We start from the raw sequence: 57,671 nt of genomic DNA, 5'->3' as shown, positions 1-57,671 counted from the left end.
AAATTCTTCGCCAACTCCAGAAAAATAGTACTCTCCCAAATCAACCCACCCTGCTGGAGCGCCAGATGAGGGTCTTAGATCCATAAAGACTACATCCGTTGTTCCATTATGAACGATCTCAATTTTCACATTGCTATCTGCTTTATCTGCCCAGTCCAGCTTATAGAACGATATTTTCGCCGTTCCTGCTTCCAAGCGTGGATTCCATGTTATCGTTCTGCCTGCTGTACTTGTATATTTGGTGCTGGAAAGATCATACCCCTTCACCCCTGTGCTTGTAGTCCAATTTGGAGCCGAATATCCATTGTTCTCGTTACCCGCATCAGGTGTCACAACATCATTGATCTTAATGCTACCGTCATCGATGATAATGGTCTGATAAGGTAAGGTCTCCGCGTAAGCGGCCCTTATTCCGATCAGGCTGAAAGGAACTATGATCGTCAACATGAAAACGATGAAAAAAAACAGCTTCCTTTTGACCATACAATTCACAGCCTCTCCTCGTAATGATAACGCTCCCATAAATGCATTGCCTTTTGCTCGAATGATCGTAAAAAAGCACTTAATTTTATCCTTCTGCCTAAATCCCGTTCTGTCGTTTTCATCTTAGCATGTTACGTCACGGTGAAATTTCTTTCATTTTAAGAATTTCTTATACGATTTTAAGTAAAGTAAAAAAAGAGACCTACATCCTAATTGATTGCTCAGTTGCAGTCAAATAGAATATAGGTCTTCCAGTTGTTCTAAGTGAACCAATTAATTATAATGGGGGCTGCACCAATAACAACTTTCCAAGCTGAATGACCGTTTGATCATACCAAGCAGGATGCTGCCGAACATGTTCCATACTTCGTTCATTGCCACTTGCCTCAAACACGGCCGCTTTGTCAGTTTTCTCGTGATCGATCTCGAAGCGAACGGTATGTTTCCCATTTGGTAGCTCTGGCAAGAAAACATATTGATTTCGATTATGATCGTTATAGGGTGTGAATCGATCGATAAGAAAGGGTTCCCTTCCATCCACCGACACCTTCAATCGGCCAGAATCCGGCCCCCCGATATCAAATAAGCCGATGTGTGTTCCCTCAAACTGCACTGTGACCGTCTCTCCGGGATCAACTGCTCGCCACAGACCGGGGAACAACCAATCATACTCGCGCACTAAAGGAAAATCATCAGGGGTCATGTAAGACCATCCTGGTGAAAAATGAGTAAGATGATCCAGTGGCAGCATGGTTGCATACTCCCAAGGATTGGCTGGTACCAAAGTGTCTTGTGGCAAATGATGTTCTACTTTTCCCACGTGATCTCGAAGTTTGCTCATTTTCTCAAACGACCGAATGATGGTGTCTGTGTAAATCTGGTGTCCTTCGGGAATTGTTGGATGGATCGAATCATGTGTAAAAATAACGGCACCGGGAATGGACACATCTGCACTTGAGGTGAAAATGAGCTTTCCATCCAAAACCAATTGACTGACCGCCACGCCCAGATGAATCGAAGGAATGCCGTAATAGTCGGCGACTTCCTCTTGCATAAGAGCGCCCTTCTGGTATTCGCCGGATTGAAATAAGTTCAAGTCCCGCTCCTTGATCGTATACACAAACAGCATATCGGTGAACCGGCTGTGCTTGCGAATCTGTCGGACAATGCCTTCGATCCGCGCTTTGGATTCGGGAACTCCTCCATCGTTGCCAACAAATTCAACAAACACAAGATCAGGCTGATGACGCAGTACATCTGTCTCCAAACGGGCGCAGCCGAGGTCCGATCCTGTCCCATCAATGCCTGCGTTCACAGCGCGGATATCGGCATGGGGATATTGCTCCCGCAACCACTCCGCCGTCATGATCCTGTATCCTGCCGAACGTGTATTACTGCCGCCAAAATAAACGATGGTTACGGGTTCCTCATTTTCCAACTTTTGAATGACATTAGGCAGCCCTCTTCGAGGAAAAAATTCCTTCATCTCGACTTCACCCGCCCTCACTTAGCGTTTTTAGGAGCAAAAAATTTTACAGCAAACACTTCATAATAAGATGAACCATACGTTGCACAGAAATCAAACCGGATTTGGGTTACACCTTTTGCAAACACTTGATGTTTATTCAACGAAAGATAATTCCCGCGGACTTTAATTTCGCTTTTGGTTCCGTCTTCTAAGGTTAAGGTCACATCATAATCTTGGATCAGTGGCTCGATCGGATCGTCGAAATGTTCCAAATTCAGCTGCGAATTAAAAACAAGATGGATTTCATCCAGATTTTTAGGGCTTGCAAAACCAAATTCCAACCATTCCCGTCCTTCCGTACGTTCCGAAATCCAGCTGTTCGGCAAACCATAAGGTCTGGAAAAACCGTTGACGACATTTGCGGGATTATACATATCCTGGGATGGTATCAGGTCTTTGAAGCAAATGCTCTTATTAAGTTTCTTCAGCTTGGATGGCTCTTCCGGTCTATAAAGGAAGCTAACCGCTCCAGTCATTTTCTCTTCATTGCTGTGTACAGTGAGGTCCGCCGTACCTTCCAATACGATGTAGATTTTGTCGTCTTCTGGTTTCTTACAGCTGAGGTCCAGTGTAATCCAGTCATCGTGACCCGCTGAAATCACCAAGTTGTAGCCCTTCAGCTCGCTGGTGGGAATATAGTTTTCCTTCCGATCACCGCCATACAGCTTCACTTGCAACGTTTCCGAATGCTCGGATCTATTTTTAATTTTGATCTGCACACTCTCAACCACAGATGTCTGAATCGGCAAGACCAAACATAGTGCTTTCTCCAAGGAGACCTCTTCGGTTGGATGAAGTTGTTCATAGCTTCGCTGAGACGAGGCACGAATCGTTAAGCCGTCTGCGAAATAAGGATCTAACGGCTCTTGAAGCCCTACAATCGTTTGCCCGTCTCGAAGCAGCTGCGCCTGAAGCTCACCCATATGGGCATTGACTATGGATGCGGGGTCTGTCTCATATTTTGCGCATAATACAGCAGCCGTTCCTACCGCCTGCCCCATACAACCACAGGTTGCCATGACCCTTGTAGACCCAAAAGCCACATGAGTAGCGCTTATATTACGGCCAGCGAACATGAGATTAGGAATATTGCGTGAAAATAAGCTGCGGAACGGGATATTATACAATCCCGGCACAAAATTCCACGCTGTAGCCGGCCCCTCATCGTAGATGCCTTTATTCGCATGCAGATCCATATACCAGCCTCCCACGGATACCGCATCTTCGAAATGAGGCTTTGCTGTAAGATCGTTCTGAGACAGCATGTGTTCCCCTATAAAACGTCTCGACTCCCGCTTTCCCGGAATCGGGCATACATAATCCAGGATGAGATTGTCTACATCATCAAACTCACCGCTATTTTTGATATAATCCCATATCCCGTACACCAATTTCCGCAGTTCCAAGGCGATGTCTTCATTATTCTTGATAATATCCATATGTCCGCCGTATTCCAGCCACCACAATCCGCCAAGCCCGTTGATTTTCCTTGGAAAAGACCGATGGTTTAATCCTTTTCTGATACTATCGAAAAATTCCAACTTCGTAATATCATACGCAAAGCCTGGCCTTTTGTAAGGAACGAGATAGTTTACGTCACGGGCTTGAAACAGAATCGTATCACCCATGGTGTAATGATCCGCCACTTCTGGAGCGAGCTCCTCCTGGTATTCATGCTTCGCCTCTCTTCCCCATCGGAAGTGAGCACCTGCTTGGTACCCAACAATTCCATCCCCGGAGCAATCGATATAGGTAGGGCTTTCAAAACGAAATTTTCTTTCGGAAGCCAATTGAAGGCCCTCCACCCATTTGATTCTGCCGTTCTCCATGCCCGTTTCATGCACACATGTATTCAGAAATAGAGAAATGTTGGGCTCATCATAAACCATGTCAAGCAAGACCGTATCCGAAAGTGAAAGCATAAGTTTTTTGTTGTATAACGGATTATAATGAAAGATCTTCAGCTTGAGTTCTTCCACCAATCCGCCTTCGCGAGCATAATAGGATGGACTGTTTCCGAGATATGCCGACCCGTTGATATGAACTCTGACCTCGCTGCTCGCATTTCCCCCAAGCACCGGCCGATCATTAATAAGTGAAACCTGTAGCCCTTGGCGTGCGGCAGCAATGGCAGCACATATCCCGGCAATTCCTCCACCTATGACGGTTACATCTGCTTTCATAAGCTCCATTTTGATAACCTCCATGATTAGATACTCCTATCATGGTAATGGTTTTGGTCCGTTTTTTTTTACAGGATTTCGCGAAAAAATCATACATTTTTTGCATCCTTAGTTGGATTCCTACCGTGTCATTTTTATCCGATACTGCTTAGGTGTATCCCCCGTATATTCTTTAAAAAGTTTGCAAAAGTAACCTTCATTGACGATGCCTACTTCCTCGCACAATTCCAATAAAGAATAATCCTTCACATTTAACAACTCGAGAGCGAGATGGATTTTTTTACGGTTGATGTAGCTGATCACGCCTTCGTTCATTGTTTTTTTGAATAAGCTGCTAAAATACGATGGCGCTAAATTCACTTCCTCCGCAATGGCCTCCAACGTTAAACGTTGTTTCAAGTTTGTCTCTATAAAATGCATAGCACTCATAATTTCTGCACGATGTAACAGTTGGCCCGCGTGCACGTATTCAAATGTGAAGTCGCCAATATAAGCGAGTTGCTCTTGAAATGCCATAAATTCCATAGGGAATTCTGGAACTTCCGTGGTCATCTTGTTCCCCGATTTAAACTTTGCGGTAATGTCCCTGTACAAGTCTCTAATCATTGGCGCCATGATAGACTTGTGGATTTTATGGTCCGAAACAAACTGCGACAGATCGGCAAGTGCATTGTCCAGCTCTTCCTTGGAAATCTTTCGTTTCATCCGTTTAAGAAAATCAGCCAGTTTCTGCTCAAAGTCTGCTTTTTTGTCATTATGGTACTGGAACCGATGCATCGGAGTTTTTACGACTTTTTCGGTATGATAATAGAAATCCTCACTCACATTTTTAGCTTCTGTATACGCCTGTTTGATCGATTCCCAGCCTCGGTGTGGACCACCAAAAGCGACAGATACCCTTTTATTCAAATATTGATGCAAATGAGAGATGATTTGCCCTCCCAAGGATAGGCAAGCATATTCCGTTTCCATATCACTGCGGTTATTTTCCCAGGATAAAAAGCCAATAAAACAATTATCGGACAGATCTGCAGCTACGCCGCTGCCACCACTCATCACCGTTTCTTCGATGATATTTGTAATCGCATACTTCAAGATGTTTTGATCTGCGGCCGCGTATTCGTTGCGGAAACTTTCATACGTATTCATCTCAACGATGAAGCAGCAATAGTTGGCTTGAAAGAAATGAAACTGCATGCGATTGGCAAAATCCGATGCTCGATGAGAAGGAATTTCACCTCGGATCAATTCGTTAAAAAATTGCTTGCGGACTCTATATTTATTTTCATGTACGGATACGTTTAACGAGTGAAACTCTGCCTCTTTTTTCTCAAACTCATTTAAAATTCCGGCTGCCTTATCCAACGCTCGATTCAAATCGGCTTCCCGCAGCGGAACCTTTACAATGTACTCCAATACGTTGGCTTGAATCGCTCGCTGAGCGTATTCGAAGGATGAATAGGCGGTTAACAGTATGTATTGGGTATGGGGGAGCTCCGCCTTGAGCTGCTCAATCATGGAGATGCCATCCATTCGCGGCATTACAATATCGGATATGACGATATCTGGCTTAAGTTTTATGATTTCCTCGATCCCATTCAACCCATTATTCGCTTTGCCCACTAGAACAAATCGTTTATCTCTATGGGAGAGCTCACTAAAGAACAATTCCAATCGTTGAATAATCAGGTCTTCATCGTCAACAATGAAGCAGGTATATTCTTTCCCCATTATGCATCTCCTTTTGGCAATTCTGCCGGGAATACAGCGCGTATACGGGTTATTTCCTTAGGTATGCTTATGATATCCAGCCCGAATTGATCTCCGTAGTGAAGTCTTATTCGACCCTGAATATTATTCAGCCCAATTCTTTTTCTTTTCACTTCCTCTTCACTCGGTTCTGAGATTAAAATATGTTTTATTTTATCAGCCGGAATTCCCTCACCTTGGTCAACAACTTCGATGATGACGATGCCACCCTCCCTGTAGGCATGAATCGTAATAGGGCCCTCAATTGCCCCACCGTTATAACCATGGAAGATACTATTCTCCACAAGAGGTTGCAGCAGCATTCGGAAAACCGGAAAATCCATTAACCCTGCTTCGATATCTTCAATCAAGTTGAAGTTTCGGTTATACCGAATGTTCTGGATCTCGATATAGTCCGCTACATTGCGTAATTCCTGGCGTAGGGAAACCTTCTCAGAAGCATCGTCTATCCCGTACTCCAATAATGAAATAAGCGACCCGATCACCACATCTACTTTCTCTATTTGTCCGAGACGTATCACATTGCTGATTGAACCAAGTGTGTTATACAGAAAATGTGGGTTTATTTGAGACTGTAACACCTGGATTTCCAGCTTCCGCTCAAGTTCATTATGAAGCTCGGCTCGGCGAATCAGTTCAACAATCTGCTGAAGCATACGATCGAATGCTCGTGAAAGATCACCAAACTCATCGTTTCGATTAATCGTTATTGTCGTTGTGAGGATACCTTGTTCCACCTGCTTCATTTTTGTTTTGAGCGTATAAAGTGGTTTTCTTATATATTTGGCAACCAAAAAAGAAATGAACAAACTTAAAAGAAGACCTGCAGCGAGAAGCTCGATATAATAGGTTTCCAATCTGGACAACGCTGCTTTTAAGCGTGATTCATCGTTGATCGAGATGATGGTCCAGTTGAATTTCTCCGTTGGTTTTTTCAAAAGGGAGACCGGAGTACCATCGTTGGTATACAGTTGAAGGTTTGTTTCTGTTGTATCCAGAATTTCTTCCGCTGACGTCTCCCCGATCGAAAAAGAATGATCTTGAATATTCAGAGGTCCTTTATTTTCAGAAAATCCGGCAATGATCTTACCTGACGCAGTGATCAGAGCCAGATTCATTTGTTCCTGTTTATTAATCTTGAATAAGGTTTCTTCAATGGCATTTAGATCCAAATCAACCGCAATGGCCATAGGAAACGGAGCACCGTTCAGATATCGAACCATCGTAACGGTCCAGCCGGAATACTTCGATTTGTAAGGTTCACTAACAAAGGTAGTCCTTCTATTCTTGTCAGCCGCATCAAATAAAGGTGCTCTTTCAGATAAAGGTTCATCGAATATTCGAGTAGGTGTACTTCCACCCAGAATGGATAAATCGTTTTTGATCAAATAAATATTACTGACATAAATACTGTTGAGTTCATACAGCTCCCTTAATTGCTTTTTAATCACTTCGGTATTGTTAATGTTGGCTTTCACTGATGTTTCAACTGAGAAGAGAATCGTCTGGAAGGAGGAAAAATTAACGGTGAAATACTGGTCTACCTTGTCTAATATTTGATTGGTGTAAAAAATGTCATTGGTTCTTATTTCCTTTTGGACATAGCGATAAGACAATTGGCTTATCAAGAAGATGCAGCCTAATACAAAGGCAAACACGATAAAAAATAATTTTAAAGGCAAGCTGATTCTTCTTCGCATCCATCATCTTCCTTTTAGTTCCGTTTTAAACTAAGAATAGCATATGCTAATAAAGAGAGGGGCTACGAATAGCCACTCTCTCTTCATTTATTTTTACTTGATAAGGCCGGCTTCTTTAAATTGCTGGATTGCTGTTTCCTTATATTTCTGCATGTCAAACTTGGTATCCAGCGTCTGGAGGAAATTGTCCCAGTTGGAAAGAGGCTCTTTGCCCGTCATAAACTTAACCAAGCTTTCATTAATGAAACGTGTGCGGTCAGCATCCAAGGTATCGCTTGGGTCAGGGGTCAATAAATTTCCGGGCAACGTTGGCCCCACATATTGCTGATTGTCCTTGAAAGCTTCCGCTGTCTTCGGATTTTGGAAACTGAAGTACTCCGCATCATCACCACGGCGTGGCATTCTATAATGATCGACCCACAGGTACTTCTCTTTCATTTCCTTTGATAACTCGGAGGTTTTATTCTTGATCTTGCCGTCTACGACATCCCAATGGATGCCTTTAATTCCGTATGCAAAGTTCGGATAGGCTTCTTCATCCGTAAAGAGATAATTCAGCATGGATAAGATCCGAATGATTTTGTCCTCGTCCGCTTTTGCGGATATGGCCCATGAATTGCCCTGGAATGATTTTCTCTCTACAATTTGATCTCCGTAAGGACCTTTCATCGGAGGAATAACGATCCATTCCGGCACCTCTCCACTAATTTCTTTCATTTTCTGTTGATAATCCGGTTCCAGTCTGCGAGCATCTCTGATCATGAAGCCAACTTTACCCTTAAACATCTTTTGGTCCAACAAATCAGGCGAATTCATCGTCACCCAGTCCGGGTCTACCACTTTGGCTGCCATCATTTTATTAATGTAAGCAAGGGCTTCTTTCATTTTGGGATCGATAAACAGAAATACCGGTTCGTTATCTTTTATCTCAACGGCCGAAGGAGGATTAACGCCAAACATCCACATCAAGCTATCAAAACCGTAGGTTTGCAGATTGCCTTCTTTATTCATACCGCCGATGAATCCGTACGTATCGTTTTTGCCATTACCGTCCGGATCTTTCTCTGTAAAGGCTTTCATAACTTCGAACAACTCGTCAGGTGTCGTTGGTACCTCCATATTTAGCTTTTTCAGCCAATCGTTGCGGATGAAGAAGCTTCGACTGATACCGTTTACATTATCATAGCCTGGAACTCCAATCGTTTTTCCTTGATAGGACATTGCCTCCCATGAGTCGGTGCCAAATCGCTTCTGTAGTTCAGGAAACTGATCAAGATACGGTGTCAAATCTGCAAGAACACCTTGGTCGTAATATTGCGCAAGATCAGCACGACTCTTCAAGAAGATCAAGTCAGGAATATCCCCGCCTGCAATAAGTGTATTCAGTTTGGTTGTTGCTTGACCCGCTTGAGGAATCATCATATCCAAGTCGATGTTCATCTCTTCTTCCAACATTTGGCGTTGAATATCTTCATCACGTGGAGGTACCGGAGCAGCAGCATTAAAAGTGCCTTGGTTAAACATTGAGATTTTCATTTTGGTTGCAAACTGGCCAGACTGGCCTTGCGAATTACCCGAAGTTGTCGATGTAATTTCTTCATTTCCCCCACATCCTGACAATAGCGTTCCAAGTCCTAAGATTGCCGACAGAATAGCAAATGAAATCTTTTTACGCTGCATATTGACCTCTCCTTTGCTTGTATATTATCACGGTTTCCCCGTAATAAGTTAGGTTGGAACACCTTTTATCCTTTAACAGATCCCAGGAGTACACCTTTGGTAAAATGCTTTTGCAAAAATGGATAAACGATCAATATCGGGACTGTAGTTACAACAACTGTAGCCATCTGCACAGCGAACGTACTGACAGCCCCGGAATTGGCGAGTGAATCAGCGCTTTGCGTTGCAACGTTAAGCAGAATGTTGCGCAAAATCACTTGAAGTGGCATGTAGTTGGAATCATTGATATATACAATGGCATCAAAATAACTGTTCCAATGCCCGACTGCGTAAAATAAGGAAATGGTGGACAGGACGGGTAAGGACAGGGGTAAAATGATCCGCCATAACGTCTGAAGTTCACTGGCACCGTCTACCCTCGCTGATTCCTCAATTTCACCAGGTAATTGTTCAAAAAAACCTTTGATGATCACCAGATTAAATGCACTAATGAGATTTGGAATAATCAATACCCAAGGACTGTTTAACAATCCCAAAGAGCGGATTAGTAAATAAGTCGGAATTAATCCCCCACTGAACATCATGGTAAACACAATGAAGAGTAAAAACGGACTTCTTCCGGGCAAATATTTTTTGGATAACGGGTAGGCCGCGATCACCGTAAAAAACACATTTAACGCAGTGCCTACAATTGTTCGAAATAACGTAATTTTATACGCCTGCCAGATCCCATGAGAAATGAATACTTCTTTATAGGCCAGAAAGGTAAAGGATTCTGGTATAATCACAATCCCTCTTCTTAATACTTCCGATTCTGGTGTTACGGAGACAGCAACCACATATATAAAGGGTAGCACGCACAGTAGGGATAATATAATAAGAACTACATAAACGACGGTTTGCCAGACTTTTTCCCCGATTGTCATATGGATCATTCTAAAGACCACCTCACCAGATTTGCCCATCGAATTTTTTGGCGAGCTTATTCGCTGCCAACACTAAAGCAAATCCGATGACAGCTTTAAACAATCCTACAGCAGTAGCCAAGCCAATCTTAAGACGCTCCAACCCTTCCCGGTATACCCATGTGTCGATAATGTCGATCTTCTCCTGGTTAAAGGTGTTGGCAAACATGAATATTTGGTCAAAACCCGCATCCAGGATATGGCTTAATTTAAGAATCAGCATCAGAATAATGACGCCACGAATACCGGGTAACGTGATATGCCATAGCTGTCTCCATTTGGATGCCCCATCCATTCGAGCCGCTTCATATAAGCTTGGATCGATTCCTGCCAAGGCGGCAAGGTACAATATTGCTCCCCATCCAATATCCTTCCATACTTCAGATAAGATGATCAGCAATCTGCCCCAGGCAGGTTCCGTTAGAAACGAGATGGGTTCAAAACCAAAATCTTTCATAATCATGTTAAAGAGACCATCGCCTGGGGCTAGTAATGCGACCATAATTCCATAAACAATGACCCATGACAGAAAATGAGGTAAATAAGTGATTGTCTGCACGATTTTCTTAAACCATTGGCTATACACTTCATTAAGGAGTAAAGCCAGCACGATGGGCGCGGAGAAACCGAACAATAGCTTATACAGCGATATGATGATCGTATTTTTCATGATGTCCCAGAAATAAACGCCGTTCATAAAATCCGTAAAATTTTTGAATCCTACCCATGGGCTATCCCATAGTCCCAAAGCCAGGTTGTAGTTTTTAAAAGCAATCATGATTCCCGCCATAGGAATGTATTTGAATACCGCAAAGTAAATTAAGGCTGGTAATAAGAGAGCATACATCACTTTGTGCTTTTGTATCGTCCTTATCCATGTCTTTCGCTTTTTGGAGATGGGAATGGCGTCCGCTGCCAACTTTGCTTGCATTTCATCACCTCGTCTTTGTTTGTATTTGTATAATAGCACCCGCCTATCGGATAAATTTCTGAAATATCAAGAATTTCTTATAAGATTTTAAGGAAGTGTGCCTGGCTCGTTCCAACAGCTAATCCCGTCAGGTGAGACAAGAACTGTTCTACTAAAATAAAAAAAAGCCGCTATAATAGCGACTTTCAAATGCCGTATTTATACTTCTCCCCAAAAAATCTCAGTTTCATAATCGAATTCAACAAGACCATTTTGATTATTCTTATCAAATAAATTCCGTAGTTCTGTCATCATTGGATCGTAATTTGCATGCCCGGGTACAGGGCTGTAAGAAGATGATAACAACCGGCCCTTCAATCCCTCGAAATCGAACTCCTGACTCATTTTGAATCGCATTTCATGCATTGAACCTTCCTTGAAAAAAGAGAGCAATATCGCCTGAGAAATATTTTTATGATTAACTTTTTCGTAGTCGGTTCCATATGTATGGAGCAGTTGATTGTACTCTTCACGAAATGGAGTACCGTTAGTAAGACGTGAATTCCAGATGAGTATTACTTTCCCACCCGGCTGTAGAATTCTGCGAAACTCGATTTGGGCTGCGGAGCGATCAAACCAGTGAAATGCCTGAGCGCAGACAATAAAATCAACCGACTGATCAGGTAATCCTGTAGATTCTGCAGAACCTGATGTACTCTGAAATTTCGGATTACTTTCTAACATTTGCTCGGCGGCTTCCCGCATTGCCTGATTTGGCTCCACCGCGATTACATAGCTTCCGCGTTCCAGAAGTAGTTTTGAGATGATGCCAGTACCTGAACCGATGTCTGCTATATTACTGTTCACACGTAAACCAACGATGTCGTACAAATAGTCAATAGCCTCTTTTGGATAACTCGGGCGGTATTTCAAATACGAATCGACCCGGCTCGAAAACCGTTCTCTATTGTTCATCGATCGTCACGCTCCCATCACTATTTTGACATCCTATATACTGGCTTCAGTAATAGCTTCAAAATCTTACTGCCCCAAAAAGCAAATACCGTCGTTCCGGTCCATGAGCTGCGTTTATCTTGGCTGTATTGATCGTTGATCATATAGGTTCGAGTCGAAATAGGACTCTTCAGACCGAACTGTTCCCATTTCTCGGGATCATTCGAACCTCCGAGTTTTCTAAGCATATTCGCCGATTCATGATCTATTTTAGCCGGAATTTGCTCGAATGCTTGGGTGATTTGCGTATGAAACTCGTCGATTGGGTTGCGACTGGTAATGCTCTCGAGATGAATGCTTTCACGAATGTAAGAAACAAATGCCAGATGGTCAGCCCAGAACTCGTCGATATAAAAAAGCCGTACACGCCGCTCCGATGGACTCATCAGTCTCTCAGCTTTCAAAATTCCGAGCCGTTCTTCGTATAGAATTCGCCTCTGATCCTCCACCATATCCGAATAACAGTTCAATTCCCGCTGAATATCGAAGTTTTGGCCTATAATAACGCGCTGAATATGCTCGATTTTGCTGTGGAGCGCCGGATCATCAAGAAACTCGTCCTGATTGGGAGCGCGAAACAGTTTATGAATGCCAAACCGAAGCATCAACTCGTCTTCCAGGCTAATATAAAATACGGAAGCTCCAGGGTCACCTTGGCGGCCGGAACGTCCGCGCAACTGGTCGTCAATTCGCATGCTTTCGTTCACATATGTACCTATCACGTATAATCCGCCCAGTTTGGCAACCACTTCTGCCTGTGCGGGATTACCGCCGCCGAGACGAATGTCGACGCCGCGCCCTGCCATATTCGTAGATACCGTTACCGCGCCTATTTCTCCCGCTTTAGTGATGATTTCGGCTTCTTTTGCATCGTTTTTTGCATTCAGAACCTGGCAAGGTACGCCAGCAGCGGCAAGCTCCTCCGCTAGCATATCAGATTCCTCGACGCTTGACGTACCAATAAGAATGGGGCGTCCCATCCTATGGACGGAAGAGATTTCTTGTACAAGCGCCTTATATTTGGCTTCTTTATGGGTGTAAATTCGGTGCTGGTGGTCGGTCCGTATGTTTGGCTGGTTTGGCGGGATTTGCACAACCTGTAACGCATAGATATCCTCAAATTCCATTGCTGAAGCGTGTGCCGTAGCCGTCATTCCGCAAATGCCCGAATACAGGCTAATGAAATGTTGAATCGTGATCGTGCCGAGAATTCTCCCGCCGGCCTTCCACTGCAACCCTTCTTTTGCCACCAGCGCAGCTTGCAGCCCGTCCGGCAAATATCTGTTCTCGGCCACACGGCCGGTGTGTTCTTCGATTAGCTCAATTACACCGTCCCGGACGATATAATCGACGTCTTTTTTAAATAACGATTCCACATGCAGCGCACAATTCAATGACGTTAACCAATGACTGTTATGGCTATCGTACAAATTGCCGCATCCCAGCAGCAACTCCGCTTTTGCAGCACCGGCTTCATTCAAGTAAACGTTCCGTTGGAACTCGTCAAAATCGTAATGCTCACCTGGCTGCAGCTGCCGGGCCACTTCTGCGAAAAGATTGCCGTCACTTTTGGAAGCACTCGAATCGCCACTAATGACTAGTGGCACCCGCGCTTCATCAAGAAGCAGCGAATCCGCTTCGTCGACGATGACGTAGTGGAAAGGACGGTGTACGGTATCAGCCTCATTGAATGTTATTGTGTCACGCAAATAATCGAACCCTGCTTCTTTAGCCGTAACATAGGTTATATCCTTGGCGTAAGCTTCCCGTTTCTCGAACAGGCTCATGCCCGATTGAACCGAGCTTACCGTTAACCCGAGGAAGCGATAGATCGGGCCCATCCACTCCGCATCTCGATTTGCCAAGTAGTCGTTAAAAGTAAGCACATGAACACCTTTGCCTGTCAAAGCATTGAGATAAACAGGCATAACAGCAGAGAGTGTTTTTCCTTCACCGGTATGCTGCTCGATCAAAAATCTCTCGTGCAAAGCAATCGCAGCCATAATTTGCACATCGTAAGGCTGTAATCCGAGTGTTCTCTTCGCAACCTCGCAGACTAGAGCATAAGCATCAACAAGCAGCTCATCCAAAGGCGTGCCTGATCTTGCTTCTTCTTGCAGCCGAAGGGATTCCGCTTGCAGGTGCTGATCATCCCAAACTTCCAAATTCCGTTTCCTGATAAGCCCCACTCTGTCTCGATAATCTTTCAACAAACGCCGGGTATCCCGCTCTTTGAATTCACGTATCAACTTGACGACTACATTCATCGGAATTTGATTCCTCCTTAGTAGAAATAAGTAGTGAAAAGAAAAGACTCCATACGGAGTCTTTTCTGTCGATGATTAACGCGCCACTCAAACTATTCGTTATAAGAGACAACTAGATTACTTCTCCGATGGGAGTGGTGTAAAGAGCAGATTCACCGGCAGGTTGCTTCCTGGTGCGGCAGAGAATAGAATGGTTACGCTCTCTCCAGTTGAACCGGTGCGGTAAAGCACGCTTTGTTCACTTGAATTGGCAACCGCAACGTTACCTTCGGCAATTGATACCAACTGATTGTTCACCAGAGCTACTCCGGAGTACTTCCCTCCACGAGGGTTAAAGGAGATAAGTGTACGCGGTGCAACATTGGTCAGCGTGATTTTGTACAATACGCCGAAATTACCCGCATTGGATGCGTCTGTGTAAGCCATCGGATCTGTTCCTACCAGATTGGGATCGCTTGAATTGTCACCAAGTGGCAGACGGGCAGGTTTGATTCCCACGTGCTCATCGTACTTTATAATGCGAGTCGCATTCGGGTACGTACCACGGTTGTGTACTCCGTCACGATCAAGCACAGGTAACAATGGCAGAGCCTCAAACGGATCTTTATTTTCTTCCACCAGGATAACGTTATAGTCTAGGGAATAATCACTATAAGCGTCCGAATAGAGAGAAATGACTTGTCCTTCTTTCATTGGCGTTTTATTAAGTTCTGTCAAAATCAGTTTGCTTTCCCCAGGTTGAAGGTACTCTTTCTTTTGATCCGCTCCAGTCTGAATCGACTTGAACCATTTATCAATAGACAATTTCCCAGCTACGGTAGCATACGGTGTAGGGCCAGCAAAGCCCATATTCTGTTGTTCAAATACTGCCGGATTTGGATTGTTATTGGTTGCAATCACATACATTTTTACTCTTTTGCCTGTATTGTTCACGTGGTGAATCATGAAACGGGTCTGCCCCGAAGATGATTCTTTATATACAATGCCTTCCGTATTCACAGTTTCCGGACTGTTACTGCGGATCAGCAAACTTGGCTCATCCATGTACGTATACGGGACTTTCTCCATCGTAGTCACTTCGCCGCCGTTAAAGGTGAATTTCTGTCCTACCGGCGTGAAAAGTAAATTGAAGTCGGTAAATGAATATAAGGTCTCATTCGTTATGGTAATGACTTTGGAATACGTGTTCGTAGCGCCGTGATTGTCAGTAACCGTAAGTGTCACCGTTTTTGGACCCGGTTCAAAGAACGCAAGTGAATTGTTCTCCCATACTGCTTTAACAATATTATTTTCATCATCTGTGCTTTGGTCTGTGTATGTTATTTTTTCGCCCATTTTATATTGTTCTTTATCCGTGGCGAACATAGCTACAGGAGGAAGATTAGGAGCCAAAACTTCAATCGTAGTTGAATAGGGATCACTCCATTGACCATTGGAATCCTGTACTTGATATGAAATCGTATATGTACCTGCTTGATCGAATGAATCCTGGCGCCCTGTCCAGCGTTCGTCAACGATATCCATTCCATTAGGTGAACTGGAAGAAGTCACGTAGTCCACTTGATCTCCCACAAAGATCTCCTTTTGGGAAATGGTAAAGCTTGCAACAGGTTTTGTATTCAGATTCAACACAACCGTTTTAGCCGACTGATTCACTTTATAGGTGATGTTCAGAGCTTGAGTAATGGAAGTTAACGGCACCATGAACGTATTTTTTTGCTGATACGCAGGGCCTTTCATCGTTCTGGTCTCTCCATTTACCGTATAGTCTTTGCTGTTCGTCTTGAATCGGAGTTCATCGTCACCACTAATAATGATGGTTTCCTTGGTTTTGTTATCGTATTTGACGCCGTATCCCACACGGTCAACCAGTGCACGAATTGCAACATAGGATACACCGTTTTTTACAGCCATTGGCTGGCCCGCAAGATACGTTTTTCCATCTTGCTCCATTTTGTTGCTATTCATGTACAACGTCAGATTCCCACCTGCTACTGCAGGAGACGTCCCATCAACGGATGGTTGCTCTATCTGAGCAGGCGTAGCTGGCGTTTCAACCTTCTCAGGGGTTCCCTCTTGAACTACAGGTTTTGTACCCGTTTCATTAGTAGTGGTCTCTCCCCCATCCAATGCAGGTTTCTCGCTATCTGTTTTAGGTGTTGCCTCAGTGCCGGTTGAGGTTTGAGTGTCCTTGGCTTCAGTGGGCGGAGTAGTGATAGATTTGTTATTGCTCTCCGTCTTCACTTCACGCTCTGCAATCGGCTGCTCTTGCTTTAACACCTCAACTGATTCTACATTGGCCGTGTTTACTGACGCGGTGTCACCTTGTGGTGCTGATTGCGCATTCACAGAACCAACTGCAAATGCTTGAAAAACAGCTAAAGCGGTAAAAATGGATAATTTCTTCTTCATATTCATGCGTTGTCTTTGGCTCCTTCTACTCTCTAGTCATTTATTTAGATCCCCTCTAAAAGTCATAGTATTAGACGCTAGATTTAGGAAAAAGTTTCTAATTGAATTGTAAATTATGGATTTTAGTGCAACTATTTTTCAATGTTTGGTGATAAGTTCTTGAATAAAAAGCCTCTTTTGAATAATTATCTTGATTTTGCACAATATAATCCATGTCGCATTTGATAAAGAGGTGGATCAATGAACCCAACCAATCAGGCATTCTCTGAATTAAAAAAGAATATTTCTTACGTAGAACAGTCCCTTTATAATACGGACGATTTGAAACAACAATTGCTTCTACTCAATGGCGTACAGAGTGTGCTTCTCTATATCGATTCACTTGTAGATCAAGAGATCATTCAAACACATGTCTTAACCGCACTAAATGAGCAAGCCCATTCGAAAATCTATCCATCGTTCACCACATTAGAAAGTCGAAAAGATACGGATCTGCAACGTGGAATAGACTCACTTATTCAAGGGAAATGTCTTTACATAATCGATGGGTACCCGGAGTTTTACATTCTTTCTACCGAGAAAATGTATGTCCGTAGCACAACCGAACCGGAAAACGAAGGTGTTATTCGAGGTCCGCACAATGGATTCGTAGAGCAGCTTTCGGTTAATTTGAATCTGATCCGCAGACAAATTATCAGTCCATCTTTAATCGTTCGATATTTTAATGTCGGCGAGAAGACACATACCAAAATTGCAGTTGTATATCTTCAGGACTTGGCCAATCCGGAGTTAGTGAACGAAGTAGAAGAGCGAATCACATCCATATCTTCAGATATGGTGCTCGCTCCAGGCTTTATTGAAGAGTTTGTGGAGGATAACCCCTTCTCACTGTTTCCCCAGCAGCTCAATACAGAAAGACCTGACCGGGTTATTGCCAACTTGATGGAAGGACGCGTCGCCATACTTGCCGAAGGAAGTCCGTCAGCTCTTATTGCTCCAGTTACGTTTTTTGCTTTTTATCAAAGTCCGGATGATTATCATGGTCGCTGGATTGTCAGTTCTTTTTTAAGGTTAATTCGCATGATGAGTTTTGTCATTGCTTTTACATTACCTGCTGTTTATATTGCAACCATCTCTTTTCACTCCGCCATTTTACCGATCGAGCTGGCACACACAATCAAGAAATCATTGCAGAACATCCCCTTTCCTGCACTTGTAGAGGCAATGTTGCTTGAACTGATCTTTGAAGTATTAAGAGAAGCCGGGGTTCGACTTCCCAGCCGAGTGGGCCAGACCATCGGCATCGTTGGCGGTTTGGTTATCGGAGATGCTATCGTTCGTGCGGGGCTTGTATCCTATACAATGATTATTGTGGTATCCCTAACTGCTATCTCCTCGTTTTTGGTGCCTTCCCATGAGATGAGTTCGGCAGTCCGTATTCTCCGCTTTCCAATGATGATCGGAGCAGCGCTTTTTGGATATATCGGCATCGCATTTGGTCTGGTGATTCTAACCATTCACCTATGTAAGATGGAAAACTTCGGATCGCCTTATTTTGCTCCAGTGGCCCCTTTCCGCTTAGCTGACATGAAGGATGTATGGATTCGATTTCCCATTTGGGCGCTTCGCGGGCGTCCTCATGATGCCCGCCCGCAGCGGCTGAATCAGCAGAAGTTCTCTAGGAGTTGGAAAAAACGTGAATAAGGAAACAACGATCACTCGGGGACAATTGTTCTTGCTCATCATGAAATTTGAAATCGGTGTAGATATATTGTCTCTCCCTTATCGGATACATCTTTTGTCAAAAGGCGGTGGGTGGATCTCTGTTTTCCTTGGAGGTTTCCTGATTCAACTTGTCATATTGTTGTGCTGGCTTTTGATGCGAAGATTCCCGAACTCGTCCATTTATGACATTGTCACGCTGATTACGGGTAAATGGATGGGAAAGTTGCTGATCATTGCCTACGTTGGATATTTCCTATTAATGGGCACTTCTGTGTTGGTCAACGCCTATGGTGTAATCAACCGTTGGATGCTGCAGGATACGCCGCGGTGGGCTATATTAGCCCTCTTTTTGTTCAGCAGTATCTATTTGGTTAGGCAAAAATTACGGATCATTGCCAGGGTCCTTGTACTCATCTCCTTTTTGATCTTGCCCATGATGGTATTGATCAGTTATGGACTCAAGGAAATCAATCTGTTATATCTTTTGCCTTTAACCGAAGCAGGATGGCCCAAAATCATTAGTGGATCAACCGAAACATTAATGGCTATGTTCGGATTTGAGTTTTTTCTCGTTGTTTTTCCCATGGTTGAAGGTAACAGCGGTGGCAAACTCAAGTCTGTTGCTCTGGCAAGTGCTGTAGTAGTGATGTTGTATGCATTTACCGTGTTTATTTGTTCAACGGCTTTTAGTCCGCAGCAACTTGACTTAATGCCTGAACCTGTCATTTATTTGCTCCGTTCAATCCCACTCGGGACAATGGATCGGGCCGATTTCCTGTTCCTCCCTATCTGGTTAATTTCTATTTTTGGGGCGATCTGCGGTTACTACTATACGGCATCTTATGGTATAAGTTATCTCTTCAAACAAAAACACCATAAAAAAGCTGTGCCCTATGTCGTTCTTGCTTCTTGTGTAATTGCCTATCTGCCACAACAGCGGGAAAAACTCGAGTTGATTAGTACGATAGCCAACAGATCGGCTTACTTTTTCCTCATGATCCTGCCTCTGCTACTGTTGGTTCTATCTTATATAATGAAACGAAAAGAGAAGATGATATGAGTAAACGAGGAAAAATCCTTGTCCTGCTGATCCTGCTTATGGTGATGACGGGATGCTGGGATCAGGATAGTTTAAAAGATGCAAGACTGGCTAATGCTTCGTCGTTCGACATCACATCAGAGGGTGAAATTAAACAGACGCTTGAAATTGTCGATGATTCTGAGAGTCAACAAGGGAGCAACGGTAATGAAGTCCACTCAGGTACCGGGAGATCCGTCCGACAAAGCACGGATAGAATTCGCGCTAAAGTGACGGGTGATATCCGGTTTTTCAAATATGGGATGATCTTATATGGCAACAAACTCGCACAAAATGATATCTACCCCTACTTGGATGTCTTATATCGGGAACCTGATTACCCGACCTCACATGTAAAAATTGCGATTGTGGATGGAGAGGCCGGCGATTTGTTACATCAAAAAAGAGTGGGCAGCATATTGATTGGTGAGTTTATAACGAAAAAAATTAAGAGTTTGGAGGAATTATGCATTTTTCCTGAAATGACGCTGGAAACCCTTCTCCCACCCATGCTGGATCCGGGACAGGACTTTACGTTGCCTTATCTATTTAAGAATGGAGAGGAAATTGATGCGCGAGGAATCGCCCTGTTTCACGGGCAAAGGTTCAGTGGGAGTCTTAATATTGAACAGGCTCCCCTATACGTTATTATGAGTGGTAAATGGAATAAAACAGCGCGATTTGTCAAAAAGATTCATCCTGGTCCTTCCATTAATCCACGGAACTATATCACTTACGAAGCGAATACCAAAAAAATCAAACGTAAACTCGCGGTAAAGGTTGCACATGATAGCCAAATTGATGTGAATCTCCATATCGAACTTCCAGTAACGATTGTTGAGTATGCAATGAATCATCTTCAGGAAAAGGGAACGATTGAACGTCTGAACCGCGAGTTATCCGATGACATGACTCAGGACGCAGAACTAATTATCAAGACACTTCAGCAGAGCGGGTGTGATTCCTTCGGTATTGGCAGACACTTAATCGCCCATCACCCGGACTTGTGGAAAAGCTTAGACTGGAATCAACAGTATGCCCAAGTTCGTTTTCACCCGGAAATAAAGGTAAAAGTAATCGGTAGTGGTGTTTTAAATTAATAGCGTGCTGTCGTGCAATTGGGAAAGCTCTCTTCCATTTGGAAGAGAGCTTTGTCCTTCATATTCAACTCAAAAGTCTTCAGATCTCCCCTTTGTACTAATTCCTAACAACAGGAATCCACATTTCACCATATACCAAACCGTTTTTCTCTCCCATTTCAACCGTTGTATTCGGACCGCCAACATAAGCATAATCCTTTTCTACGGGGAGGGCTTGACCAAAGGCAATGCCAGTAAGCATATTACTGAGCGCATCAGCCGTCTCTGCTTCTCCCTTCACAACCAGGTATGCTCCCTTAGGAAATTGGATTACTCTTGTTGCTTCTGGCAGAGACTCTTCTGTCATGACACCAGCATAATGCATCATTTTGTTATTCACGGCTTCGTTAACAGCAAAAATATAGTCATTAGTAGCCAGAGACTTTAATGTGTCCAGGCTTCCATTCTCTTTTACTGTGGACCAAAAATCCGCCTTCTCCTTGCTGATGCCAGCATAGTCTGTATAGTCACTCTTAAGCTCTGTTCCAATCCCTAAAACGATAAAGCTGTCTTTTTCTTCAAAATGATAATTACTCATGGTTTACACCGTCCTCTTTCAATTTTCAATTGATTTTTGTGTTTTCACTTGATGGGTTTATAATAACCTTAAATCATGTCAGAATATGATACTGTTTAGGAGACCCAATGAAAAAAGTTGAACGCATTAATGTCATCACGCGGTATATCAATAACCGTGCCCACTTTACCATTTCCGAAATCATGCGAGAATTTAACATTTCCCGTTCAACAGCCATTCGAGATATCAGAGAAATTGAAGCTATGGGAATGCCACTTGTCGCTGAAGTTGGGCGCGACGGGGGTTATTTTGTCATGAACAACTCCCTCCTGCCTACTGTCCGGTTCACCGATAATGAAATCAAAGCGTTATTCATTGCCTTTATGGCGACAAGAAATCAACAACTTCCTTATCTGAAGAGTCGTCAATCTTTGGCTGAAAAATTATTGGGCCTTATCTCAGAAAATCAGCAAGATGACCTTGTGCATTTGAATCAAATATTGCTTTTTGAAGGGACCAATCCCCATAATCCAGACTTGTTAGATCTGTCAGACCTGCCCCACCCTACCTTGGAAAAACTCATCCAGATTCTTCTTATAGAACGTTATTTGTTAGTTACTGTCCAAGAAGAGAAGAAAACAAAGTCCTATCCCATCGTTCTCTTGCACCTTCATCATCAAAAAGGCCATTGGATCATTGAAGGTTTTGACTTGGAGGAAGAAAAAAGACGAATTGTATCAGTGGACAACCTCATCCATGTCGAAGCATACCCGACGAAAAAAGGAGTGAGTACAAAAAAGATTGTAGAAAAACTAAAACGAAATACACAGGAAGAGGTCATCAACCTTGTCCTGGAACTTGGCCCAAAAGCGATTGCTCAATATAAAAAGTACCATCCTTTAAAATTTTCAATTGCCTATACGAATCCGTACCAAACGACAGCCCTCCTAAAGGCATTTGTGAATGTTCATAACTCAGACGAATTAACCGAAATGACCAATTGGTTGCTTTTTCTAGGTGAAGATATCAAGGTTAAGGAAATTCCGGAAGAAGTCCTGAATGCCGTACAAGAGAGAATAAGTTTATTCTGCCCTTAAACCAAAAAAAGCCGCTATCGCAGCGACTTGTAATGGAATCATATTCATATTCATTCATGTCTTACGCCAATGTTTGGCGAGCTGTTCCTTCAATACTAAAAGTCAGCATTAGACTGGGCATGATTAGGTGTATGCTGCGGGACGTTTTTAACGAGTAAGAAATAAGTAACAATGGCAATGATACTAGTCATTAATAAAGTGAGTCCTAACGGGACGGCAGTGTCCTCACCTGCGATACCGACCAGAGGAGCAACCAGTGCACCCAGAAGAAAAGGAACGACTCCGAGCAGTGCTGCTGCACTTCCGGCCATCTTAGCTTGACTCTCCATGGCAAGTGGGAATGCCGCTGTAGACGTAATGCCGATCGAGCATACGAAGAAGAACAATGGAATCACCAACGCGAAAAGTGGACCATGAGCCAGGGTTACGACCAAAGCAGCCACACTTGCTATTATAGCAAGCCATAGTCCCGATAATAGCAGCGTCTGCTCAGGGATACGTTTGGCCAATCGACCCACGATTTGAGATCCGATGATCAAGCTGATGCCGTTTGAAGCAAACAATATAGCAAATACAGTAGGTGTAACTCCATATATATTTTGGTAAATAAATGGGGTTCCGGCCACATAAGCAAAGACCCCTGCCGTCATGATCCCCTGTGCCAGCATGTAACCAACAAACTTGCGGTCACGCAGAAGCATTCTGTAATTACCCAATTGCTGTTTGAAGTCAGGAACCATACGTCTTTCGACGGGGTGTGTTTCTTTTAAGCTCCACTTTGTCATGATTAATAAGAAAATCCCCAAGAATGAAAGGCAGATAAACACGCCAATCCAGGTTGTGAAGGAAAGAACCCCACTTCCCGCGATCGGTGCTGCCAAAGGCCCCAAATTCCCTACAAGCAACAGCAAAGAGAAAAATTTAGTGAGTTCATGTCCACTATACAGATCTCTAGCTATCGCACGGGAAATGACAATTCCAGCCGAAGCGGCAAATCCTTGCGTGAAACGAAACAAAATCAATAGTCCGATATTCGGAGCAAAGGCACATGCCAATGAACAAATAATGTAGGCTGCCATACAGATCAACAATGGTCTACGTCTACCGTAAGCGTCACTCAAAGGACCCATAACAAGTTGTCCTACACCGAGTCCTAATAAACAAGCAGTAAGGCTAAATTGTACAAGTGATGCCGTTGTATTCATATTTTGTGCAATCTCCGGAAATGCCGGTAAATACATATCAATCGTAAATGGACCTAATGTAGAAAATAAACCTAGTAGTATTGCTAGTCCAAAAACATTCCAATTCGTGCTCTTCGCCATGATCAATAAAATCTCCAATTCCTTATATAATTTGCAAGCCTAATCGGAGTATAAGACATAGAGTTAACTGTAGGTCAAGTCTTTAGGTTATTAAAACAAAAAAAAGCCGCTTATTAGGCGACTTTGAATGGAAAACCATTAAATGGTGTAACTTCCCCGGCCTGAACCCATATGACTCATAATCATTTCAGCAGCTCGCTTGTAACCGCCAGCCTGCCTTAAAGATTCACCAATGAGGTAAGCCTGCCGTTTATAAAGTGAATTGTGTAGTACTTCTGTTAATGCCCCTCTCAAATCAGTTGCACTGAGATTATGTTTATTTAAAGTAATACCCGCGCCGAGCTCCTGTACCCGATTGGCGACAAGAGGCTGATCCGATGTTAATGGAATCATCACCATCGGAACGTTGTAATATAACGCCTCACTTGTGCTGTTCATTCCAGCATGTGTAATAAAAACATCGGTATGCTGCAACATGTCCAACTGGGCAATGTATGGCTTCACGATAAAATTAGGAGGTACTTGATCAGCCAGTGGCTCCATATCCGTGTATTTTCCTGAAGATAAAACAACATTCACGGGTAGATCCCCTAATGCTTCAAAGCAAAGCTGATAGAAATCCAAATTTTTATTTAAAATCGTACCCATAGCAATGTACACGGTTTGCGGGTACCGTTCACGAAGCAGCTCAAACGAGAAGGTTGGGGCATCTTGACGTGTTATGATCGAAGGACCCGTGAAAATAAAACGATCATCCAGCTTTTCTGCCTGCGGCTGAAAATAACGGCTGGTGTACACGAGCTTTAACTGACCTGTATGTGCCGGAATCTCTTCCATGGCTGGAATACTCACTTGAAACTCTTCTGCTAACTCCGTTGTAATCTTCATTGTAGCCTCATAAAGCTCCTTCGTCTCCATCTCATTCAGAACTGAGCTAGACCCCAGAGGCTCCACAAAAGCAAAGGACGCAATCGAGCACACCGCAGGAATTCCCAGTTTTTCTGCAAGAATAGTCCCTCCCCATCCCATCAGGGAATCAAAGATCATATAATCGAACTTTTGATCCTCGATCACTTGCAGCACATTGGGGATGATCCTCCGAATAATGCCGCTTACCATCATATAAATGAACTGATAAGAATGCTTGTATTCCTGGGGTTTCAACACCGGATCATGAGAGAAGGCATCTTGTGGAAACGGATAGGTAATGATCTGGGCACCAGTCTGTTCAATTCGGGAACGGTACTCCTCCGTGCACACATAGATGACTTCCTCACCATTGTCTATCAACTGAGTAACTAATCCTAACGATGGATTCACATGTCCTTCAGCTGGAGTAATGACCACTAATACACGTGCCATCTTACCCACCTCCCAATGCAATTAGTCCCCCCGTTCTTCATGATGTATTTAGCGACGCGGTCGTCATCCGTTACATGGAGATGTTATCCTTCACTTGGTTGATTGGATGATGTTCTTGATGAACGAGTTTGGTAATTCGTAGTGATGCTAAGAAACTTAACAAGACCCAAAGTAATTGCAGTGTTAACACGATCAAAACACCTGTCGATATGCCCCACTGTAACGTTTCGGACAAGGCAATCAGAGCGCCACCAACGCCAATGCTTACTCCCATATAGAAGGAATCCACAAATTGCAGATTCGCGGACATTTCGCCCTCTTTCCTGGGCAAGGCATGTTGTAAAGCAATGGCTGCCGTTGTAGGGTTGGCCAAACCAACACCAAACCCTGTAATCATTTGTGAGAGAAGGATGAGTATAATCCCGCCGTCCGTCAAAATAAGAGCCAGGATCACAAGTGCAGTTCCAACGATCATAATCCCAATGCCCGTCATGACCCTACCCTTTCGGGCACGACCTTGATCTCGTGCATCAAGCTTGGCTTGCAACCACGCTGCGGCGGACCAGCTCAGGGAGCCTGCTGCTACAATGAGGCCAGCAAGGTCAGCTGATAACCCCTTCACTTCGGTTAGTGCCAAGATCACAAAACTTTCCGTTGTAAAATAACAAGCAACATATAGCCCTCTCGAAACCAAAGTAGCAGGCAATCCTTTTTTTACCGAAAAAGTGCCCACAGGCAGCAATTTACGCATGGGTGTGATCATGACGACTAATCCACCCAAAGTGAGTACGATACCTTTCCAATCGGTAATCATACCAAGTCCTGTGAGTAATAGCCCCGTTCCAACGGCAAGCAGAATCGCATACATAATCTTTGAGTCGGTTGCTCGCGCTGGACCTGTGAGATCTTGCTGAAGCTGCAAATTACGGAAAGAACGGAATGTGAGACTCAACGCTATTCCGATCAAGGGTAAAACAATCCAGAAAACATATCGCCACGAGATGTAGGAAGCAATAAGGCCTGCTGCATAAGGTCCGATTAAGGTAGGCAGGACAAATGCCATAGAGAATGCGGCCAGGATTTGAGTACGAAGTGTATCTGGATAATGTAACGTCACACAGGTATAAACACATGTGATCAGGGCCCCCGCTCCAAAACCTTGAAGGGCTCTTCCGGCAATAAGCATGTGCATATCGAAAGAGACAGCGGAGACTACAGTTCCTAACACAAAAACACTAAAAGATATCAGCATGGATGTAAAAACGCCGCGCTTGTCAATCTGCTGACCCATAACCAAAGTTCCAATAAGCTGAGATAACAAAAATGCGCTGAAGATCCAACCGTATAAATGAATGCCCTCTAAACTTTGTGCCATTTTCGCGGCAATCGTTGTGATAGCCAGTCCTTCGAAAGCGACGGTTGACAGAACCAGCATAATCCCAATTGTAGGCGCCCTGTACTGAGCATCAAAAATCCCAATCTGATTGTTGTTTGTCTTCCACACCTCCATAAATTGATGGATATTATGGTAAAATAAACCTTTTGACTCCATGAATATACCTTATGTGTTTTACTTTGTAAAGTTTAATGTTTAAAAAGTAAAATCGTGCTCTAGATTATGATTTCATGTTCAATAGGAGATTTTGCTTGAAAATATGCCATCTTCATTACAGTCAATTTGGAGAAGTTCATCCTCCAGGATCCAGGCATCTGTTTTTTCAACAAAGAAATGAAATCCTCCAATGGATTGAACCAATGCGGGATCAACCGGTGTAGCACTCGCATTTATGCCAATTGTAAAAGCATCGGAGCCTCCTCCAACATATTTTGCGTAAATCCTTACATATTGGTCCTCTTCCAATTCCCATTCATTCTTAAATGAATCAATTGCTTGTTCAGATACTACAAATGAGATCATTGCTCTGCACTCCTTCCTACATTAATCACATTTTTTCACTTCACCACGATAATTGGCCATTCTGAAACTGGCCCCGCATCCACACGAAACTTTGGCATTTGGATTATTCATGGTGAATCCACCTAACATTCCGCTCTCTTCATAGTCAATCTCAAGACCATCAATATATGGAATACTGTTTGCGTGAACCAATATCTTAAATTGCTTTTTATTTAACACAATGTCTTCTTCTGCCTGCTGTTCATCCACGATAAGGGTATAAGATAAACCACTGCATCCCCCTTCATCAACGCCTACTCTAAGGAAGGCATTTTGGATATCCGCACTTGATAAGATCTCAACGATTTTGTCCGATGCTATATCACTGACCTCAATGATCATCTTTATTCCTCCCGGTGGTATCATTTTGAAATTTGGTATCCCAGTCCATTAGACAGGGTATGAATGCAGCAAGAGCAGCTCCTTTTGGCGTAAGTTCATAAATAATTTGTGTAGGGCGTGTCAGTATTGTTCTTTTGACCAAATGATCATGTTGAAGACCCTTTAAACGTCTGGAGAGGATCATTTCGGAAATGGAAGGAATACTTTCGAATATTTCACTGAATCTCTTCGGGCCTTGAGACAGAGCACATAAAATATGGATCGTCCATTTCGTTCCGATGATACGATAAGCCGTAAATAGTTTATTCGGATCTTCAGTGAGCAATGGTCTGTACACCCACTTTCTTATTCATCCGCGTGGTGAGATCCGAGTGCTGGCAATGATACTCATGACGATCAACAAGAGATGGAAACCCATGGCTACAATTAAGCCGGATTGAAGTGACATCCCGCCTGCCTGACACACGACAAGAATGGAACCACCAATGCCAATCACTACGCCAGGTGTAAAAGAATCTGCAAATTGCAGATTGGCTGAGGTTTGGCCCACACCTTCTTCCCCCGTTTGAGAAAATGCAACAACACCGCTAATCGGATGTGCCAATCCAATACCGACTCCTGCAATGATCTGACCAAGAACTGCGATGGTAACGGTCACAACAGGTACCCAAAATACGATGGCAATCCCTATCGCAAGCAGCAATACCCCAAGAAAAATTCTCATATGACGTCCACGGCCCTGATCTGCCGCATCCCACCGTCCTTGCAGATACGCAATGATACACCAACTTAATGCAGCACTCGCGACAATTAATCCGGCCTGAGAAGGTGTGATTCCTTTCACGTCGATTAGTGCCAATACCAGGAAATTCTGTGTGCTGGTATAGGCAGCAAAGAACAACCCACGTGTTGCCAGAATTGCTGGCATACCTCTTCGCAACGTAAGTGTTCCCTTCGGAAGCAATTTACGGAGCGGAAATAACATCAATACCAGGCCAATCACGACTAAAACAAATCCCATAATGCTCGGTAACATACTTAGACCAACCAGGAAAATCCCTGTACCTAACGTTAAGAGTAACGCCATCCAAGTGGATGAAGATCCGCTCTCCCCTCCCGTCTTCTGCACTTTTAATTTCCTGAAGGCAGGTAAACTGAGCAACGCTGAAACCACCAGCACGGGTAAGATCCCCCAGAAAACAAAGCGCCAGGACCACTGATCTGCGATAAGACCGGCTACATATGGACCAAGCATGGACGGAAGAACATAGGCAGTACCAAAGGCTCCAAGAATTTTGGCACGTAACTCATCCGGGTAACTTAAGGATATAGCCGTATACACACAAGTCATCATAGCTCCGGCACCCAAACCCTGCAGAGCCCGTGATCCTATCATGGTATACATATCGCCTGCGGTTGCGGCAGCGATCAGCCCTACGATAAACAACAGAAGTGCAAAAGTGAACGGTGCTGCAGGTCCTCTTTTATCAATGATCCGACCGACGACCAGCGTCCCGATAATCTGCGCAAGCAGATACGTACTGAATATCCATCCGAACAGGCTAAGGCCGTTCAAGTCTCCAGCAATTGAAGGAGCAATGGTGGTGACGGATAGACCTTCAAATCCAACGGCCATCACTGACAATATAATTCCTATGGACAATGCAAAATAACGCGGGCTGAAAATACTTTGATGATTAGACGACATGAAATGTGACCTCCAAGAAAATTGGTATGTATACATCGTATCCGGATACTTAGTAAACATTTTTGTTTATAATGTCTAAGCTACAGTTCGACTTTGACTTTGTCAACATTTTTGTTTAAAATGTAGTTAGTCATGTAGATTCAGTTGCTTCAAAAGGAGGTGCACCATGAGCGGAAATCAAACTAAAAAGGATGTCTCGACCAGTACCCGGAGAGCAATCATTAATTTGTTAAAAGAGCGCGGGGGAATGGATGTTGTCACTCTCTCCTCTCAGTTTTCGTTATCCGGAATGGCTATTCGTCAACATCTGAATGCGCTAAAAGAAGAAGGATTGGTTACCACTGTGGAAGAGGCCCGTCCCATGGGTCGCCCCACCAAGTTATGGATACTAACTCCCGCGGCTAATCGTTTTTTCCCAAGTGGATATTCCGATTTATCCGTCAGCCTCATCAATTCAATGAAAGAAGCTTTTGGTCATGAAGGGCTGGACAAGCTGCTGGATGTTCGAAATAAAAATATGCAAGAACAATATCTTCAGCATCTTGGCGATGCATCAGGAGTTAGAGAGAGATTGGAGAAATTGGCCGAAATTCGTACGAATGAAGGTTATATGGCCGAGGTTAAGGAGCAGGATGATGGCAGTCTCCTACTCATTGAGAAGCATTGCCCCATCTGTGAAGCGGCCGCGGTATGTACCGGGTTATGCAAGAATGAGTTACATTTATTCAAAACGGTTCTAGGCGATAATGTTCATATTGAACGGGGAGAATACATTCTAGCCGGAGGAAGAAACTGCGTATACACCGTTAGGCAAAATAAGCCATGACCAAAAGAGCAACCTCATTGGAGATTGCTCTTTTGGTTTGGGTTTTGAACTGATTAGAACGATTAGGATTTCTCTAAATCATCCTTCATTATATTAGTTATTTCTAACTCTTACATAATCGTATGTACCCGATTATGTAATTTTGAATTGAGGTAGAGTATAGTAAGAGTGTCGAAAATATACTCTAGGAGGCTACTACCATGTCACAAAAAATCTGGATGAACCTGCCGGTGAAAGATGTTGTGAAATCCACTACCTTTTTCAATGAGATTGGATTCCATGGGGAGAATGTTGGCAACGAGAGAGCCCAGCTTGTCATAGGCTCAGCGACGATTCTACTGTTTCCGGATGCAACGTTTGAGAAATTTACAGGTGCCAAAACCGCAGATACTTCCCATAGCGCAGAAGTGATATTTTCCATTGGTGCTGACAGCAGAGAAGAAGTTGATGCTTTCATTGAAAAAGTCGAGTTAGCTGGAGGAACCATCTTTGGCAAGCCAGGTGAAATAGACGGCTGGATGTACGGCGCGGGATTTGCCGACCTGGACGGTCACCGCTGGAATCTGTTGTATATGGATGAGAGCAAAATACCGAAACGCTAATGTATAACGCCTATCACTACGTCCGCCTCTTATCCTTCAACTTTGGAACTCTCCAATCGGCCAGTCATGGAGATTCTAAAGTAATTCGTTACGATACTAAAGATAAGGAATACGATTCCTCCAACTATAATATATTGTGTACTTATTCCAGTTACGATTAGTCCACATACACTAGCACCAAGTGTTGTTCCCAGGTTGGAAGAAGTTAGAAAGATCCCATTCGACAGTTCGGGTGCCTCTGGTGCTGCCGATACCACCCAATATTGAGTGATATTGCCCCCTATGCCTCCTATGATCCCCCAAATGAAAATAAGGAAGGCTGTTGGCACACTGAATTGTCCGAAGGTGAACAACAAGATGTATACCGTTATTAATGCAATGGGATACATCTTGATCGTTCTTAAAGGGAAATTAGCGAGCAGTTTTCCTGCTATCATGTTCCCAACCATGTTGGCCAAGCCATATAGAAATAACAGCACACTGACGGTGTTCCAGTCATATCTTGTCACGGTTTTCAGAAACTCCGCAAGGTAACTATAGACCCCAAATACAGCTCCGTTCATGAAAATCACGCCAGCAATGGATAGCCACATCACGGATCTTCTCAATACATACAGATGAGTACCCATAGAGATTCTTTTCGTAACTGGCATTGAGGGCACAAAAAGAAGTGTTGCTACAAATGCGACGATCGTTACGGCGGCAAAGAACAACATCGCATAGAACAACGATGTGCTGGTGGCAATCAAACTCGAGAGGGGTACTCCAAGTACCATGCCTGCCGACACGCCTACAAATACTTTAGCCACTGCCTTCGGCGCTACTTCCTTGGGGACTGACGCCGCTGCGACCGTAAATGCCAATGAGCAATAGACCGGATGGAAAAAAGCCGGAACGACACGTGCAATGACCAATACCGTAAAGTTTGATGTGATAGCGGAAACCAGGCTGCCCACAATAAAAATGCCAAGTACAAACAACATGACATGCTTCCGGTTCATGCCCGAAAATAATAAGGGTAAAATGGGGCCAGATATAGCAACCGCAAGCGCAAAAAGACTCACGATCAAACCAGCGGTTGAGATACTGACCTCGTAATGTTCTGCAATCAAAGGCAAGATTCCGATTACGCCCATCTCCGTATTTAAAATACTGAATACACCAAAGGTCAGTATGAAGACAAGCAGGTGATTTCGTTTAGTTGTCATATGCCATGGATTTAGAGAGATCCCGGTAAGCATTGATCTCTGTCTGAAGGTTGGCAATTTTCTGTTCTGCAATGTCTATCGCGTCGGCTCCTGCAATGAAGCGTTGCGGCGGTTGGGCCTCGTCAATTGCCGCCTTAACTGCGGCATGTGCATCAGCAGGCTCGCAAACATCTAATGGGACAACCATTACATTCTCGGACTCACCGATCGCACGAACCACCGCATCAGGATTCCGGCCGGTAGCAACCACCTTGTGTCCAGCATTGAAAGCAGCCTTAGCAATAGTTGTGTCCATACCTCGACCAGCGCCAGTGATAAACCATACTGTTGTCTTATCCATATCATTCATTCCTTTCAATTTCTTCTCCAGTTGCCTTGCTTTTTAGTTTAGCGTTTATACACCACATAGCAAATACTCATATCTTATAACAAGTTATGCTTGAAAGGCATTTCTGTAAGGTTTATTGTAGAATATAAAGGATAAAGGAGGAGTTACGATGGAGATTAGAGTATTGCGTTATTTTCTTACGGTCGCCAGAGAAGGAAGCATTACACGTGCTGCTGATTTCTTGCATGTTACGCAGCCCACCTTGTCCAGACAATTGAAAGACCTTGAACAAGAGTTGGGAAAGAAATTATTTATTCGCAGTAGTTACAGTATTATTCTCACAGATGAAGGTATGCTTTTAAGAAATAGGGCTGAAGAAATTGTGGGTATGGTTGATAAATTAGAGGCAGAATTTCAATCCATGGAAGAAACCATAAGTGGAGATATTTATATAGGCGGTGGAGAAACGGAAGCCATGAAACAGATTGCAAGAGTGGCAAAAGAAGTGCAGAATAAATATCCCAATATACGCTATCACCTATTCAGCGGTAACGAAGATGATGTAACTGAGCGGCTGGACAAGGGACTCCTTGACTTCGGTATTCTAATCCAGCCAGCGGATGTCTCCAAATATAACTATATCAATTTCTCCGACAAAGATGTTTGGGGAGTGGTTATGAGAAAAGAAAGTCCACTCGCCTCCAAAGATACGATTCGATCTACAGACTTATTACATGTTCCACTGATCTGTTCACGACAGTCAATGAAGCAGACGTTTTCAAAAAATGAGTTTGCAGACTGGTTTGGTGAAGATTTTGACAAATTAAACGTCGTTACTACATACAATCTTGCATATAATGCTGCCATTATGGTTGAAGAAGGCATTGGTTATGCATTAATACTTGATAAAATAGTGAATACGTCTAGTGAAAGCAACCTTTGTTTTAGACCGCTAGAGCCAAGACTTGAATCTGGGTTAAATATCGTTTGGAAAAAACATCAGGTCTTTTCGACTGCTGCGGATTTGTTTTTAAAAGAAATTCAGGCTAAATTTGTTTAGCATTTATACAGGGTATGGAGAGCACCGAAACTCTTTTGGTGTTCTTTCTTCGTGTTTTTTAAAAGACTGGATAAAGTGATTAACGTGATTAAAGCCCACTTTCTGAGCGATCTCGGTTATTGTATCATTCGTCGATACTAAGAGATCTTTACTCTTCTTAATCCGGTATTTGATTAGATACTCGTATGGCGTCATATGAGCCGTTTTCTTAAAACATCTGGTGCACTCTGAAATGCTCAAATGCGCGACATCAGCAATCTCACGAAGCGTAACCGGATGAGCATAATTTTGATGGATAAAACTGAGCATTAACTGAAGTCTTTCCTGCTGACGCTTCTCGCTTCTTGGGGTTTCCTCGGAAGGGATCAAAATGTTGGATATCAATACAAACCATAGTTGTACCGTTTTAATTGAGATTTCATATTCCCATCCCCAGTTTTTCCGTGTATTAAACGTCTCTCTCATTTCCCAGAGCATATCCAATATCTGCTTTTCCCACTCCAACTCTCTTCTAATCACGAGCGACACCAAAGAAGAATTCGTATAAGGAAGTACATAATTTTTTTCCATTGCACTGTCTACATGAAAGGCTAATAGCTTTTCGGGAAAATTGAAACTAACATATTCACCATCATGTGTCAGCTCTGTTGTGATATGAAGAATTCTCTTGTTGATCAGGATCGCCTGACCCGTTTCCAATGTAAGATCAATTCCGTTAATTTGAATAACCAGTTTGCCTTTTGTGACTAAAGTGATCTGTAGATCTTCGTGCCAATGCAAATCGTTGAACCCTCTGCCTTCGGGGATGCTTGTATGACGTGTATGTGTGTACATGATATAGGGAAACGAAAGATCGGAATACAAAATATCCTCATAAAGTTGCTTCACCATTCTATGACGTTCCTTTCTTTGACGATATATCTATATTATACAGTGATTTAACTGCACGAAATTCACAAAAATAATGATATTATCATATCAAATCTTTAACTTATCACAATAGCCTGTGCACAGACGACCGGATAAGAACTTTGGAGGCTTATATGTGAAAGAAAATAAATCATCGCTGCTTTTTCATCCGTATGTATTGCTTTTTATCGCCATTTTGTCGGTATCCGTCTCTTCAATCATGATCAAATCTTCGGATACTCCCACCGCCATAGCCGGTATGTACAGGCTTTATATATCAGCCATTATTATGCTTCCTTTTATCCCCTGGAAAACGATCCACTTATTAAAAATGGATTCAAGGGATTGGATCACAGTTTTTCTGGCTGGCCTGCTTCTTGGTTTATATTTCTTATTTTGGATGGAATCGCTGGTGTATACCTCCGTGGCTAGTTCCATGGTCATTCTGGCGCTGCAACCTTTGTTTGTGATGATCGGGTCATACTTTATGTTTAAGGAAAGAGCGAGTATACGTACCATTCTATGTTTGATTACCGCCCTGTTCGGTTCGGTGATTATCGCCTGGGGTGATATAGGCGTATCAAGAGAGGCTCTGATTGGAGATGGTCTGTCCCTGGTAGGAACCATACTGGTGTCGACATATATGCTGGTTGGACAGAAAGTGAGTCGGAAAATCGACGCGAATATATACAGTGTTGTTGTCTTTATTATTGGCGGAAGTGTCCTGCTGGTCTACAGTTTATTGAATAACTTTTCCTTGACCCATTACGAATCATCCGATTGGCTGTATTTCCTCCTACTTGCGATCATACCCACTATTTTTGGTCAGTACATTTTCAATCTGCTGCTCAAATCCATTGGTGCAACAACAGTTTCTGTAGGTATTATCGGTGAACCCGTTTTGGCCATTATGCTTGCTTATCTATTGTTGGGAGAAACCATCTCTCCTTTTCAATTCATAGGCGGATTAATTACGTTGTCAGGCATGCTGATGTACTTTGCGCTGAAATCCCACGATATCCAACTGCCCAAGTTCCTGCGCTTAAATCGATTCAGGAAACTAGGATAATAATGAAAGGAGTGAATTTAAAATGGCAACTTTTGATGATTTCTTAAAATTAGATCTGCGTGTCGGCACGGTCACCAAAGCTGATTTTTTTGCAAAAGCTAAAATCCCTGCTATCAAACTTGAAATTGATTTTGGACCAGAAATTGGATTAAAAACATCCAGTGCACAAATCACGAAAAGGTATTCATCCGAATCTATTATCGGAAGGCAGATTATAGGTGTAGTTAATTTCCCTCCCCGTCGTATAGCCGGATTCAATTCAGAAGTGTTGGTGCTTGGCGGGCTGCCCGAACAGGGAGATGTTGTTTTGTTGAAACCTGATTTCGAGCTACCAAATGGTACTTCGATCGGATGATAAGAAGAAACCCACTGGAGTTTTATACTCGGTGGGTTTCTTGTTTTAAAACATTAGTTCTATATAGAACTAATATTTCTCCTACATGGTTGAGTTTAATCTACTCAGATCGCGGCGTTCTACTTTTCTACTTCTCATGTTCCTTTATCACTTGTTCGATCCCGAGCAAAATAAGCTTCAAGCCAAACTCGAAAGCTCCGTCGGTTCCCATCACCTCAAACAGACCATTCTTATACATCCTGCTGAAAAGTCCAGCTTCCTTCTCACTCATAGAATCCAGAAGGTGGATCATCTCTTCACCCCGAAGTGCTTCCTGGTCCTTAAGAACAGCAGAAATATTACGCTGATGCTGATAATCGTCCAGAACGAAATAGAATACATAGTTCACAAGCGTGAGAACGGCCTGTAATTTCTGCTCTTGCTCTAGTGGTGTTGATTCCATGCAGAGCAACATGCGGTTGGTGAAGCGGATCATGTCCGGTTCATGGGGCAGCGTCATCATCATGAGCTGTGTGGAGCACGGGTATCTACTGAGCACACTCCTTACCGTCAACGCAAGCCCCTCCATCTGCTCCTTCCAGTCCCCTTCAGTGTGAAACTCGTCCAGAATAATTTTCGATATCTGGTTGGCCAGACGCTGGTAGAGTGTCTGCTTGCTCTTGAAGTACCAGTATAGAGATGGAGCCTGAATCCCCAGTTTGTCTGCCAATCGTCTCATGCTGAATTTCTCGATGCCCTCTTCCGCCAAAAGCTCCCACGAAGTTTCCAAAATCTTATCTTCCGAAATCTGAGGCTGTTGTTTTTTCATCGGTATCCGCCCTTTTATCTAACAGTGTAAGTTTATACTTTACAGGTTCATAAGTTCATGATAACATCTAACACTGTAAGGTTCAATCTAACAGTGTTAGATTAGATCAATATTAACGAAGAAAGTAGTGATCCACATGGATGCAGAAAACCTCCATTACTTTGAAAAAGCACCAATCGCCAAAGCCGTAGCTCACTTTGCTGTCCCGATGATGCTAGGCACGTCAATGAGTGTTATTTACTCCATCTTGAATGCCTATTTCCTTGGCACACTGGGTAATACGGCAATGTTAACCGCACTCGCATTAACTTTACCTTTATTCGCGGTCATCATGGCCCTTGGTAATTTAATTGGTATAGGCAGCGGTACATTCATCTCTCGTTTGCTGGGAGAGAAAAAAGTCGATGATCTGAAGCATGTATCTTCATTCGCCTTTTACAGTAGTTTAGTTCTCGGAATTATCGTGATGGCCGTTGGGCTCCCGCTGATTGAACCAATCGTTCATGGGCTGGGGGCAACGCCAGAGTCCTTCGGATTTACGAAAGAGTATGTCACGATTATGCTTATGGGTTCACCCTTCGTCATCTTATTCTTCACCCTGGAGAATATCGTGCGCTCAGAAGGTTCAGCAATGACTTCTATGACCGGTATGATTCTCAGTGTTGTTATAAATATTATCCTCGATGCACTATTCATTTTTGTCTTCCATTGGGGCGTGATTGGCGTTGCATCTGCTACCGTCATCTCCAACTTGGTTGCGAGTGCATTTTACGCATTCCATATGAGTTATAAGAGTCAATTCTTAACCGTCTCCCTGAAATGGTTCAAGGTGACGAAGGACATCCTGAGCAATGTGTTCAAAATCGGTGTTCCCGTCTTTGTGATGAGTGTTTTCTTGGGTGCAATGTCGCTTATTCTTAACCTCTTTCTTGTTGAATATGGGGATCAGGCCGTTGCTGGGTATGGAATCTCATCACGTTTATTGCAATTTCCTGAGTTTATTCTGATGGGTTTGTGCGAGGGAGTTGTGCCGTTGATTGCCTTCTCATTCACAGCGAACAAATTACGCATGAAACAAACGATTGGATTCACGATCAAATCTATTTTGGGGTTAGCCATCCTGTTTGGGGTTGTCGTCTATCTGATTTCCGACCACTTGATTGGTTTATTTACGACTGACCCGCAATTAATTGAAATGGGTAGCTACATTCTTCATGTAACCTTTTTATCCTTGTTCATTACAGGAATGACTTCTTTGTTTATGGGGATCTTCCAAGCAACAGCCCAAGGAACCGCCGCGTTTGTTATGTCCATTATTCAAGGAATTACACTAATTCCTGTATTGTATATTGCTAATCAAATGAACGGCTTTCATGGAGTGATCTGGTCGCTCGTTATTGCGGATGCCGTGGCGTTCCTAGTTGGGGCCATCATGTTATATGTTTTGCGGACCAAATTGCAGCCGGATCTGGAACATTTAGCACAGTAGATAACATATAACACGCAAGAAGGCAGGATAAGGGCGCTCCCGCTCCCTGACCCTGCTCTTTCATCTCCAAATGACAATTATTTATCTAACGATACTTGGAAACTATAACTGTAACTGTTATAAGGAGAGCTTGGTCAACATATGTTCTATTTCATCCATATACCCTTCCACTGTAATACTTCTCGGAGCAAACAGAAATCGTAGTGATTGTTTCCATTCCGAGCCTGCAATAGAGGTTGGTAACATCGAATGTTCTGTATTAGAGAAGATTTTCACATGAAGCAAGGAAGAAGGCTGAATTCCTTTACGGTATGCTTGCTCTGTATCAACAATGTCCACATTCACATCATCTTCTCCAAGCAGAAGTAGTACCGGGGTTTTGAAATGATGCAAATCCGCCGTGGCATCAGAAGTATAATTTTTTCTTATGAAGTTCCAGCGTTCTTTGGAAATCAGATCATCCTCTCGAGCAATCTTGGTGTACTCTTCATAAGTACCCTGATTCTTTAAAATCTCTTTAATCTGGTTTTCATAATCGACCTGATTTTGAATCTCCTCGGTGGAATGACCATCCTTAGCCATTTGGCTGCGTGTGTTGTATTCTCCCTGTTCCAACCAGTTTATCGCGGGTGATACCAAGATACTGAAGGCAAGTTGTTCTTTGCCAGCAAGCTTAGGAATGACCCAGCCTGCTTGGCTGGCACCCCATACGCCTATTTTGGAATCATCAATGATGGATTGTTCTTTCGCCCATGCAATAGCTTGCTGTGCCTCCACAACACGATCATCCATGCTTTGATCTAGCCAGTTTCCCTCTGAACCCCCGATTCCCCGTTTATCTAGCGACAAGGATGCATACCCGATTGATGCCAGTCTCTCCCACAACGGTTTGTATCCCTCACCATGAGTAGAGTCTATTGGACCGTCACCGTGAATAAACAGTACTAAACCTAGCTTGCCTGAATGGTGTTTGGGTACTGTCAGTGTACCTGTTAACTTGCCCTGTGGAGATTGAATTTCAATGGATTGTTCCACCATGTCAAAATGATTTTGATCGACTATGTACAGTCCTGCACCAACCATCAATAAAATTGCCACAATAAATGAGATGTATCGTTTTTTCCATTTAAACATAAGTATCTCCTTTGTAAATCATGTAATGCCATTGCTTTTCGCCTAAGAGCAGGCCGGTAAGAAAGCTATTCGTACTATACTGCTTGCGAAATTGATAGCGTTCATATAACTGTATCGCTTGATGATTCTGACTTGCCACATGCAAGCTAAGAAATGACATTGATTTGGATTGCAACATATATTTCTGTGCCCATTGAAGTAACTGTGTACCAATTCCCTTGCCTTGGTGTTGTGGATGTACAACCAGATCTTCCACATAACATTCGCCTAATTTAGGAGTGTGCTTCAGCAGATGTAGACCAGTGATTAACTGAAGCAGATTCCAGTTACCAATCCTATTGCACTGGCCCCACCAATGAGAATTGGCACGAACGCTTGTTATTACTGCTCTGTTATCTGCTTCCTTCCATTTCAAGCACATGGTGCCAACAATCTCCTCATTTTCACGAGCTATGACTCGAAGAGTGCTTTGTTCCATGGGCGGATGATTGAGCAACTGTTCAAATACGTAAGCCAGATCATAAGTGGACAATGAAGTGATCTTTTGAAATTTGTGTCCAAAACCATAAGCCATGAGTTCAGCAACAGCTTGATGAAACTGTGGACAAACGGGTTCTATCTGAATGGAAGTTGTCACTGTGTGCCTCCCCTACTCGTTCAGTTGTAACAATAGCTCATAATGAAGCTTTTCTGGTGTGAATAAAGATAAATAAGATTTCTCTACCATAATAAGTGGACCGTGATACGGATAGCCCTGGTGTTCTGCATAAGCATAGAATTCGTTGATATGTTCTTTGAGTTCAGCTTCAATTTGTACATATACATGACGAGAAAGGTATTTTCCTCTAGGCAAAACCAAATCGTTCGCTCCCTCCTTTTGTGTATAAATTCCTACGGTTTCCGTCTCATCGTACGCATAATGGATGTCGACTTCAAATAAATTGGGAATGTTTTCTTTATGTTGGGTCAGTTTCCTTGCTTGCAAGTACCCTTGCGCTTCCATATGAAACCACAGGGATAAGTGAATCTCCTCACGAGTAACAATATAATAAGTCACTTGATCCTCAAGTGGGATATGCTTTTTCTCATGCAACAACTTGCTGATAAGGTGCTTTGTGTGCTGAAGCTGAGTTATAGCTGCTTCCGTGTCTGCCAACGCTTGGCGAAATAATGCTGTAATTTGATCGGATGTCAGATTACTCAAACATTCCTTGATCATTTGAACAGACAGTCCCATTTTGCGAAGCAACAGTATATGAGATAGACGGTAAATTTCATCTACCCCATACATCCTGTATTGGTTTTCTGCTATATAAGCAGGGTTCAACACCCCTTTTTCTTCGAAGTATCGAATTTGATGTACAGAGACTTTCATCAGCTTTGCCAGCTCGCTAATCGTAATTTCATCACTCAACCAATTCACCACCTTTGCTGTTTTTCATATTACTAGCATAAACCTTAGGTCTGACCTAAGGTCAAGTCTTTATTTTAAAGTTCACGTTGTATTCTAGCTCTGCTCTTGACGACAAAAGGCCGCGTTTTCCGCGACTTCTTGATCAACTAACAGGGATCATGGAGGGACGATCAATGAATGAAATATGCAGAAATGTTAAATCGACAGACGCCAATCCAAATAAGTACGGTTTTTATAGAGACATTATGGAATGGATGACTTCCGTTTCTCCCGGCGGCGAAGAAAAACTTGCCCCTTTTGATTTTGGCGGAGCCGCTGAATTCATGCTCCCCAAAACCCTTGAAACGGAGATTCACCGTTATTTGATGCCCTATACCCTGCATCCCCAAGGTGGGTATATTGCATATATATCGAATGGGCACGTTTGGGGAACATCAGGCGCTATCCTGGCATCCGACGGAAAACTGATCTTCGACCTTTCCCCCGAATACGATGCACAACAAAATAGAATGATGACATTGGAAGAACACCCCGCTTTGCATCGCGAGATATCTCAAGAACATCGACGTATCCAGGGGACTGCTGCCGTTTTAACTTTTTGCGGAAGTCATAATTATTTTCATTGGTTATATGATGTTCTACCGCGATTGGGCATGCTTCGGATGTTAAATATTTCTTTTGAATCCCTCGTCATGAATCCGAATCCTCATGGATCTTTTGTAAAAGAAACGTTATCTTTGTTTGGCGTCTCGGATTCGGCCGTGATTCGAACTAGAGATGATCTGGAAATTCAGGCCGATCAATTGGTCGTGCCTTCTCTAATGATGAATTCTCACTATCCGCCTTGGACTACAGCTGCTCTTCGGACATTTATGTTACCCGGACGCGACACAACACTCCATTGCCCCGTTCGCATTTTCATATCTCGGAGCAAAGCCCTTGCCCGACGAATAGCTAATGAAGATGAAGTCATTCGCCGTTTAGAGGCCTACGGATTTATTCCTGTTTGCCTGGAGGATTGGACCATATCCCAACAAGTCCAGCTCTTTGCTTCCGCAAAAGCAATCGTTTCACCCCATGGAGCCGGACTGGCCAATCTTGCTTTTTGTACTAAGGGAACCCGTGTTGTCGAAATTTTTCATATCAGGCATGTTGTACCTACTTACTGGATGATCAGTAACCATAACCAACTTGATTATTACATGATGTATGGGCAAGAAGACGGGACAAAACAGGAGCGTTTTCCGGGATTGGAGGACTTCTACGTGGATCTGGATCGGCTGGAACAGACGCTTCGTTTAGCTGGACTAACTGAACATAGCTAAGTTTCTACAACAAAGATAAAGTATGTTCATATGTGTTTTAACTTGTTGACCGTTCTGATAACAAAAAAACCACGGCACCAGATTCGGTACCGCAGTTTATTAATCAATCATGCTATTGAATTTGTTTCATGTAAGATTTGAATTCCTCGGCGATTTCTTTGTATTTCGTATGATGCAGGTAATGTGAACCGTCCATCGGAATCATTTTTCCCTGTGCGGATTGTTTCACTTGCTCCTCATGTAATGGAATCCACTGAGGATTTTGCTCGTTATTGGATTGAACGAAGAGCAGCATCGGCAGATCACGAGGATACGTGAGTTTTTCTCCATTTTTGAAATTGGAACCCAGATGTTTAAGCTCATTTACTAATGTCGGATTTGTCGAGACTTGATTCGAAATCAACTTCATCTGTTCTTTGGTATGTTCATCATAGGCAAGTGATGCATATGAATCACCACTCACTTTATTGAGTACTCTCATTAAGCCTGATTTTTGAAGGAATTTCATTAGGTTCAAAGGTAATTTAACATCCATGCCAGGTTGATTCGGAACACTGCTATCGATCCCGACAAAAGCAGAGACTTCATCCGGATACGTGTTCACATAAGTCGCCGCGTACAGTCCCGTGATGGAATGCCCCATCAGAATATAACGATCTATACCGAGCTGCTGTACAGCTTCATGAATTTCGCTGACGATATTCTCCGTTGTTCTCTCCGTCTCGGTTTGGTCGCTTAATCCATAACCGAAAGGCTCGATCGCCACAACTTTATAATCAGAAGTTAATTGATCGATTAACAATTTGAAATCAAGTACTGGTGACGGTGTTCCTTGTCCGGGAAGTAACACGATGGTTTGTTCGCCGCTACCTTGAATGGATACATTCATATTTTTCCCATCAACATTGACATATTGGCCGTACGATTCAATTTTCTTTTTCTCTGCCCCATTACTTATCGTATGAACGACAAACGTGATGCCCATGAACAGCACCAGCGCGCCGACAATACCACCTATTATTTTCAACCATAAGTACCGTTTTTTACGGCCCTTAGTCCCCGTTGTTGTTACATCCACTGCTTCTGCCATTTCCATCTTCTCCTGTCCTTTATATCTGTAGAGCCGCTCTTGCGACATAGGTATAGTGTAACCATGGAAGATGTCCCCTTCGTGACGGGAATATGAACGGAGTATGAACTACAAAAAAAAGAACTGCTTGTTAAAGCAGTTCTCTTTTTGATTAGACCAGTTTTAGTGGTCCAGGAACACAAGCTGAATGAAGAACAATACCGCGAAAATGTAGAAGATTGGATGAACATCTTTACCTTTTCCGCGAAGCAGCTTAAGTACCGGATAAAAGATGAAACCTACGCCGATGCCTGTCGCAATACTATGCGTCAATGGAGTAAGGATGATAATCAGGAAAGCAGGAAATGCTTCTTCGAGATCATCCCATTTGATTTTGCTGATAACGTTAATCATAAAGTATCCAACAATGATCAGTGCTGGAGAAGTGATCGCCGGAATGCTTGATATTACACTTACGATCGGTGTGAAGAATAATGTCAGCGCAAGCAGCACACTTACCGTTACCGCCGTCAGTCCCGTTCTTCCGCCTGCAGCCACCCCTGTGCTGGATTCGATATAAGCTGATGTTGGGCTTGTTCCGAGCAAAGCACCTGAGGTTGTTCCTACGGCATCTGCCAATAATGCGCCACGCGAGCGTGGAAATTTACCATCCTTAAGCAATCCTGCTTGTTCAGCAACGCCGAGCATCGTGCCCGTCGTATCAAACAGCGTGATCAGCAGGAACGTAAATATGATCGTATACAAGCCATTCGAGAATACGCCTGCGAGATCCAGTTGCAGAGCCGTTGACGCGAGGCCTTGCGGCATGGATACAATCGATTCTGGCATTTGGAATAGTCCCATGATCCAGGCAAGTATCGCTGTAACCACCATGCCGATGAACAGGTAACCTTTCACATTGTAAGCCATCAGCACAACGGTAATAATCAATCCGATAATGGTCAGATAAGCCATCGGCTCAGCCAAGTTCCCGATCGTAATCAAATTCGATTCTGAATCGGCAATAATGCCGGCATTTTGCAGACCTACCGTTGTAATAAACAATCCGATCCCTGCGGTTATTGCATGTTTTAAACTTGCGGGAATTGCATCAAGCAACATGTAACGGAATGAAGTAAGCGATAAAATAATAAACAAAATCCCTGCTATAAATACAGCTCCCAGTGCAACCTGCCAAGACACGCCATATCCGGCAACTACACTATAGGCAAAGAATGCATTCAGGCCCATACCCGGCGCGATGACGATTGGATAATTGGACCATATTCCCATAATCAGAGTTCCCACAATACTAGCCAGTACCGTTGCTATGAATACCCCGTTAAAATCCATGCCTGTGCTGCTGAGTATTCCTGGGTTTACGATAACTATGTATACCATTGTGAAAAATGTTGTAACCCCTGCAATAATTTCTGTGGGGATGGTTGTGCCTCGTTCTTTAAGTTTGAACCATTTGTCCATGGTAAAGCCAGCCTCCAACTTTCAAATTATACTCCAAAGCTAAAAACAAAAAATCCTAATCTTCATATAGGATTGTAATATTATCGCTCCTATATTCGTCGTTAGGATTTAAAGATTCAACAGCTAAGCTCTAAACTAAACATAAAGATACTCATATCTGTTTTCAACCTGAAGTCCATTTCGTATTCTAATTAAAATTACATGCAATGTCAATGAATTAACGATTTGTTCACAGTTATTTACGAACTATACAGACATTATATCTTGTGTTCATTCGTTTTTAGAATAGAGTAAGTACGTATCGCTCAATGTCTGCAATATATGAAGAAAGACTGCCAGCAATGTTCACTGACAGTCTTTTGCTTAATTCGTAGTAGGTTTCTCTTCATATTCGCTGGATAATTCTTTAAGCGATTTGATTTTGCCATGGGGATGCTGTTCTTGCTTTCGTGACTTCCAGGCAGCTTCTTTTCGTTTCTTCTGGTCAGCCATACAAGATATCCTCCTCTGGAAACTGAGATGTATACTACTTCTTTATGATGTCATTCCTGAACAACTTTATTCTGCATGCATAGGTAATAAGAGAATTAGGCAAGCATATAAGACAAATTAGATATCGGTTTTTAGAGCAGGAATGCAATAATATAGACATGCCACAACTGGAGGTTAATATATGAATAAAGTAATTTTAAATAATGGTGTTGAGATGCCTATTCTCGGCTTTGGTGTGTTTCAGATTGCAGATGCAAACGAATGTGAACAAAGTGTTATGGATGCCATATCGGCTGGGTATCGTCTCATTGATACTGCCGCCTCTTATCTAAACGAGGAAGCCGTGGGCAGAGCGATCAAACGCAGTACAGTGGCCAGAGAAGAATTATTTGTCACGACAAAACTTTGGGTTCAGGATACGGGTTATGAACGTACCAAACAAGCATTTGAAAAATCTTTGGAACGATTGCAATTGGACTATTTGGATTTATATTTAATTCATCAACCTTTTGGAGACGTCCATGGCTCTTGGCGTGCTATGGAAGAGTTGTACCGTGAAGGAAAAGTACGTGCAATCGGAGTGAGTAACTTCCAGCCGGATCGTCTGATGGATTTGATTCTACAAAACGAAGTAACCCCTGCTGTAAACCAGGTCGAAACGCATCCCTTCAACCAGCAGATCTTAACTGGACAATTCATGAAAGAAAATAATGTGCAGATTGAATCTTGGGCACCATTTGCTGAAGGGAAAAATGACTTGTTCCAAAATGAGGTATTGCTATCTATAGGTGAAAAGTACAACAAATCGGTTGCTCAAGTGGTTTTGCGTTGGTTGACCCAACGTGAAGTCGTTGTTATTCCAAAATCGGTGCGTAAAGAAAGAATTATTGAAAACTTCAATATTTTTGATTTTGAATTAAGCCAAGCAGATATTGAGTCGATTACTGCGCTAGATACCAAACAGAGCCTATTCTTCTCCCATAACGATCCTGAAATGGTGAAATGGATTAGTAATCGTAAGCTGGATATCTAATTCCAATCTGTATCTTCATTAAAATCTTGAAGGCTAGCCTAACTCTTCCCGAAAAGATTGTAAAAAGAATCCGATTCCAACATACCGGAATCGGATTCTTCATTATATAGGTGCTAGAAGTTATAGAGACTAGAAGCTAATTGGCAGGACCCAGATTAATCAAGCTGACCTCGGATAATGAGACGGTTGTGTTGCCATCTTGCACACCATCAATGTTACCCAGATCAAATGAAATTCGAGTATACGCATAACTGGCTTCTGTTGCATCGAATGTAAAAGTAAACTCCTGTTCTTCTGGAGTCAAATCAACTCGTGCCCCAAAGAATCCATGCCATTCATAGTTGGCAGCTGCGTCAACCCATCCAATTCCCAAACCCACTTTCCTGGACTTCTCCGCTTTGGCTTTAAACGTCAATTTGTATTTGAAACCTTGCTGTATGCCAAATCCTTCATTGATGACTTGACGATCCCATGGATTCTTTCCTGCATTACCAATCTTGGCTTGAAGCTGCTGATTGTTAACCTGCATCTCAAGATCAGCCGCATTACCATCCGCATGGGTAAACCAACCTTCCTTACCTTTGGAAAAGTCTCCATTGGGAATAAGATTAACATGAGCAGGCTGCCCTCCTTGATCTGCATTCGGATTAACTTCATATATTTGAACGTTACTAAGGTGAATCGAGTGTTCACCTGTAGAGAGCGGATATCCTAATCCAAATGCAAGCATAGCTGCCGAATCCGAAATATCTCCCATGGTGAAGGTATACGTATACGACTTTTGATCTGCGGTTAATTCCACTTCTTCTTCAAAATACTTCACAAAATCCCCTACATTCTGAGAAAGAACCGCTTGCATGGATTTAGGACTTGAAGCGGATGCCTCGAAGGTAAGTCGGTATGATTTATTTGCATCCAGTTCGATCTGACCTTGTTGCAGCAATGCATCCCACCATTCTTCACTTGTACCTGGCAAGTTGATCGTTAATCCTTTGCCCTCGTCATGTGAAGCTGTCAGATGATTAGGAATTAGCTCCCAATGATTCAGAGTATTTGCAAGTTCACCGTTCTGAACTTTATTTTGTGAAATATCCACCCAGCGTGTATTATAATCTGCTCCTTCAAAATTCACATAATAGGATTTGCCTGCTGACAAGTTGACCCCTGGGAAATACACCGTTTTGTATGTTTGCCATCCCCCCGTGTCTCCGAGATTCAGTTCGGATTGAGCAACGATTGTACCTTGTTCATCCTGAATGCTGAACTGAACCTTGGAATCACTTTTTCCACTGGCCATTCGAGCAGACAGAACATATTCTCCCTCTTGGGCTACATCGATTTTATATTGCAGCAGATCTCCCTGATCCATGTAACTGACATGTTTTCCACCTTCTACGGAGTCCTCCAGTTGTAAGCCCTGCATCGCCCAGGCTTCGGTTGCAGGTACATGTGCGTAGCCATTCACTGACAGAGGTTTGCCTCGTTTCGTCAGACGAACATTGTCCACATATACCTTACCTTTAGAACTGCCAAACAACATTCTTAGCTCGGATTGTGCGATTGATGCTCCATCTCCAATGATGATTTCTCCCGTATACGTCTTCATCTCCTGTCCAAGCTGGAGATTTTGACCCTGATGAACCTGAACCGAATGTCCTTCCGTGCTGATCAGATCCAAGTTCATGCTTCGCGCTCTGTCTGCCTTAGCTTCAAAGGAAAAGCCATACGTTGTATTCGCCTCCAGCTTCAACTCTGGTTGGTTCACTGACACCTGCTGTGGCTCACCATTCGTTTGAGTAACATCAACAACCAGCTGACGCTCCATAATCGGGAATTTCGAAAAGTTATTTACACTGATTTTGGCTTCAGCATTCTCCTGGACGCTGGTGGTCCAGAAACCGAGGCGTTCCTTACCTTGATCAAATGTACCATTGTAAATGAAATTACCATCAGGCAGCGCGTTCCGTTCAACCGTTATTGGATCAGCCTCACCCACCTCAATCAGTCTGACATTGGCAAACCAAACGGTTGTATCATCCAACCCCAGATTAAATTCGAATCTGGCATTGTTATCCGTGCCGTCCCGCATATTGAAGGTATAGTCATAGGATTGCCAATCTGTCGTGAGTGCAAAGGTGTTATCACCCGAATAATTGGTCCAGCTTTTTTCAAATTGGTTCAGTTTGGACATGATCGTACGGTTAGCAGATGCTTTCGCATCAAACTGTATCTTGTACTTTTTGTTTTTCTTGATGTACATCGGCATCTGAGTGAGTTGAACCGAGTAGTTTTCAGTACCCGATGCATCAATAGTAACTTCCGCTGCTTTCCCTTTCTGCTCATCCGTTACAACTTTGACACTGCCAGCTCCATCAGCATTTGTGATGAATTTCCACTGCAGAGGCACTCCATTGTCTGCAGCCCCTTCCGCAAAACGATCATTGTAGATTTGATTGCCGTCGGCTTGTGGTTCACGCTGTTGTGCAGGCTCGATCGGATTTGTTGTTACATCAGGCCATGTGTCTAGATTTTTGTAAGAATATACACGCACAAAATCAACATTCATCTTTTCGGAAGTGAAGTTGCTTTCAGGTGAGCCCGGCCAGTCTCCTCCAACTGCCAGATTCAGAATCAGATAGAATGGACGATCAAATGGTGCAGGGAACGTATAATACTCGGGTTGGCCCGCGGCCTTCGTTTGCCAGTTAGTCACTTCATGATGCAGCTTTCCATCCACATAGAAACGAATCATACCCGGCAACCATTCCACCTGAAAATCATGATAATCGTCAGCAAAAGTTTCTTCCTTCGGGAGAGTAAGACTTCCCTGATCATGTCCATGGGAACCGTCAGGCTTCACACTGTCATAATGCAATGTGCTATATACCTTGTTATTACTCTCTTTGCCACCAATTAGCTCCATAATATCGATTTCTCCAGAGGCAGGCCAGCCTCCATAATGTGCTTCATCTGTTGGCATCATCCATATGGCAGGCCACATGCCTTTATCAATAGGAAGCTTCGCACGTACAACGACTTTACCGTAGGTCCAGTCGCCTTTTCCCATGGAGATCAGTTTGCCAGAGCTGTAATCTTTACCGTTTTTCGGACCCTTTTTTGCTTCAATCTGCAACACGCTTCGGTTCTGATCTTTCGTAATGCGAGTATTGTCCGGGCTGTAATACTGCAATTCATTGTTGTAGACCAGACCCGTATCCTGAACGGTCCATTTGGAAGCATCAATTGCAGGCCCGTTAAACTCATCATTCCAGACCAGTTCCCATTGATCATGCGGAATCGTTGTTGCTGGAACCGGTTTTTCGCCAGCCGGATTGCTTGGTGTCGATGGTGTAGGTGTGCTTGTCACATTTGTTGAACCACCCGGCTGTGATGAAGCAGGTGTTTGGGCTTCACCCACCATGGATGTGCGCAATCCTTGTTTTACTTTCTCTCCGTTGATCACAACATCATCGGCATCTACACTCAATTTTTGGATCGTACCTTTGGTATCCATTCGAGTCTGACTCGCTTCTGCATGAATATTCATGGAATCAATCAGGCTGTTTGAAGAGATCTCCAGAATGGATTTCTGCTTTACATGCATCTCCTGAATGTTACTTTCTTCCGTAATGGCAACTCTGACGGGTTCCCCACGTTTGTCAACGACTACTCGATTCAGCTTGGAGTTGTTAATGTTGATGGAATGGCTGCCTCCGCCTTTAATGATGACACTTCCTGTAACAGTTACGCCCTGAAGAACAACAGTCCCCTCGCCAATGCCTTCTGCCAGCAGCAGATTTCCGTTGATAACGGTATTTTTCAGCGTGACATCTGTCGATTTAACAATGAAGTTGCCATCCACCCGGGATTCATATATACCAGGAGCACTTTTCACATCGGCAATCATCGCCGACAGTAACGCTGCTGTCTCCGCTCGTGTAATCGGGGATTTGGGATTTAATTTACCTTGGAAACCTTTAAGAATATTTTCGTTCACCAGATAAGTAAGCGCTTTCTTGGAATAACCGGAAATATCATCTGCATCCTCAAATTTCAATCCTTCACTATTTTCACTTGTACCCGCTGAAAGTTGAAAAGCTCGATCTACCATAACCGCTGCATCTTGGCGTGTAATCGGTTGCCCCGGTGACAGATGTTCACGGTCTTTTCCTTCGATGATGCCGGAACCATTCGCTCGTACCATCACGTCATAGTACCAATCGTCTGAAGTCACATCTGCATATGAACCAGTCGCCGCATTTCCGGTGAAACCAAAGGCCCGATCCAGAATCATCACGAATTCAGCACGGCTAATGACCTGACTGGGCTTGAATGTACCGTCCGTGTAACCCTGCAATAAATTCAAGTCTTGCAACCGTGTAACTGCGGATTGTGACCAATGCCCGGTAAGGTCTTTATAGGGAACAGAGACGTGCAGGCTTGTAGCCTGCACATTCCCTACCTCCCCACGACCCTGTAAACTTTCCGCTCCAGCAGTTGCTGGATAAACGAGCGAAGCCATTAAGCTCCATGCCACCATACATGCCAATCCTCTTCTCATCTTACTTCCTCCCTCAGCTCGGTTATCCTTGCATTGCATAACCTATTCCTTGACTGCTCCAATAACAATTCCCTTTACAAAGAAGCGTTGTAAAAACGGGTATACCATCAGAATCGGAAGCGCACCGATAAAGATCTGTGCTGCACGTACGGTCCGTTGCGAGATATTCTCCAACATGGAAGGGTCCACATTGATTTTGCTGAGATCTTGCTGAACAATAATGGTCTGTAACAGAGAGGCAAGCGGATAATTTTTAATATCAGACATATAAATCATGCCGTCGAACCAGGAGTTCCACTGATACACCATCGTAAATAAGGACAAGGTTGCAATCGCTGGAAGCGACAGTGGTACGTAGACCAGAATCAACGTTTTGATATGACCTGCTCCATCCAAATAGGCTGCTTCCTCAAGTTCTTTGGGCAGTCCGCGGAAGAAGTTCATCATGAGAATAACGTTCCACACGGACAGTGCGCCAGGCAGAATAAGTGCCCAGATTGTATTCATCAAGCCAAGCTTCTGGATCAGAATGTAACTTGGAATCAAACCGCCGCTGAACAAAATGGTAAATACGAAAAACCATGTATACAAAGAGCGACCTTTAAAACTGATATCTTCCTTGGACAACGGAAACGCGGTAATGAGCATAATGACCATACCGATGATCGTCGCAATTACGGTCCGTTTAAGTGATACGATCAAGGAGTTGATGAAGTTTGAATTCCCGAATGTTTTCACATATGCGTCGGTTGTGAACCCGATGGGCCAGAAGGTAACCAGGTTTGATGATGCTGGCGCCATACTGCTGAATGAAACAGCCAATATATGAATAATTGGTAAAATGCAGAGTATCGATAATATCCCAAGAAAAGTATAGTTAGCGATGCTGAATATGCGGTATCCTTTTGTTTTATAATACAAGCCCTTTTCTCCTCTCTAGAAAACTCGATAATTAGCCAGTTTGTAAGCCATTCTGTAAGATATAACAATCAAAATGGTAGCTACCACTGATTTGAATAACCCCACTGCTGTGGCGAAGCTCATCTTCCCGTTCAGAATCCCGAGTCGATATACAAAGGTATCAATGATGTCGCCTTTGTCATACACAAGTGGATTGTACAAGTTGAACACCTGATCAAAACCGGCGTTCAAGATGTTGCCGATAGAGAGTGTCATCAGAACGATTGTAATCGGCATTAATGCCGGAATCGTAATATGTAGCGTCTGTTTAAATCGGTTGGCCCCATCCACCTCGGCAGCCTCGTAGAGTGCAGGATTAATTCCTGAGAGAGAAGCCAGAAATACGATCGTACCAAAACCAAATTCTTTCCACACATCACTGAGGATCAGCGTTATTCGGAACCATGTACCGTCTCCCAGGAAGAAGATCGGTTCTCCTCCAAAGGCTACGACAAGCTGGTTGACCATGCCGCCCTGAGGAGACAGGATATCGAGAAGAATACCACCGAGAATAACCCATGATAGGAAATGCGGTAGATACACAAGCGTTTGACTTACTCTCTTGAATGCCGTCAAGCGCACTTCATTGAGCAAAATGGCAAACAGGAATGGAGCGAATAGACCTGCGATGATTTTGAAAAATGCAATGACCAGCGTATTCCATATCACCTGACCTACGTCCGGATATAAAAATAAATATCGAAAATTATCCCAACCAACCCATTTGGATTCAGAAAATCCCAAGTATGGCTTAAAATCCTGAAAAGCAATTACAATGCCGCCCATCGGTATGTACTGAAACACCAGTGCCAGCAATACAGCTGGAACGAGCATCATATGCAAGGTCCAATTCCGTTGCATATTCCAGCGCTGTTTAACCCTGGTGGAGCGCCGTTTATGCGGCGTTTCTAACGTATGTTCCTTCACTCCTGCATCCCCCATGTTCTAAATTTTGTATTTTACAAGTCATCGTGAACTTGTATATTAAAATTATAGCAATGGAAATTTGCGATCTATATCCTAATATTGCAACAACGATATCAATATTTTAATAAGATTTAGGAGGTTGGACTTTGTTTACACGTATGAATGTCTTTACCAAAATTACATTGTTGTTTGTGATGCTGCTTATACTGGTGCTGTTTCTCTATACATACTCGAACCGGGAAAGCGTGCGTGTTATCGAACACGAGATTCAGAACAATACGATGAATCATCTCTCAACATTTGCTGATTCAGTAGAATCCAACATTTACCAATTGTCATTGTATGGGATGTCTATTGGGCAAGATTCGAGTATTCAAGAGTATCAACGCCCCGACTACAAGGACATTCCCTATGAACGTGTGAAAGTTGGAAGCGCCATTCTGGAAAAGATGAATCTGTACAACGCAGCAAGCAAATGGCATTCGACCATCACACTATACTTCCCAAGGATGGAAAAAGTGATATCAACGGATTATTATGCTTACATTCCGTACAGGGATGATGAGTTTAGGGAGCCTCTCTCCCAATCCTGGACCTATGCCGACAATCAATTTATCTGGTACACTACCGATCCAACGACAGCGATGGCGAGACCTGACAAAGCCAGATTGATTACCAAAATCAGTTTTCCAGTTCATCACTTAACTGCACTTCTTAATCAAAACAAGTTAAATAATAAAGGTGACCCGTTCATGTTCCATCCCGATTATGGGTTAATCAGCAATAGTTCTGGAAAGGAAACCTTGAACGCGATCCTGCCTTCCCTGAAAGAAGCAAAACTGCAGGCCAGCGGTGGATTCAGTACAACGTTGAACAAAACGGAATATTATGTCTCCTACATTCAATCCAAGAGCCTCGGCTGGTATTATGTTGACTATGTGCCGATGCAGCAGATTTTGAAACCGATTACGAGCAGCCGGAATCTCTTTTACGCTTCAATTGCCGTTCTGATCGTGATGAGCGTTGTTGTATTATATACACTCTACCGAAGTGTACAGCTTCCACTCTTACAGTTGGTGAAAGGGACAAATCGCTTGTCCACCGGGGACTTTTCCGTTCGGCTTCATCATTCTGCACGCAATGAGTTCAGCCTGTTATTTGCACGTTTCAACATCATGGCTCAACGAATTCAAGAATTAATCGAGAATGTATATGAGGAGAAATTACGAAGTCGGGAAGCCACACTCAAACAGTTACAATCGCAGATTAATCCACATTTTCTATATAACTGCCTGTTCTATATCAAGAACATGGCCCGAATGAAAAATGAAAAGGCCGTGGTAGCCATGGCACTGAATCTGGGAGAGTATTACCGATACATAACCAGGTCCGAAAAGGATCAAGCCACGCTTCGTGAAGAACTGACGATGGTCAAAAATTATTTGGAAATCCAGTCACTTCGTCTGGAACGAATGCATTTTACAATCGACGTGCCCCATGATATTTTAGATAAAACAGTTCCCAGACTAACCCTTCAGCCTATTATTGAGAACGCTATTATTCATGGTCTGGAGCCCAAATCGGTGGATGGTGAGATTAAAATCTATGCGGACTGCGACGATGATGTGTACACGATTATCGTGGAGGACAGCGGGCTTGGCATGTCTGAGAAACAGCTTGATCATCTGAGGGATAATCTTCTTAAACCGCTGGATGAGAATATGGGATGTGGTACATGGAATGTCCATCAGCGTTTGTCTTTCCTGTACGGTGAAGGATCTGGACTATCTTATGATCATTCTTCAATGGGTGGAATTAAAGTTAACATCACATGGCACGACAATACAGACAAGTAGGTGAACGACCCATGCTGCAAATATTATTAGTTGACGATGAACGTTCCGTCGTGGAAACGCTGGCAGAGACCATTCCGTGGGAAAGCTGCGGGATCGGTACAGTTCATGAAGCCTTATCCGGTGCAGTAGCGCTGGAAATTATGGACAACCACGATATTGACATTGTAATTACGGATATACGTATGCCCGAAATGTCAGGCATTGCACTAATTACAGCGATTCATGAAAAGTGGCCGCATGTGCAGACAATTCTTTTATCAGGTCACGCCGACTTTGAATATGCGAAACAGGCCATTGCACAGGAAAGCTTTGATTACTTGCTGAAACCTGTTAGTGATGAAGATCTCATCGAATCCGTGCAACGTCTTGTTCATCGAATTAAAGAAAAGTGGGAAACCGCAGCATCTCATCAAAGAGCCTTACACGCCTTTCAGGATCATCTGCCATTGCTTCAATCCACGATGCTGCATGAGTTGCTGACTGGAAAAGTCTATGATCAGAAGACGCTGGCAGACAAGCTTGATCTGCTGGAGCTTCCCTACTCCGTAGGAGAAGATCTCGGCATGCTGATTATTCGTATGGAGAAACATCTATCCGATATGGCACACGGCGACCTGGCTTTAATGGAATATGCGATATGTAATATCATAAGTGAAGTGATGCATAATCATTTTCATATCTGGCACACACGAGACGTGCATGATTACATTGTTGTTCTGGTAAGCATGAAACATTCCACAACGATGAGTCATAGCAGGAGTGAGACGCCTCAGACATTGCTTGAGCAGTATGCTGCCCAGATTCAAACCAATGTTCAGTTATACCTGAAAGGTGCAATCTCCATTTCCGTCTCCAGTTGGGGCAAGTTCCCCCACGAAATTGGAGAACTATATGAGCGAACGGTCATGTCCATGCGTAAACGGATGGGTCAGGTGCAAGGTTTGTTTGTCACCGCTTCCGATGAAACGGATGCCAATCCTCTACATACGATCAGGTCGCTGTATCAGCCACCAACGTTGATTAGCCTGCTCGAAGCTGGTCGCTTTGAGGATGTCGAACAGAAAATCGAGCACATTTTTGAGGAACTGCTGCATTCCAATGAACATCATGATATTGCGGAGTCAACCTTTGAGGTGTATTTTGCTATTGCGGGTGCGTTTGCGTACATCATTCATAAAAATGGCAAACAAATCTCTTCTTTGATTCCAGCAGAGTCCTATCGTTACTTTCAAGCTCCCAGTTACTCCACTGCACAGCAATTACAGGACTGGTCCATACGCACACTTCATTACATAAGAGATGATGCCGAACAAGAGCTCAGAGACAATCACAGCACCATTGTACGCAGCGTCAAAAGTTTTGTCGACCTTCATCTGGCTGGAGATGTATCACTGCCTGCAATTGCCGACCATGTGCATCTGCATCCAGTGTACTTGTCCAAGGTATACAAGGCGGAGACCGGTGAAGCACTTACTGCCTATGTGTACCGGTTAAGAATGGAGAAAGCAGCCTATCATTTACGAACGTCAACCGCCAAGGTATTTGAGATTGCTGAACTTGTCGGTTACAACAATACAGCATATTTTATTCGAGTTTTCAAGAAATTTTATGATCTTACACCACAAGAATATCGGGAAAATCTGCCGGTTTAAGAGAGTACACAGACTAGACTTGACGTTCTGGTATCTCTCTGGTTTCCCCTTCTCCATATCAAATACAAAAAGGCATCGCCGGAGATCTCCTCCTGCAATGCCTTTTTGGTGCTTATGTGGCCGGGATGAATCAATTCAGCCAGCCCTGCGTCATCCTATTTTCCGCTTTTCACGGAATCATACCACTCGTTAACTTCTTTTGTAATCTGATCTCCACCTGAAGACTTCCACTTCTCAACAAATGAGTCGAATGCATCAACAGAGGTTTTGCCATATACAATTTGAGAGAAGGTATCCTTCTCCATCTTTGTCAAAATGTCATTGTTCATCTGCATCGTCATTGAAGGTGCACCAGTAAACATTTGATTGAACACGATATCCTTTTGATCCAATACAATCTTGGCTGCATCAAGCATAGGTGTTGGTACACCTGATTTGATTTTTTTCTCAAATGGCGTTGTTGGTTCTTCACCACTTGCCAGCTTCGCGAGTGTTGTCATACTCAGATTCGGAATTCGCGCTCCATCAAAAGTCAAAGTGTACTTCTCGGGAGCATAACCACCTGTAAGACTTGCATCGGTTGATGGTTTCCCATCTACCATAACCCAATCGTATCCTTCCGCAAATCCATGCTCAAACTCATCGCCCTCTTTAGGATTCGCATAGTGATCAAAGAGATAGTTCTGATAGGTGAAAAAGGCTTCCGGATTTTTCATGTCTTTGTTAATCAGAACTACGCCGTTTCCGTTCGACGTACCATGTCTTCCTGCTTGACCGTTTGGACCGGAAGGAATGGGATACGCCTTGTATTCAGCCTCAGGATTGTTTTTCTTCACATCCTCCAGCGGCCAGGATGGCATCCAGTGAGGACCTACCACAATACCTGCTTTTCCGGCAGTAAATTCTTCAGCTGCTTTTGTCTCGTCATACACACCGGCTTCTTCCGGGATATAACCTTTGCTCATCCAGCTCTGTAATTTGGCCAAAGCCTGTTTTGCACCAGGTGTAACGGAACCGTATTCAAGTTTTCCGTCTGCCGTCAGATTCCATTGGTTTGGCATTGTACCATAAGCGCCAAATACCCATCCAGCTTCCGACATCCATGTGTTCAGCCAGTTCTTAAAGCCAATGGTGAGTCCGTAGGTATCTTGTTTCCCATTGCCATCCGGATCTTGATTCGTAAACGTTTCCATAATGACTTCAAGATCATCTATCGTTTTAGGTGCTTCCAGATTGAATTTCTTCATCCAGTCTTCACGGATCCACATGACAGGATCACCATTATAGGAATAGTCCAGAATCGGAATACCGATCTTTTTGCCATCTTGCATGTATGGATACCATACGGAAGGATCTTCGTTTACGGCTGCTTTCCATGTGTCGCTGGCATATTTGTCAAACAACTCGCCCGCATCGACAAATTTTCCAGACTCAATCAATTCACGCACGAGATTGAATTCCCCGCGATACGAAATAATGTCTGGCATGTCCGCATTGGAAGCAAGTGATAGACGCAGTTTCGTCTCAAATGCATTATTGGTAGAAGGAGATATCCACTGGTTTTTCAACTCAATCCCGAGTTTCTCCTTGGCCCATTTTGTATGGACGTTGTTATCCTGATCCTCGCCTGGCTTAAACTTCACGTCTGGACCCCATGGTCGTAAATACGTAATGGATACTGGTGGATCATACTTTCCATCTTTGAGCTCCAACGTTGTTGCTGGTGTACTCGATTCTGTTTTCTTGTCGCTCCCGTTACTACACCCACTCAGGGCTGCAGATAGGGCCAATACACCGATCATGACCAAACTGCCTACTCGTCTCTTTTTACTTGTGTCCAACTTCGTTCCCCCAGTCTATGTAATGTTGCTTACAGGTTAATCATAATGAATGTTTGATATTTATGCCCATACTAATATTGCAACATTTATTGCATTAATTTAGGATATT

47 protein-coding genes (1 of these 47 running past the window's edge) are annotated in these 57,671 nt (G+C 43.3%); 14 read left to right on the top strand and 33 right to left on the bottom strand.

Annotated features, from left to right (window positions below; translation table 11 throughout):
• The 11 genes from MKY87_RS00905 to MKY87_RS00855 form a co-directional block, all read right to left on the bottom strand.
• On the bottom strand, positions 1 to 447 hold the 5' end (the start) of the coding sequence (locus tag MKY87_RS00905) for a golvesin C-terminal-like domain-containing protein (RefSeq protein WP_340962535.1). The gene continues 4,581 nt to the left of window position 1, outside the view; the window shows 447 of its 5,028 coding nt (coding positions 1–447); the start codon lies at positions 445 to 447; its stop codon lies beyond the left edge, outside the window.
• A 313-nt stretch (positions 448 to 760) separates the two neighbouring features.
• Positions 761 to 1,969, bottom strand: coding sequence for a GDSL-type esterase/lipase family protein (locus MKY87_RS00900; RefSeq protein WP_340962534.1), 1,209 nt, complete (start codon positions 1,967 to 1,969; stop codon positions 761 to 763).
• 17 nt (positions 1,970 to 1,986) lie between these two features.
• Positions 1,987 to 4,218 (bottom strand): FAD-dependent oxidoreductase, encoded by a 2,232-nt coding sequence (locus MKY87_RS00895; protein ID WP_340962533.1) that lies wholly within the window; start codon positions 4,216 to 4,218, stop codon positions 1,987 to 1,989.
• A gap of 96 nt (positions 4,219 to 4,314) precedes the next feature.
• A complete protein-coding gene (locus tag MKY87_RS00890) occupies positions 4,315 to 5,925 on the bottom strand; it encodes a response regulator transcription factor (RefSeq protein ID WP_340962532.1) in 1,611 nt (536 codons plus the stop codon).
• Positions 5,925 to 7,664 carry a sensor histidine kinase gene (locus MKY87_RS00885; protein ID WP_340962531.1) on the bottom strand — a complete coding sequence of 580 codons (1,740 nt, stop codon included), beginning with the start codon at positions 7,662 to 7,664 and terminating at the stop codon, positions 5,925 to 5,927. The genes MKY87_RS00890 and MKY87_RS00885 overlap by 1 nt, the downstream gene beginning before the upstream one ends.
• A 93-nt stretch (positions 7,665 to 7,757) precedes the next feature.
• On the bottom strand, positions 7,758 to 9,344 hold the full coding sequence (locus MKY87_RS00880; RefSeq protein WP_340962530.1) for an extracellular solute-binding protein: 1,587 nt from the start codon (positions 9,342 to 9,344) through the stop codon (positions 7,758 to 7,760).
• A gap of 65 nt (positions 9,345 to 9,409) precedes the next feature.
• The gene (locus MKY87_RS00875) at positions 9,410 to 10,279 is read right to left on the bottom strand and encodes a carbohydrate ABC transporter permease (protein ID WP_340962529.1); all 870 of its coding nucleotides are present in this window, start codon (positions 10,277 to 10,279) and stop codon (positions 9,410 to 9,412) included.
• A gap of 13 nt (positions 10,280 to 10,292) precedes the next feature.
• Complete coding sequence (locus tag MKY87_RS00870) at positions 10,293 to 11,240, bottom strand: ABC transporter permease (protein ID WP_340962528.1); 948 nt, start codon at positions 11,238 to 11,240, stop codon at positions 10,293 to 10,295.
• A 198-nt stretch (positions 11,241 to 11,438) separates the two neighbouring features.
• Entirely contained in the window at positions 11,439 to 12,194 is a 756-nt protein-coding gene (locus MKY87_RS00865; RefSeq protein WP_340962526.1) for a class I SAM-dependent methyltransferase, read from the bottom strand.
• A 20-nt stretch (positions 12,195 to 12,214) separates the two neighbouring features.
• The gene (locus MKY87_RS00860; RefSeq protein ID WP_340962524.1) at positions 12,215 to 14,500 is read right to left on the bottom strand and encodes a preprotein translocase subunit SecA; all 2,286 of its coding nucleotides are present in this window, start codon (positions 14,498 to 14,500) and stop codon (positions 12,215 to 12,217) included.
• 117 nt (positions 14,501 to 14,617) lie between these two features.
• Positions 14,618 to 16,918 carry a stalk domain-containing protein gene (locus tag MKY87_RS00855; protein WP_338586843.1) on the bottom strand — a complete coding sequence of 767 codons (2,301 nt, stop codon included), beginning with the start codon at positions 16,916 to 16,918 and terminating at the stop codon, positions 14,618 to 14,620.
• A gap of 234 nt (positions 16,919 to 17,152) precedes the next feature.
• On the opposite strand from MKY87_RS00855, the gene MKY87_RS00850 reads away from it, so the two are divergent.
• Genes MKY87_RS00850 through MKY87_RS00840 form a run of 3 tightly spaced genes read left to right on the top strand, consistent with a single transcriptional unit; the run spans position 17,153 to position 20,815 of the window.
• On the top strand, positions 17,153 to 18,616 hold the full coding sequence (locus tag MKY87_RS00850) for a spore germination protein (protein ID WP_338586841.1): 1,464 nt from the start codon (positions 17,153 to 17,155) through the stop codon (positions 18,614 to 18,616).
• On the top strand, positions 18,609 to 19,697 hold the full coding sequence (locus tag MKY87_RS00845; RefSeq protein ID WP_338586840.1) for a GerAB/ArcD/ProY family transporter: 1,089 nt from the start codon (positions 18,609 to 18,611) through the stop codon (positions 19,695 to 19,697). The genes MKY87_RS00850 and MKY87_RS00845 overlap by 8 nt, the downstream gene beginning before the upstream one ends.
• Entirely contained in the window at positions 19,694 to 20,815 is a 1,122-nt protein-coding gene (locus tag MKY87_RS00840) for a Ger(x)C family spore germination protein (protein ID WP_339783804.1), read from the top strand. Before MKY87_RS00845 ends, MKY87_RS00840 begins: the two co-directional genes overlap by 4 nt.
• A gap of 97 nt (positions 20,816 to 20,912) precedes the next feature.
• On the opposite strand, the gene MKY87_RS00835 is transcribed toward MKY87_RS00840, so the two are convergent.
• Positions 20,913 to 21,392: a GyrI-like domain-containing protein gene (locus MKY87_RS00835; RefSeq protein ID WP_339783805.1), complete on the bottom strand. Its 480-nt coding sequence runs from the start codon at positions 21,390 to 21,392 to the stop codon at positions 20,913 to 20,915.
• 107 nt (positions 21,393 to 21,499) lie between these two features.
• Here MKY87_RS00835 and MKY87_RS00830 point away from each other — a divergent pair, with 107 nt between their 5' ends.
• Entirely contained in the window at positions 21,500 to 22,468 is a 969-nt protein-coding gene (locus tag MKY87_RS00830) for a helix-turn-helix transcriptional regulator (protein ID WP_340962523.1), read from the top strand.
• Positions 22,469 to 22,563: 95 nt separating this feature from the next.
• On the opposite strand, the gene MKY87_RS00825 is transcribed toward MKY87_RS00830, so the two are convergent.
• The 7 genes from MKY87_RS00825 to MKY87_RS00800 all read right to left on the bottom strand — a co-directional run bounded on the left by MKY87_RS00825 (position 22,564) and on the right by MKY87_RS00800 (position 29,162).
• Positions 22,564 to 23,793, bottom strand: a complete 1,230-nt coding sequence (locus MKY87_RS00825; protein WP_047843067.1) for a multidrug effflux MFS transporter — start codon at positions 23,791 to 23,793, stop codon at positions 22,564 to 22,566.
• 138 nt (positions 23,794 to 23,931) lie between these two features.
• Positions 23,932 to 25,155: a macrolide family glycosyltransferase gene (locus tag MKY87_RS00820; protein WP_340962522.1), complete on the bottom strand. Its 1,224-nt coding sequence runs from the start codon at positions 25,153 to 25,155 to the stop codon at positions 23,932 to 23,934.
• Between the two features lie 70 nt (positions 25,156 to 25,225).
• Positions 25,226 to 26,665, bottom strand: a complete 1,440-nt coding sequence (locus MKY87_RS00815) for an MFS transporter (RefSeq protein ID WP_340962521.1) — start codon at positions 26,663 to 26,665, stop codon at positions 25,226 to 25,228.
• A 120-nt stretch (positions 26,666 to 26,785) separates the two neighbouring features.
• The gene (locus MKY87_RS00810) at positions 26,786 to 27,073 is read right to left on the bottom strand and encodes a Fe-S cluster assembly protein HesB (RefSeq protein ID WP_339783810.1); all 288 of its coding nucleotides are present in this window, start codon (positions 27,071 to 27,073) and stop codon (positions 26,786 to 26,788) included.
• Between the two features lie 21 nt (positions 27,074 to 27,094).
• On the bottom strand, positions 27,095 to 27,454 hold the full coding sequence (locus MKY87_RS00805; RefSeq protein ID WP_200868521.1) for a HesB/IscA family protein: 360 nt from the start codon (positions 27,452 to 27,454) through the stop codon (positions 27,095 to 27,097).
• On the bottom strand, positions 27,444 to 27,791 hold the full coding sequence (locus MKY87_RS30700) for a winged helix-turn-helix transcriptional regulator (RefSeq protein ID WP_445669404.1): 348 nt from the start codon (positions 27,789 to 27,791) through the stop codon (positions 27,444 to 27,446). Before MKY87_RS30700 ends, MKY87_RS00805 begins: the two co-directional genes overlap by 11 nt.
• A 12-nt stretch (positions 27,792 to 27,803) precedes the next feature.
• Positions 27,804 to 29,162, bottom strand: coding sequence for an MFS transporter (locus MKY87_RS00800; protein WP_338586829.1), 1,359 nt, complete (start codon positions 29,160 to 29,162; stop codon positions 27,804 to 27,806).
• Between the two features lie 166 nt (positions 29,163 to 29,328).
• On the opposite strand from MKY87_RS00800, the gene MKY87_RS00795 reads away from it, so the two are divergent.
• Positions 29,329 to 29,988, top strand: coding sequence for a helix-turn-helix transcriptional regulator (locus MKY87_RS00795; protein WP_340962519.1), 660 nt, complete (start codon positions 29,329 to 29,331; stop codon positions 29,986 to 29,988).
• Positions 29,989 to 30,188: 200 nt separating this feature from the next.
• Positions 30,189 to 30,590, top strand: a complete 402-nt coding sequence (locus tag MKY87_RS00790; protein WP_339783813.1) for a VOC family protein — start codon at positions 30,189 to 30,191, stop codon at positions 30,588 to 30,590.
• A gap of 29 nt (positions 30,591 to 30,619) precedes the next feature.
• Here MKY87_RS00790 and MKY87_RS00785 read toward each other — a convergent pair whose 3' ends face one another.
• A complete protein-coding gene (locus tag MKY87_RS00785) occupies positions 30,620 to 31,798 on the bottom strand; it encodes an MFS transporter (protein WP_339783814.1) in 1,179 nt (392 codons plus the stop codon).
• On the bottom strand, positions 31,788 to 32,138 hold the full coding sequence (locus MKY87_RS00780) for an SDR family NAD(P)-dependent oxidoreductase (protein WP_339783815.1): 351 nt from the start codon (positions 32,136 to 32,138) through the stop codon (positions 31,788 to 31,790). Before MKY87_RS00780 ends, MKY87_RS00785 begins: the two co-directional genes overlap by 11 nt.
• A gap of 157 nt (positions 32,139 to 32,295) precedes the next feature.
• On the opposite strand from MKY87_RS00780, the gene MKY87_RS00775 reads away from it, so the two are divergent.
• Complete coding sequence (locus MKY87_RS00775) at positions 32,296 to 33,186, top strand: LysR family transcriptional regulator (protein ID WP_338586823.1); 891 nt, start codon at positions 32,296 to 32,298, stop codon at positions 33,184 to 33,186.
• A gap of 3 nt (positions 33,187 to 33,189) precedes the next feature.
• Here MKY87_RS00775 and MKY87_RS00770 read toward each other — a convergent pair whose 3' ends face one another.
• The gene (locus tag MKY87_RS00770; RefSeq protein WP_339783816.1) at positions 33,190 to 34,077 is read right to left on the bottom strand and encodes an AraC family transcriptional regulator; all 888 of its coding nucleotides are present in this window, start codon (positions 34,075 to 34,077) and stop codon (positions 33,190 to 33,192) included.
• Between the two features lie 154 nt (positions 34,078 to 34,231).
• Between MKY87_RS00770 and MKY87_RS00765 the strand changes: the two genes are divergently transcribed.
• Both MKY87_RS00765 and csaA read left to right on the top strand, forming a co-directional pair.
• Entirely contained in the window at positions 34,232 to 35,164 is a 933-nt protein-coding gene (locus tag MKY87_RS00765; RefSeq protein ID WP_339783817.1) for a DMT family transporter, read from the top strand.
• 22 nt (positions 35,165 to 35,186) lie between these two features.
• On the top strand, positions 35,187 to 35,519 hold the full coding sequence (gene csaA, locus MKY87_RS00760) for a chaperone CsaA (RefSeq protein WP_074095173.1): 333 nt from the start codon (positions 35,187 to 35,189) through the stop codon (positions 35,517 to 35,519).
• A gap of 127 nt (positions 35,520 to 35,646) precedes the next feature.
• Here csaA and MKY87_RS00755 read toward each other — a convergent pair whose 3' ends face one another.
• Positions 35,647 to 36,327 (bottom strand): TetR/AcrR family transcriptional regulator C-terminal domain-containing protein, encoded by a 681-nt coding sequence (locus MKY87_RS00755; RefSeq protein ID WP_340962517.1) that lies wholly within the window; start codon positions 36,325 to 36,327, stop codon positions 35,647 to 35,649.
• Between the two features lie 136 nt (positions 36,328 to 36,463).
• Here MKY87_RS00755 and MKY87_RS00750 point away from each other — a divergent pair, with 136 nt between their 5' ends.
• Entirely contained in the window at positions 36,464 to 37,816 is a 1,353-nt protein-coding gene (locus tag MKY87_RS00750) for an MATE family efflux transporter (protein WP_338586817.1), read from the top strand.
• 117 nt (positions 37,817 to 37,933) lie between these two features.
• Here MKY87_RS00750 and MKY87_RS00745 read toward each other — a convergent pair whose 3' ends face one another.
• Genes MKY87_RS00745 through MKY87_RS00735 form a run of 3 tightly spaced genes read right to left on the bottom strand, consistent with a single transcriptional unit; the run spans position 37,934 to position 40,364 of the window.
• Positions 37,934 to 38,950, bottom strand: a complete 1,017-nt coding sequence (locus tag MKY87_RS00745) for an alpha/beta hydrolase family protein (RefSeq protein ID WP_340962515.1) — start codon at positions 38,948 to 38,950, stop codon at positions 37,934 to 37,936.
• On the bottom strand, positions 38,943 to 39,587 hold the full coding sequence (locus MKY87_RS00740; protein WP_340962513.1) for a GNAT family N-acetyltransferase: 645 nt from the start codon (positions 39,585 to 39,587) through the stop codon (positions 38,943 to 38,945). Before MKY87_RS00740 ends, MKY87_RS00745 begins: the two co-directional genes overlap by 8 nt.
• Positions 39,588 to 39,599: 12 nt before the next feature.
• On the bottom strand, positions 39,600 to 40,364 hold the full coding sequence (locus MKY87_RS00735) for a helix-turn-helix domain-containing protein (protein WP_340962512.1): 765 nt from the start codon (positions 40,362 to 40,364) through the stop codon (positions 39,600 to 39,602).
• A gap of 173 nt (positions 40,365 to 40,537) precedes the next feature.
• Between MKY87_RS00735 and MKY87_RS00730 the strand changes: the two genes are divergently transcribed.
• A complete protein-coding gene (locus MKY87_RS00730; RefSeq protein ID WP_340962511.1) occupies positions 40,538 to 41,689 on the top strand; it encodes a glycosyltransferase family 61 protein in 1,152 nt (383 codons plus the stop codon).
• Positions 41,690 to 41,801: 112 nt separating this feature from the next.
• On the opposite strand, the gene MKY87_RS00725 is transcribed toward MKY87_RS00730, so the two are convergent.
• The 3 genes from MKY87_RS00725 to MKY87_RS00715 all read right to left on the bottom strand — a co-directional run bounded on the left by MKY87_RS00725 (position 41,802) and on the right by MKY87_RS00715 (position 44,732).
• Positions 41,802 to 42,779, bottom strand: coding sequence for an alpha/beta hydrolase (locus MKY87_RS00725; protein WP_339783822.1), 978 nt, complete (start codon positions 42,777 to 42,779; stop codon positions 41,802 to 41,804).
• 162 nt (positions 42,780 to 42,941) lie between these two features.
• Positions 42,942 to 44,240: an NCS2 family permease gene (locus tag MKY87_RS00720; RefSeq protein ID WP_017688352.1), complete on the bottom strand. Its 1,299-nt coding sequence runs from the start codon at positions 44,238 to 44,240 to the stop codon at positions 42,942 to 42,944.
• Positions 44,241 to 44,603: 363 nt separating this feature from the next.
• A complete protein-coding gene (locus MKY87_RS00715) occupies positions 44,604 to 44,732 on the bottom strand; it encodes a DUF6254 family protein (RefSeq protein WP_219845137.1) in 129 nt (42 codons plus the stop codon).
• 181 nt (positions 44,733 to 44,913) lie between these two features.
• Here MKY87_RS00715 and MKY87_RS00710 point away from each other — a divergent pair, with 181 nt between their 5' ends.
• On the top strand, positions 44,914 to 45,765 hold the full coding sequence (locus MKY87_RS00710) for an aldo/keto reductase (RefSeq protein ID WP_339783823.1): 852 nt from the start codon (positions 44,914 to 44,916) through the stop codon (positions 45,763 to 45,765).
• 136 nt (positions 45,766 to 45,901) lie between these two features.
• Here MKY87_RS00710 and MKY87_RS00705 read toward each other — a convergent pair whose 3' ends face one another.
• Genes MKY87_RS00705 through MKY87_RS00695 form a run of 3 tightly spaced genes read right to left on the bottom strand, consistent with a single transcriptional unit; the run spans position 45,902 to position 52,213 of the window.
• On the bottom strand, positions 45,902 to 50,326 hold the full coding sequence (locus MKY87_RS00705) for a carbohydrate binding domain-containing protein (RefSeq protein ID WP_340962510.1): 4,425 nt from the start codon (positions 50,324 to 50,326) through the stop codon (positions 45,902 to 45,904).
• Between the two features lie 42 nt (positions 50,327 to 50,368).
• On the bottom strand, positions 50,369 to 51,247 hold the full coding sequence (locus MKY87_RS00700; RefSeq protein ID WP_076210648.1) for a carbohydrate ABC transporter permease: 879 nt from the start codon (positions 51,245 to 51,247) through the stop codon (positions 50,369 to 50,371).
• Positions 51,248 to 51,262: 15 nt separating this feature from the next.
• Positions 51,263 to 52,213, bottom strand: a complete 951-nt coding sequence (locus MKY87_RS00695) for an ABC transporter permease (RefSeq protein WP_091018939.1) — start codon at positions 52,211 to 52,213, stop codon at positions 51,263 to 51,265.
• Positions 52,214 to 52,359: 146 nt separating this feature from the next.
• Here MKY87_RS00695 and MKY87_RS00690 point away from each other — a divergent pair, with 146 nt between their 5' ends.
• Positions 52,360 to 54,069, top strand: a complete 1,710-nt coding sequence (locus tag MKY87_RS00690) for a sensor histidine kinase (protein WP_340962509.1) — start codon at positions 52,360 to 52,362, stop codon at positions 54,067 to 54,069.
• 11 nt (positions 54,070 to 54,080) lie between these two features.
• Entirely contained in the window at positions 54,081 to 55,721 is a 1,641-nt protein-coding gene (locus MKY87_RS00685; RefSeq protein WP_340962507.1) for a response regulator, read from the top strand.
• A gap of 155 nt (positions 55,722 to 55,876) precedes the next feature.
• Here the strand turns inward: MKY87_RS00685 and MKY87_RS00680 are convergent, their stop codons facing one another.
• On the bottom strand, positions 55,877 to 57,523 hold the full coding sequence (locus MKY87_RS00680) for an extracellular solute-binding protein (RefSeq protein WP_431523322.1): 1,647 nt from the start codon (positions 57,521 to 57,523) through the stop codon (positions 55,877 to 55,879).
• Between the last annotated feature and the right edge of the window lie 148 nt (positions 57,524 to 57,671).

Origin of the sequence: Paenibacillus sp. FSL R7-0198 (genome assembly GCF_038000415.1) — a bacterium.
Lineage (GTDB): Bacteria > Bacillota > Bacilli > Paenibacillales > Paenibacillaceae > Paenibacillus.
The sequence above is the reverse complement of the archived record's forward strand: the minus strand, read 5'-3'. Positions and strand labels throughout refer to the sequence as shown.

Excerpts from the sequence above, each read along its gene's own strand:
- MKY87_RS00900 (WP_340962534.1), bottom strand. The coding sequence starts at position 1,969 with ATGAAGGAATTTTTTCCTCGAAGAGGGCTGCCTAATGTCATTCAAAAG.
- MKY87_RS00895 (WP_340962533.1), bottom strand. The coding sequence starts at position 4,218 with ATGGAGGTTATCAAAATGGAGCTTATGAAAGCAGATGTAACCGTCATA.
- MKY87_RS00890 (WP_340962532.1), bottom strand. The coding sequence starts at position 5,925 with ATGGGGAAAGAATATACCTGCTTCATTGTTGACGATGAAGACCTGATT.
- MKY87_RS00885 (WP_340962531.1), bottom strand. The coding sequence starts at position 7,664 with ATGCGAAGAAGAATCAGCTTGCCTTTAAAATTATTTTTTATCGTGTTT.
- MKY87_RS00880 (WP_340962530.1), bottom strand. The coding sequence starts at position 9,344 with ATGCAGCGTAAAAAGATTTCATTTGCTATTCTGTCGGCAATCTTAGGA.
- MKY87_RS00875 (WP_340962529.1), bottom strand. The coding sequence starts at position 10,279 with ATGATCCATATGACAATCGGGGAAAAAGTCTGGCAAACCGTCGTTTAT.
- MKY87_RS00870 (WP_340962528.1), bottom strand. The coding sequence starts at position 11,240 with ATGCAAGCAAAGTTGGCAGCGGACGCCATTCCCATCTCCAAAAAGCGA.
- MKY87_RS00865 (WP_340962526.1), bottom strand. The coding sequence starts at position 12,194 with ATGAACAATAGAGAACGGTTTTCGAGCCGGGTCGATTCGTATTTGAAA.
- MKY87_RS00860 (WP_340962524.1), bottom strand. The coding sequence starts at position 14,500 with ATGAATGTAGTCGTCAAGTTGATACGTGAATTCAAAGAGCGGGATACC.
- MKY87_RS00855 (WP_338586843.1), bottom strand. The coding sequence starts at position 16,918 with ATGAATATGAAGAAGAAATTATCCATTTTTACCGCTTTAGCTGTTTTT.
- MKY87_RS00850 (WP_338586841.1), top strand. The coding sequence starts at position 17,153 with ATGAACCCAACCAATCAGGCATTCTCTGAATTAAAAAAGAATATTTCT.
- MKY87_RS00840 (WP_339783804.1), top strand. The coding sequence starts at position 19,694 with ATGAGTAAACGAGGAAAAATCCTTGTCCTGCTGATCCTGCTTATGGTG.
- MKY87_RS00835 (WP_339783805.1), bottom strand. The coding sequence starts at position 21,392 with ATGAGTAATTATCATTTTGAAGAAAAAGACAGCTTTATCGTTTTAGGG.
- MKY87_RS00830 (WP_340962523.1), top strand. The coding sequence starts at position 21,500 with ATGAAAAAAGTTGAACGCATTAATGTCATCACGCGGTATATCAATAAC.
- MKY87_RS00825 (WP_047843067.1), bottom strand. The coding sequence starts at position 23,793 with ATGGCGAAGAGCACGAATTGGAATGTTTTTGGACTAGCAATACTACTA.
- MKY87_RS00820 (WP_340962522.1), bottom strand. The coding sequence starts at position 25,155 with ATGGCACGTGTATTAGTGGTCATTACTCCAGCTGAAGGACATGTGAAT.
- MKY87_RS00815 (WP_340962521.1), bottom strand. The coding sequence starts at position 26,665 with ATGGAGGTGTGGAAGACAAACAACAATCAGATTGGGATTTTTGATGCT.
- MKY87_RS00810 (WP_339783810.1), bottom strand. The coding sequence starts at position 27,073 with ATGATCTCATTTGTAGTATCTGAACAAGCAATTGATTCATTTAAGAAT.
- MKY87_RS00805 (WP_200868521.1), bottom strand. The coding sequence starts at position 27,454 with ATGATCATTGAGGTCAGTGATATAGCATCGGACAAAATCGTTGAGATC.
- MKY87_RS00800 (WP_338586829.1), bottom strand. The coding sequence starts at position 29,162 with ATGTCGTCTAATCATCAAAGTATTTTCAGCCCGCGTTATTTTGCATTG.
- MKY87_RS00795 (WP_340962519.1), top strand. The coding sequence starts at position 29,329 with ATGAGCGGAAATCAAACTAAAAAGGATGTCTCGACCAGTACCCGGAGA.
- MKY87_RS00790 (WP_339783813.1), top strand. The coding sequence starts at position 30,189 with ATGTCACAAAAAATCTGGATGAACCTGCCGGTGAAAGATGTTGTGAAA.
- MKY87_RS00785 (WP_339783814.1), bottom strand. The coding sequence starts at position 31,798 with ATGACAACTAAACGAAATCACCTGCTTGTCTTCATACTGACCTTTGGT.
- MKY87_RS00780 (WP_339783815.1), bottom strand. The coding sequence starts at position 32,138 with ATGGATAAGACAACAGTATGGTTTATCACTGGCGCTGGTCGAGGTATG.
- MKY87_RS00775 (WP_338586823.1), top strand. The coding sequence starts at position 32,296 with ATGGAGATTAGAGTATTGCGTTATTTTCTTACGGTCGCCAGAGAAGGA.
- MKY87_RS00770 (WP_339783816.1), bottom strand. The coding sequence starts at position 34,077 with ATGGTGAAGCAACTTTATGAGGATATTTTGTATTCCGATCTTTCGTTT.
- csaA (WP_074095173.1), top strand. The coding sequence starts at position 35,187 with ATGGCAACTTTTGATGATTTCTTAAAATTAGATCTGCGTGTCGGCACG.
- MKY87_RS00755 (WP_340962517.1), bottom strand. The coding sequence starts at position 36,327 with ATGAAAAAACAACAGCCTCAGATTTCGGAAGATAAGATTTTGGAAACT.
- MKY87_RS00750 (WP_338586817.1), top strand. The coding sequence starts at position 36,464 with ATGGATGCAGAAAACCTCCATTACTTTGAAAAAGCACCAATCGCCAAA.
- MKY87_RS00745 (WP_340962515.1), bottom strand. The coding sequence starts at position 38,950 with ATGTTTAAATGGAAAAAACGATACATCTCATTTATTGTGGCAATTTTA.
- MKY87_RS00730 (WP_340962511.1), top strand. The coding sequence starts at position 40,538 with ATGAATGAAATATGCAGAAATGTTAAATCGACAGACGCCAATCCAAAT.
- MKY87_RS00725 (WP_339783822.1), bottom strand. The coding sequence starts at position 42,779 with ATGGCAGAAGCAGTGGATGTAACAACAACGGGGACTAAGGGCCGTAAA.
- MKY87_RS00720 (WP_017688352.1), bottom strand. The coding sequence starts at position 44,240 with ATGGACAAATGGTTCAAACTTAAAGAACGAGGCACAACCATCCCCACA.
- MKY87_RS00715 (WP_219845137.1), bottom strand. The coding sequence starts at position 44,732 with ATGGCTGACCAGAAGAAACGAAAAGAAGCTGCCTGGAAGTCACGAAAG.
- MKY87_RS00710 (WP_339783823.1), top strand. The coding sequence starts at position 44,914 with ATGAATAAAGTAATTTTAAATAATGGTGTTGAGATGCCTATTCTCGGC.
- MKY87_RS00705 (WP_340962510.1), bottom strand. The coding sequence starts at position 50,326 with ATGAGAAGAGGATTGGCATGTATGGTGGCATGGAGCTTAATGGCTTCG.
- MKY87_RS00685 (WP_340962507.1), top strand. The coding sequence starts at position 54,081 with ATGCTGCAAATATTATTAGTTGACGATGAACGTTCCGTCGTGGAAACG.
- MKY87_RS00680 (WP_431523322.1), bottom strand. The coding sequence starts at position 57,523 with ATGATCGGTGTATTGGCCCTATCTGCAGCCCTGAGTGGGTGTAGTAAC.